58 protein-coding genes (2 of these 58 only partly in view) are annotated in these 55,193 nt (G+C 68.4%); 33 read left to right on the plus strand and 25 right to left on the minus strand.

Annotated features, from left to right (window positions below):
- The 6 genes from OJF58_RS01215 to OJF58_RS01240 form a co-directional block, all read right to left on the minus strand.
- On the minus strand, positions 1–95 hold the 5' portion of the coding sequence (locus tag OJF58_RS01215; RefSeq protein ID WP_300781240.1) for a PAS domain S-box protein. Its footprint begins 4,585 nt before the window's first position; only the first 95 of its 4,680 coding nucleotides appear in the window; its start codon is at positions 93–95; its stop codon lies beyond the left edge, outside the window.
- Positions 96–152: 57 nt separating this feature from the next.
- On the minus strand, positions 153–419 hold the full coding sequence (locus OJF58_RS01220) for a hypothetical protein (protein WP_300781241.1): 267 nt from the start codon (positions 417–419) through the stop codon (positions 153–155).
- On the minus strand, positions 416–619 hold the full coding sequence (locus OJF58_RS01225; RefSeq protein ID WP_300781242.1) for a hypothetical protein: 204 nt from the start codon (positions 617–619) through the stop codon (positions 416–418). Before OJF58_RS01225 ends, OJF58_RS01220 begins: the two co-directional genes overlap by 4 nt.
- An 80-nt stretch (positions 620–699) precedes the next feature.
- Positions 700–1,194, minus strand: coding sequence for a pyridoxamine 5'-phosphate oxidase family protein (locus OJF58_RS01230; protein WP_300781243.1), 495 nt, complete (start codon positions 1,192–1,194; stop codon positions 700–702).
- Positions 1,195–1,298: 104 nt separating this feature from the next.
- The gene (locus tag OJF58_RS01235) at positions 1,299–1,520 is read right to left on the minus strand and encodes a hypothetical protein (RefSeq protein ID WP_300781245.1); all 222 of its coding nucleotides are present in this window, start codon (positions 1,518–1,520) and stop codon (positions 1,299–1,301) included.
- Between the two features lie 164 nt (positions 1,521–1,684).
- Positions 1,685–3,982, minus strand: a complete 2,298-nt coding sequence (locus OJF58_RS01240) for a glycoside hydrolase family 15 protein (RefSeq protein ID WP_300781246.1) — start codon at positions 3,980–3,982, stop codon at positions 1,685–1,687.
- Positions 3,983–4,106: 124 nt separating this feature from the next.
- Here OJF58_RS01240 and OJF58_RS01245 point away from each other — a divergent pair, with 124 nt between their 5' ends.
- The 4 genes from OJF58_RS01245 to OJF58_RS01260 all read left to right on the plus strand — a co-directional run bounded on the left by OJF58_RS01245 (position 4,107) and on the right by OJF58_RS01260 (position 8,874).
- Positions 4,107–5,567 (plus strand): amidohydrolase family protein, encoded by a 1,461-nt coding sequence (locus OJF58_RS01245; protein ID WP_300781247.1) that lies wholly within the window; start codon positions 4,107–4,109, stop codon positions 5,565–5,567.
- A 116-nt stretch (positions 5,568–5,683) separates the two neighbouring features.
- A complete protein-coding gene (locus OJF58_RS01250) occupies positions 5,684–5,857 on the plus strand; it encodes a hypothetical protein (RefSeq protein ID WP_300781249.1) in 174 nt (57 codons plus the stop codon).
- Positions 5,858–6,083: 226 nt separating this feature from the next.
- Positions 6,084–8,315, plus strand: a complete 2,232-nt coding sequence (glgX, locus tag OJF58_RS01255; RefSeq protein ID WP_300781250.1) for a glycogen debranching protein GlgX — start codon at positions 6,084–6,086, stop codon at positions 8,313–8,315.
- 349 nt (positions 8,316–8,664) lie between these two features.
- On the plus strand, positions 8,665–8,874 hold the full coding sequence (locus OJF58_RS01260) for a hypothetical protein (RefSeq protein ID WP_300781251.1): 210 nt from the start codon (positions 8,665–8,667) through the stop codon (positions 8,872–8,874).
- A 55-nt stretch (positions 8,875–8,929) separates the two neighbouring features.
- On the opposite strand, the gene OJF58_RS01265 is transcribed toward OJF58_RS01260, so the two are convergent.
- Positions 8,930–9,895 carry an OmpA family protein gene (locus tag OJF58_RS01265; protein ID WP_300781252.1) on the minus strand — a complete coding sequence of 322 codons (966 nt, stop codon included), beginning with the start codon at positions 9,893–9,895 and terminating at the stop codon, positions 8,930–8,932.
- Between the two features lie 444 nt (positions 9,896–10,339).
- Between OJF58_RS01265 and OJF58_RS01270 the strand changes: the two genes are divergently transcribed.
- From OJF58_RS01270 to OJF58_RS01300, 7 genes are all read left to right on the plus strand, one after another.
- Complete coding sequence (locus tag OJF58_RS01270; RefSeq protein ID WP_300781253.1) at positions 10,340–11,029, plus strand: LuxR C-terminal-related transcriptional regulator; 690 nt, start codon at positions 10,340–10,342, stop codon at positions 11,027–11,029.
- Between the two features lie 48 nt (positions 11,030–11,077).
- On the plus strand, positions 11,078–11,353 hold the full coding sequence (locus OJF58_RS01275; protein WP_300781254.1) for a circadian clock KaiB family protein: 276 nt from the start codon (positions 11,078–11,080) through the stop codon (positions 11,351–11,353).
- Complete coding sequence (gene kaiC / locus OJF58_RS01280) at positions 11,350–12,834, plus strand: circadian clock protein KaiC (protein WP_300781255.1); 1,485 nt, start codon at positions 11,350–11,352, stop codon at positions 12,832–12,834. The genes OJF58_RS01275 and kaiC overlap by 4 nt, the downstream gene beginning before the upstream one ends.
- Positions 12,835–12,836: 2 nt before the next feature.
- A complete protein-coding gene (locus OJF58_RS01285) occupies positions 12,837–14,717 on the plus strand; it encodes a response regulator (RefSeq protein WP_300781256.1) in 1,881 nt (626 codons plus the stop codon).
- 61 nt (positions 14,718–14,778) lie between these two features.
- Positions 14,779–15,012, plus strand: a complete 234-nt coding sequence (locus OJF58_RS01290; RefSeq protein WP_300785130.1) for a zinc-finger domain-containing protein — start codon at positions 14,779–14,781, stop codon at positions 15,010–15,012.
- 147 nt (positions 15,013–15,159) lie between these two features.
- Positions 15,160–15,591 (plus strand): Hsp20/alpha crystallin family protein, encoded by a 432-nt coding sequence (locus OJF58_RS01295; RefSeq protein WP_300781257.1) that lies wholly within the window; start codon positions 15,160–15,162, stop codon positions 15,589–15,591.
- Positions 15,592–15,622: 31 nt separating this feature from the next.
- Entirely contained in the window at positions 15,623–16,018 is a 396-nt protein-coding gene (locus tag OJF58_RS01300) for an Hsp20/alpha crystallin family protein (RefSeq protein WP_300781258.1), read from the plus strand.
- Positions 16,019–16,402: 384 nt separating this feature from the next.
- Here the strand turns inward: OJF58_RS01300 and OJF58_RS01305 are convergent, their stop codons facing one another.
- Together OJF58_RS01305 and OJF58_RS01310 are read right to left on the minus strand one after the other, a co-directional pair.
- Positions 16,403–17,626, minus strand: a complete 1,224-nt coding sequence (locus tag OJF58_RS01305; protein ID WP_300781259.1) for a multidrug effflux MFS transporter — start codon at positions 17,624–17,626, stop codon at positions 16,403–16,405.
- A gap of 43 nt (positions 17,627–17,669) precedes the next feature.
- Positions 17,670–18,275 (minus strand): TetR/AcrR family transcriptional regulator, encoded by a 606-nt coding sequence (locus tag OJF58_RS01310; protein ID WP_300781260.1) that lies wholly within the window; start codon positions 18,273–18,275, stop codon positions 17,670–17,672.
- An 85-nt stretch (positions 18,276–18,360) separates the two neighbouring features.
- On the opposite strand from OJF58_RS01310, the gene OJF58_RS01315 reads away from it, so the two are divergent.
- The 3 genes from OJF58_RS01315 (at position 18,361) to OJF58_RS01325 (ending at position 23,487) form a co-directional block, all read left to right on the plus strand.
- Positions 18,361–19,473, plus strand: a complete 1,113-nt coding sequence (locus tag OJF58_RS01315; RefSeq protein ID WP_300781262.1) for an efflux RND transporter periplasmic adaptor subunit — start codon at positions 18,361–18,363, stop codon at positions 19,471–19,473.
- Positions 19,473–22,613 (plus strand): efflux RND transporter permease subunit, encoded by a 3,141-nt coding sequence (locus OJF58_RS01320; RefSeq protein WP_300781263.1) that lies wholly within the window; start codon positions 19,473–19,475, stop codon positions 22,611–22,613. The genes OJF58_RS01315 and OJF58_RS01320 overlap by 1 nt, the downstream gene beginning before the upstream one ends.
- 247 nt (positions 22,614–22,860) lie before the next feature.
- Positions 22,861–23,487 carry a hypothetical protein gene (locus tag OJF58_RS01325; protein WP_300781264.1) on the plus strand — a complete coding sequence of 209 codons (627 nt, stop codon included), beginning with the start codon at positions 22,861–22,863 and terminating at the stop codon, positions 23,485–23,487.
- A gap of 205 nt (positions 23,488–23,692) precedes the next feature.
- On the opposite strand, the gene OJF58_RS01330 is transcribed toward OJF58_RS01325, so the two are convergent.
- Both OJF58_RS01330 and OJF58_RS01335 read right to left on the minus strand, forming a co-directional pair.
- Positions 23,693–25,228, minus strand: coding sequence for a hypothetical protein (locus OJF58_RS01330; RefSeq protein WP_300781265.1), 1,536 nt, complete (start codon positions 25,226–25,228; stop codon positions 23,693–23,695).
- A 180-nt stretch (positions 25,229–25,408) separates the two neighbouring features.
- Positions 25,409–26,215 (minus strand): universal stress protein, encoded by an 807-nt coding sequence (locus OJF58_RS01335; protein WP_300781266.1) that lies wholly within the window; start codon positions 26,213–26,215, stop codon positions 25,409–25,411.
- Between the two features lie 188 nt (positions 26,216–26,403).
- Between OJF58_RS01335 and OJF58_RS01340 the strand changes: the two genes are divergently transcribed.
- From OJF58_RS01340 to OJF58_RS01350, 3 genes are all read left to right on the plus strand, one after another.
- On the plus strand, positions 26,404–26,571 hold the full coding sequence (locus OJF58_RS01340; RefSeq protein WP_300781268.1) for a Flp family type IVb pilin: 168 nt from the start codon (positions 26,404–26,406) through the stop codon (positions 26,569–26,571).
- A 124-nt stretch (positions 26,572–26,695) separates the two neighbouring features.
- A complete protein-coding gene (locus tag OJF58_RS01345) occupies positions 26,696–26,863 on the plus strand; it encodes a Flp family type IVb pilin (RefSeq protein WP_300781269.1) in 168 nt (55 codons plus the stop codon).
- Positions 26,863–27,003, plus strand: coding sequence for a hypothetical protein (locus tag OJF58_RS01350; RefSeq protein WP_300781270.1), 141 nt, complete (start codon positions 26,863–26,865; stop codon positions 27,001–27,003). The genes OJF58_RS01345 and OJF58_RS01350 overlap by 1 nt, the downstream gene beginning before the upstream one ends.
- A 226-nt stretch (positions 27,004–27,229) precedes the next feature.
- Here OJF58_RS01350 and OJF58_RS01355 read toward each other — a convergent pair whose 3' ends face one another.
- Both OJF58_RS01355 and OJF58_RS01360 read right to left on the minus strand, forming a co-directional pair.
- Positions 27,230–28,183, minus strand: a complete 954-nt coding sequence (locus OJF58_RS01355; RefSeq protein ID WP_300781024.1) for an IS110 family transposase — start codon at positions 28,181–28,183, stop codon at positions 27,230–27,232.
- Between the two features lie 352 nt (positions 28,184–28,535).
- Positions 28,536–29,126, minus strand: coding sequence for a cysteine hydrolase family protein (locus tag OJF58_RS01360; protein ID WP_300781271.1), 591 nt, complete (start codon positions 29,124–29,126; stop codon positions 28,536–28,538).
- A gap of 194 nt (positions 29,127–29,320) precedes the next feature.
- On the opposite strand from OJF58_RS01360, the gene OJF58_RS01365 reads away from it, so the two are divergent.
- The 3 genes from OJF58_RS01365 to OJF58_RS01375 all read left to right on the plus strand — a co-directional run bounded on the left by OJF58_RS01365 (position 29,321) and on the right by OJF58_RS01375 (position 33,555).
- The gene (locus tag OJF58_RS01365) at positions 29,321–30,436 is read left to right on the plus strand and encodes an FAD-dependent oxidoreductase (RefSeq protein WP_300781273.1); all 1,116 of its coding nucleotides are present in this window, start codon (positions 29,321–29,323) and stop codon (positions 30,434–30,436) included.
- Positions 30,437–30,520: 84 nt separating this feature from the next.
- Positions 30,521–32,248 carry an IlvD/Edd family dehydratase gene (locus OJF58_RS01370; RefSeq protein ID WP_300781274.1) on the plus strand — a complete coding sequence of 576 codons (1,728 nt, stop codon included), beginning with the start codon at positions 30,521–30,523 and terminating at the stop codon, positions 32,246–32,248.
- A 308-nt stretch (positions 32,249–32,556) separates the two neighbouring features.
- Complete coding sequence (locus OJF58_RS01375) at positions 32,557–33,555, plus strand: glycosyltransferase family 2 protein (protein WP_300781276.1); 999 nt, start codon at positions 32,557–32,559, stop codon at positions 33,553–33,555.
- Here OJF58_RS01375 and mobB read toward each other — a convergent pair.
- Positions 33,533–34,111: a molybdopterin-guanine dinucleotide biosynthesis protein B gene (gene mobB, locus OJF58_RS01380; RefSeq protein WP_300781277.1), complete on the minus strand. Its 579-nt coding sequence runs from the start codon at positions 34,109–34,111 to the stop codon at positions 33,533–33,535. The two genes, OJF58_RS01375 and mobB, sit on opposite strands and share 23 nt — an antisense overlap.
- Positions 34,112–34,335: 224 nt before the next feature.
- Between mobB and OJF58_RS01385 the strand changes: the two genes are divergently transcribed.
- From OJF58_RS01385 to OJF58_RS01410, 6 genes are all read left to right on the plus strand, one after another.
- A complete protein-coding gene (locus OJF58_RS01385) occupies positions 34,336–34,779 on the plus strand; it encodes a curli assembly protein CsgF (RefSeq protein WP_300781279.1) in 444 nt (147 codons plus the stop codon).
- 130 nt (positions 34,780–34,909) lie between these two features.
- Positions 34,910–36,310 carry a CsgG/HfaB family protein gene (locus OJF58_RS01390; RefSeq protein WP_300781280.1) on the plus strand — a complete coding sequence of 467 codons (1,401 nt, stop codon included), beginning with the start codon at positions 34,910–34,912 and terminating at the stop codon, positions 36,308–36,310.
- Positions 36,311–36,380: 70 nt separating this feature from the next.
- Positions 36,381–37,472: a hypothetical protein gene (locus tag OJF58_RS01395; protein ID WP_300781281.1), complete on the plus strand. Its 1,092-nt coding sequence runs from the start codon at positions 36,381–36,383 to the stop codon at positions 37,470–37,472.
- 63 nt (positions 37,473–37,535) lie between these two features.
- Positions 37,536–37,889, plus strand: a complete 354-nt coding sequence (locus OJF58_RS01400) for a curlin repeat-containing protein (protein ID WP_300781282.1) — start codon at positions 37,536–37,538, stop codon at positions 37,887–37,889.
- Positions 37,886–38,422: a hypothetical protein gene (locus tag OJF58_RS01405; RefSeq protein ID WP_300781283.1), complete on the plus strand. Its 537-nt coding sequence runs from the start codon at positions 37,886–37,888 to the stop codon at positions 38,420–38,422. Before OJF58_RS01400 ends, OJF58_RS01405 begins: the two co-directional genes overlap by 4 nt.
- A gap of 26 nt (positions 38,423–38,448) precedes the next feature.
- Complete coding sequence (locus tag OJF58_RS01410; RefSeq protein ID WP_300781284.1) at positions 38,449–38,916, plus strand: hypothetical protein; 468 nt, start codon at positions 38,449–38,451, stop codon at positions 38,914–38,916.
- 140 nt (positions 38,917–39,056) lie between these two features.
- On the opposite strand, the gene OJF58_RS01415 is transcribed toward OJF58_RS01410, so the two are convergent.
- The 8 genes from OJF58_RS01415 to OJF58_RS01450 form a co-directional block, all read right to left on the minus strand.
- Entirely contained in the window at positions 39,057–39,311 is a 255-nt protein-coding gene (locus tag OJF58_RS01415; RefSeq protein ID WP_300781285.1) for a helix-turn-helix transcriptional regulator, read from the minus strand.
- Positions 39,312–39,340: 29 nt separating this feature from the next.
- The gene (locus tag OJF58_RS01420) at positions 39,341–39,538 is read right to left on the minus strand and encodes a type II toxin-antitoxin system RelE/ParE family toxin (protein WP_300781286.1); all 198 of its coding nucleotides are present in this window, start codon (positions 39,536–39,538) and stop codon (positions 39,341–39,343) included.
- 179 nt (positions 39,539–39,717) lie between these two features.
- Positions 39,718–40,530 carry a formate dehydrogenase accessory sulfurtransferase FdhD gene (gene fdhD / locus OJF58_RS01425; protein WP_300781288.1) on the minus strand — a complete coding sequence of 271 codons (813 nt, stop codon included), beginning with the start codon at positions 40,528–40,530 and terminating at the stop codon, positions 39,718–39,720.
- 6 nt (positions 40,531–40,536) lie between these two features.
- Entirely contained in the window at positions 40,537–41,007 is a 471-nt protein-coding gene (locus OJF58_RS01430; protein ID WP_300781289.1) for a DUF992 domain-containing protein, read from the minus strand.
- 106 nt (positions 41,008–41,113) lie between these two features.
- Positions 41,114–41,503, minus strand: coding sequence for a hypothetical protein (locus OJF58_RS01435; RefSeq protein ID WP_300781290.1), 390 nt, complete (start codon positions 41,501–41,503; stop codon positions 41,114–41,116).
- Between the two features lie 394 nt (positions 41,504–41,897).
- Positions 41,898–43,232 carry an extracellular solute-binding protein gene (locus OJF58_RS01440; RefSeq protein WP_300781291.1) on the minus strand — a complete coding sequence of 445 codons (1,335 nt, stop codon included), beginning with the start codon at positions 43,230–43,232 and terminating at the stop codon, positions 41,898–41,900.
- 117 nt (positions 43,233–43,349) lie between these two features.
- A complete protein-coding gene (locus tag OJF58_RS01445) occupies positions 43,350–43,979 on the minus strand; it encodes a MarC family protein (RefSeq protein ID WP_300781292.1) in 630 nt (209 codons plus the stop codon).
- A gap of 50 nt (positions 43,980–44,029) precedes the next feature.
- Complete coding sequence (locus OJF58_RS01450; protein ID WP_300781294.1) at positions 44,030–44,182, minus strand: hypothetical protein; 153 nt, start codon at positions 44,180–44,182, stop codon at positions 44,030–44,032.
- 305 nt (positions 44,183–44,487) lie between these two features.
- Between OJF58_RS01450 and OJF58_RS01455 the strand changes: the two genes are divergently transcribed.
- Entirely contained in the window at positions 44,488–45,837 is a 1,350-nt protein-coding gene (locus tag OJF58_RS01455) for an NAD(P)/FAD-dependent oxidoreductase (protein WP_300781295.1), read from the plus strand.
- A gap of 70 nt (positions 45,838–45,907) precedes the next feature.
- Here OJF58_RS01455 and OJF58_RS01460 read toward each other — a convergent pair whose 3' ends face one another.
- Positions 45,908–46,093, minus strand: coding sequence for a hypothetical protein (locus tag OJF58_RS01460; RefSeq protein ID WP_300781296.1), 186 nt, complete (start codon positions 46,091–46,093; stop codon positions 45,908–45,910).
- Positions 46,094–46,325: 232 nt separating this feature from the next.
- Here OJF58_RS01460 and OJF58_RS01465 point away from each other — a divergent pair, with 232 nt between their 5' ends.
- From OJF58_RS01465 to OJF58_RS01475, 3 genes are all read left to right on the plus strand, one after another.
- Positions 46,326–46,916 (plus strand): hypothetical protein, encoded by a 591-nt coding sequence (locus OJF58_RS01465; RefSeq protein ID WP_300781297.1) that lies wholly within the window; start codon positions 46,326–46,328, stop codon positions 46,914–46,916.
- Positions 46,917–47,093: 177 nt separating this feature from the next.
- Positions 47,094–48,551, plus strand: a complete 1,458-nt coding sequence (locus OJF58_RS01470; protein WP_300781298.1) for an amidase — start codon at positions 47,094–47,096, stop codon at positions 48,549–48,551.
- Between the two features lie 13 nt (positions 48,552–48,564).
- Positions 48,565–49,080, plus strand: a complete 516-nt coding sequence (locus tag OJF58_RS01475) for an adenine phosphoribosyltransferase (RefSeq protein ID WP_300781299.1) — start codon at positions 48,565–48,567, stop codon at positions 49,078–49,080.
- Between the two features lie 93 nt (positions 49,081–49,173).
- On the opposite strand, the gene OJF58_RS01480 is transcribed toward OJF58_RS01475, so the two are convergent.
- Entirely contained in the window at positions 49,174–49,773 is a 600-nt protein-coding gene (locus OJF58_RS01480; protein WP_300781300.1) for a hypothetical protein, read from the minus strand.
- Positions 49,774–50,062: 289 nt separating this feature from the next.
- Here OJF58_RS01480 and OJF58_RS01485 point away from each other — a divergent pair, with 289 nt between their 5' ends.
- Together OJF58_RS01485 and OJF58_RS01490 are read left to right on the plus strand one after the other, a co-directional pair.
- Positions 50,063–51,151 (plus strand): M14 family metallopeptidase, encoded by a 1,089-nt coding sequence (locus tag OJF58_RS01485; protein WP_300781302.1) that lies wholly within the window; start codon positions 50,063–50,065, stop codon positions 51,149–51,151.
- A gap of 39 nt (positions 51,152–51,190) precedes the next feature.
- A complete protein-coding gene (locus OJF58_RS01490; protein ID WP_300781304.1) occupies positions 51,191–53,005 on the plus strand; it encodes a cyclic nucleotide-binding and patatin-like phospholipase domain-containing protein in 1,815 nt (604 codons plus the stop codon).
- A 303-nt stretch (positions 53,006–53,308) separates the two neighbouring features.
- Here OJF58_RS01490 and OJF58_RS01495 read toward each other — a convergent pair whose 3' ends face one another.
- The gene (locus tag OJF58_RS01495) at positions 53,309–54,613 is read right to left on the minus strand and encodes an extracellular solute-binding protein (protein ID WP_300781306.1); all 1,305 of its coding nucleotides are present in this window, start codon (positions 54,611–54,613) and stop codon (positions 53,309–53,311) included.
- A 289-nt stretch (positions 54,614–54,902) separates the two neighbouring features.
- On the opposite strand from OJF58_RS01495, the gene OJF58_RS01500 reads away from it, so the two are divergent.
- On the plus strand, positions 54,903–55,193 hold the 5' portion of the coding sequence (locus OJF58_RS01500; RefSeq protein WP_300781307.1) for an SDR family oxidoreductase. The gene runs 489 nt beyond the window's last position; 291 of the gene's 780 nt are visible here — the first part of the coding sequence; its start codon is at positions 54,903–54,905; the stop codon falls past the right edge of the window.

Genomic DNA, 55,193 nt, shown 5'->3' on the forward strand with positions numbered 1-55,193 from the left:
GGCCCGATCGGCGTCCTCGACCAGTCCTTGGCCCGGATCAGCGCCCCCATCTCGCCGCCGCCGGCCAGGAAATCGGTCTCCGGCCCGATGTCCATGCTTCTCCCGTCTCCTCGCCCAACTGCGGTCAACGCCCGCCACCCGCCGAGGTTGCCTTACTCCGGCGCCGTGTCCTCGCGCGCCAGCGCCGCGTCGATGGCGTCGAGGCCGGCCTTGGTGATCGCGACGGTGAGCGGCGGATGGCCCGCCACCTTGAGCCAGCCCGCGCGCTCGGCGAGCGCGATCGCCTGGCCGAGCCGGAGCTGGTCGATGCGCAGGCGCAGGGTATCGAGCCCGATCCAGTGGGGCGGCCTGCGCTCGCCGGTCGCCTGGCGCACGGCGCGCAGCACCCGCATCACCAGCGGCGGCGGGCTCGCACTCATTCCCGTGCGGCGATCGCGGCGTAGCCCTCGTAGCGGCGCAGCGCCGCCTCGATCAACAGACGCGCGGCCTGCGATCGCGACACCGCCGACCGCTTCGCCCACGCATCGAGCGCCTCGAGCGTGGCCGGCGGCAGGTCGACGGCGAGGCCGCCGTCGCACGACGACAAGCGCGGACCCTCCCTGCCTTCTTCTTCTTTCATATTTGCCTCCGCTCGCACGATTGAGGCGGAGAGCCGCAAAGGACGCAAGCGGAATCGTTACGCAAACAGCCAAAGATCCCTCAGGCGGCCAGGCGCCAGCGGCCGCCGGCTTCGCGTTCGAGGATCGTCGTCGCGAGGCCGAACGGCTCGGGCGTGACGCCGCGGATCCACAGCGACATGCGCTCGACCGCGATCTCGACGAAGACGGCGGCGGCGCGGTCCTCCGCCGTAGGGAAGTAGGCGTCGTAGCCGGGCTGCCAGCGCCGCCGCACCTCGGCTGCCTCCGCGCGCAGCACCGCGCGGCCGGCGAGCGTCAGATAGGCCTCGGCCGGATCGTCCTGGAACACCAGGGTCACGCGCCCGTCGCGCCCGAGCGCGGCCGCCTTGCGCGAGCGCCCGTCGGTGACGAAGCGCAGCGTCCAGTCGTCCTCGCCCGGGTCGTGCAGCAGCCGCCCCATCGGCCGCGCCTCGGCCCCGCCCGCCTCGCGCGCCGTCACCAGCCAGCAATAGCGCACGCTCCTCACCGCCCTCGCCGCGCCGGCCAGCAGGCGCGCCACGTCGCTGTCGTCGCTCATCGCATCCTCCGTTGTGACCATATGGTCTAGACTATATAGTCTACAACGAAGTCGCATGAGCGCAACTGGAGTTGCGCGCTCCCATGAGCTCGGAGGAGCGCGCCTCATCGCCATCCGGACTGGTTGTTCACCATCCACCGCAGGAGCAGGAGGAACGCGATCCCGCCGAGCAGGATCCAGTGCCACCAGAAATAGAGCACCAGCGCCGCACCGCCGACCATCACGATCAAGCCGATGAGGGACAGCACGATCGGGATGGAGTCGAGCTTGGACACGTCGACGTCGGTGTCGTCCGGCTTCCGATCATGATTGAAGTCGTTGGACATCGCCGCGCCAGCATACGCCGGCAGCGGCCGCCGCCTGCGATTTTCCCTGTATCGATTGTTGCCGAGCGAAGAGACTGAAGGTGCGCGCTCCGAAAGATCCCTCGCTGCGCTCGGGATGACACACAAACCGGTGTCATCCCGCGGCGAAGCCGAGGGATCTTTCGTCAGCCCAGCGCCACCTTCTGGTCGCGGCCTTCCCAGCGGCCGTCGGCGGAGAGGTAGAGGGTGAAGTCGAGCGAGCGGTGGCCGGCGAGGTCGGCGGCCGCCAGGCGGACGCCGTGGCGGCCGAAGGGCAGCGGCGTCGAGGGGCGGTCGGTCGTGCCCTGCCAGCCGTCGAAGCCGAAATGGAGCACGAACGGCCGGGCGAGGTCGATCACCACCGCGCGGCCGGCCGGCAGCGCCTCGAACGGCGTGTCGAGCCGCCAGTGCCAGGCCTTCGCGCGCCCGCCGGTTCTCGCGAGATGATCCTCGACGCTCGCCAGCAGCTCGAGCGGCCGCTTCTTCTCGCGCGCGATCAGGAGCTTCAGGAACTCGGCATGCGCCCACACCAGCGGCATGGCGCTGCCCGAGGGCTTGCCGGGCTCGAGCATGCGCGAGGGGATCGCGGGCGCGTCCCACACCTGCTCGGGGATCAGCCCGGCCGGTCCCGTCATGCGCGCCATGGTCTCGAGCCAGGGCAGCGGATCGCGCCCGGCCGCCAGCTCGAAGTGGCCGCGCTCGCCCGCCAGCAGCGGCCAGGCGCGGCCGATGCCGCTGCCGTCGAACGGGCTGCCGTCCTCCTTCTCACCGTAGCCGTCGCCGTTGTAGCGGCGATAGGCGACGCCGTTCGGCGTCTCCACACGCAGCAGCGCCTCGGCGACCTTGAGCGAATCGAGGATGCGCGGGTCGTTCGCCTTGCGCAGGCCGAGCCGCACGAGATAGAGGAACTCCATGCCGACCAGCGCCGCCGCCTCGACCCATTCGCCGTTGCGGTTCTTGACGTTGACGCGCCCGCGCAGGCCGCCGTCGAGCGCCGCCGGCCCCAGCCGCACATAGTAGCCGCGCACGCCGTGCGGAGCCGCCAGCGGCCCGCCCTCGACATAGGTCCAGTCCTCGATGCGCTCGTTCCAGCAGTCGGCGAGCGAGAGCACGTAGTCGCGCTCCTCGTCCTCCAGGAACTCCGCCGCCGCGATCAGCGCCACGATCTCGATGCCGATGGTGAACGGGCTGATGCCGGCATTCTCCTCCCAGCGGTCCTGTGCGCTCACCGGCCCATGATTGGCGAGATAGCCGGCCGCGCGCCGCACCATCGCCTCGACGCCGCTCACGCCGGCCAGCGATCCCTGCTCGGCGAGCTTGGCCGCGAGCACGATCGGGAAGCCGACCTCGTCGAGCTGGATGCCCTCCCAGAAGGGACGGCCGTCGGGAAAGGTGTTCTGGCTCCAGTGCCCGTCGTCGTGCTGGGTGGCGATCAGGTAGCAGAGCATCCACACCGCGTCCTCGATCTCGCCCACGCCGATCAGCGCCAGCCCCGCCTCGACGCAGTCGCGCGCCCAGACAAGGTGATAGCCGCCGGAGCTGTCGCTCGCATTGCCCCACGGCACGCTGAGGCTGGCCACGATCGAGCCGGGGAAGCTGCGATCCTCGTGCACCTTCAGCACGACGGCGGAGACGTAGGCCTCGCGCTCGACCGGGAGCGAGCCGCCCGGGATCACCAGCTTCCTGCCCCATTCCTCCCAGTCGTGGATGAAGCGCTCGCGCATCGTGTCGTAGCCTTCGGCGATCGCCGAGCGTGCCAGCGTGCGCGCGCCCTCGATGTGCTCGGAGAAGCCGAGGGCGAGAACGCCCTCCTGCGACGCGAGCTCGCCCATCAGCGCCACGTTGCCGTCGAGCGCCTCGGTCCAGCTCCAGCTCATGCCGCCGTTGCGGTCGAAGTCCTGCCAGCCGTCGGACACGCCAACATAGCCCGCGCTGGTGCGCGAAAAGCCCGAGTCGCTCGCGAGGCAGAGTGCGTTGTCGTCCTTCCACGCCGCCAGGTCGCGGCCGGCGCGCGCATTGTTGCCGAGGCCGCTGTTGCCGAGATGCGGCGACAGGAGCGCGTACAGCCTCGCCCCCTCGCCCTCGAGCCGCCACGAGATCAGCAGCGCGTCGCGCAGCGGAGCCGGCAGCAGCTCGATCTCCAGCCTATAGCCCGGGCCCTCGTGCACGACCCGCGGCAGCGGCACGTAGGGCTTGGGCACCGAGACGGTGTAGCGGGCGACGCGCTTGACCTCCGACCAGCCGTCGGGCGTCGCGACGATGAAGCCGAGGTCGCGGATCTGCGGCGTGCCGGTGGCGGGCCAGTAGACCTCGTTCACGATGCCGAAGCCGGTCGTCACCCAGATCCGGCTCTGGGCCAGCGCCGTCGTCACCAGATCCTTCGCGCTCGACGTCCAGGTCGGCGGGATGCCGGGCTTGCCCGGCGCAAGGTTCGTACTCCCCATCCGCAGAGCGTGCCGCTTCGCCGCCGCGACGGCAACCGCCCTCGGCCGCCTCTCTCCCCCTCGGAAACGGCGCCGCCCGTCGCTATGCTCGCGATGAACACGAATGGCCTCGGGGGAGACGCCCATGCTGCAATGTTCCTCGACGCGCGCGCCCGGGCGGCATCCGGCCGGCTGCCTGTGCCAGAGCCCCGGCTTCGCGCGGCTGAACGCCCGTCTCGAGGCCAAGTTCTCGCGTCGCGCCTTCGTCGCCGGAGCGGCCGCCACCGCGATGTCGGCGTTCGGGCCAAGGCCGGCATCGGCGCGCATCCCCAAGGCGCCCGGCTCGGCGATCGCCTTCACCAACGTCCGGGTGTTCGACGGCAAGTCGGAGGCGCTGCGGGCCGGCCTGCGGGTCGTCGTCGAGGGGCAGAAGATCAAGGCGGTCGAGGCGGCCGGACAGCCGCTCGCGGCCGGAGTGCGGACGATCGACTGCGGCGGCCGCGTGCTGATGCCGGGCCTCATCGACGCGCACTGGCACGCCATGATGGCGGCGATCCCGCTCACCACCCTCATGGTGGCCGACGTGGGCTACATCAACCTTCTGGCCGCCAACGAGGCGGAGCGGACGCTGATGCGCGGCTTCACCAGCGTGCGCGACATGGCCGGGCCCAGCTTCAGCCTCAAACGCGCGATCGACACCGGGCTGGTGTCCGGTCCGCGCATCTGGCCGTCGGGTGCCATGATCTCGCAGACCGGCGGGCACGGCGACTTCCGCTTTCCCTACGAGGTGCCGGCCGCGCCGAACGCCCCGCTGAGCCGCGGCGATGCGATCGGCGGCGGTGCGATCGCCGACGGCGTCGACCGCGTGCTGCAGAAGGCCCGCGAGCAACTGATGCAGGGGGCGAGCCAGCTCAAGCTGGCGGCGGGTGGCGGGGTGTCCTCCTACTACGACCCGATCGACGTCGCGCAATACACCGAGCCGGAGTTCCGCGCCGCCGTGGACGCCGCCGAGAACTGGGGCACCTACGTCGCGGTGCATGCCTACACGCCGCGCGCCATCCAGACGGCGATCCGGGGCGGCGTCAAATGCATCGAGCACGGGCAGCTCATGGACGAGACGACCGCGAGGATGATCGCCGACGAGGGCCTGTGGCTCAGCACCCAGCCGTTCCTCGACAACGAGTATGCCAATCCGAAAAGCTCGCCCGAATCGCGGGCCAAGCAGCTCGAGGTTTTCGCGGGAACGGACAGGGCCTACGGCTTCGCCAGGAAGTACGGGATCAGGACGGCATGGGGCACCGACATCCTGTTCGAGCGCGAGGCGACGGCCAAGCAGGGCGCCATTCTCGCGACCATGACGCGCTGGTACAGGCCGGCCGAGATATTGAAGATGGCGACCGGCACCAACGCCGAGCTTCTCGCCCTGGCGGGACCGCGCAATCCCTATCCGGGCAAGATCGGCGTCGTGGAGGAAGGCGCCTGGGCCGACCTTCTCGTGATCGACGGCGATCCGCTGGCGGATATCAGGCTGATCGCCGACCCCGACAAGAACCTCAAGCTCGTCATGAAGGACGGCCGGATCTTCAAGGACACGTTGACGGCCTGAGCCGGCGCGACGAGCATCACCGCTTGTTCCGGCAAGGCAATTTCAAGGCAGCCGGAACGACGATGCCCGCCCCGCGTTCACCTCGCCACCCGCGCAATCGCGCGAAGGAGACCGGGATGAAAGAGCTCATACTGGCTGTCGCGTTCTGCGTTCTGATCGGCGGCTGTGCCTACCGCCACGAGACGGTGGTCGAAAGACCCGCGCCGGCGCTGCAGCCGACCTCCGTGGTCGTGACCGATCCGCCGCCGCCACCGCCGCCGACCACCGTCTACGTGCCCGCACGCTACTGACGGGCGCGTCGCCGCGCGCGCAGCCCTGGCGATCGAGGATGAACCGCGTGCGGCAAAAGGGGTGTCATCCCGAGCGTAGCGAGGGATCTTTCGCAGCGTCGACCAAGGATCCCTCGCTACGCTCGGGATGACACAGAATGTGTCGCGCTCTCCGAGCGCACGGCGGCCGGTCGGAGCTATAGTCGGGGTGGCGCGTTGTCTCACCACTTGCCGGCACTGAGGTATCTTGTCCAACCCATCAGGCTATCGGTCCCGCCTTTCGGAAGGCCTGCCCTATCCCCTCGGCGCGACATGGGACGGGCTCGGCGTCAACTTCGCGCTGTTCTCCGCCAACGCCACCAGGGTCGAGCTCTGCCTGTTCGACCGTACCGGCCGGCACGAGACCGAGCGTATCGCGCTGCCCGAATACACCGACGAGGTCTGGCACGGCTACCTGCCCGACGCGCGGCCGGGCACGCGCTACGGCTACCGCGTGCACGGTCCCTACGACCCGGCCGCCGGCCATCGCTTCAATCCCAACAAGCTGCTGCTCGATCCCTACGCGCGGCAGATCGTCGGCCACCTCGAATGGAACCCGGCCCTGTTCGGCTACCAGATGGAGACCGGCGACGATCTCACCTTCGACGAGCGCGACAGCGCGCCCTACACCTACCGCAGTTGCGTGATCGACTCGGCCTTCACCTGGGGACGCGCGCGCCAGCCGCGCACGGCGTGGGAGAACACCGTCATCTACGAGGCGCATGTGCGCGGCTTCACCAAGCGGCATCCCGCCATCCTGCCCGAGCTGCGCGGCACCTACGCCGGTCTCGCCACGCCCGAGATCACCCGCTACCTCGCCTCGCTCGGCATCACCGCGGTGGAGCTGCTGCCGATCCATACCTTCGTCGACGACAGCCACCTGCTCGACAAGGGGCTGAAGAACTACTGGGGCTACAACACCATCGCCTTCTTCGCGCCGGCGCGCCGCTATGCCGCCAATCCCGATTTCGCCTTCGCCGAGGTCAAGGAGATGGTGGCGCACCTGCACGAGGCCGGCCTCGAGCTGATCCTCGACGTCGTCTACAACCACACCGCGGAGGGCAACCAGCTCGGGCCGACGCTCGCCTTCAGGGGCATCGACAACGCCTCCTACTATCGCCTCGCGCCCGAGCCGCGCTACTACATCAACGACACCGGCACCGGCAACACGGTGAACCTCAGCAACTCGCGCGTGCTGCAGATGGTGATGGACAGCCTGCGCTACTGGGCGGGCGACATGCGGGTCGACGGCTTCCGCTTCGATCTCGCCACGATCCTGGGGCGCGAGCCGCACGGCTTCGAGGAGGCGGGACGCTTCCTCGACGCCTGCCGGCAGGATCCGGCGCTGGCCGAGGTCAAGCTGATCGCCGAGCCGTGGGATCTCGGTCCGGGCGGCTACCAGGTCGGCCACTTCTCGCCCGGCTGGGCGGAGTGGAACGACGCCTTTCGCGACACCGTGCGGGCCTACTGGCGCGGCGACGACGGCATGCTGCCCAGGCTCTCCGCGCGCCTGTCGGGCTCGGCCGACCTGTTCGCCCGGCGCGGACGCAAGCCGTGGGCCTCGATCAACTTCGTGACGGCGCACGACGGCTTCACGCTCGCCGACCTCGTCTCCTACAACGAGAGGCACAACGAGGCCAATGCCGAGGACAACGGCGACGGCCATGCGCACAACCTGTCGTGCAACCACGGCGCCGAGGGCCCGACCGACGATGCCGCGATCGTCGCCACGCGCCTGCGCCAGATGCGCAACATGCTGGCGACGCTGATCCTCTCGCGCGGCACGCCGATGCTGCTGGGCGGCGACGAGTTCGGGCGCAGCCAGCAGGGCAACAACAACGCCTACTGCCAGGACAACGAGATCTCCTGGGTCGACTGGGAGGGCATCGGCGCGGACGGCCGGGCGCAGGCCGAGTTCGTGCGCAAGCTGGTGATGATCCGCCGGGCGCTGCCGATGCTCAGGCGCGGCCGCTTCCTGACCGGGGCCTACGACGAGGAGCTGGGCGTGAAGGACGTCGCCTGGCTGACGCCCGCCGGCCGCGAGATGACGCCGCACGACTGGGACAACCCGCACGGCCGCTGCCTCGGCGTGCTGCTCGACGGCCGCGCCCAGGAGACCGGCATCCGCCGCATCGGGTCGGACTCGACGTTGCTGATCCTGGTCAACGCCCACACCGACGTGGTGCCGTTCAAGCTGCCGCGCGCGGTCGGCGGCAGCCGCTGGATCCGCCTGATCGACACGGACGAGCCGCAGGCGCACGAGCTGACGGGATCGCGGTTCGGCCATCCCTATCCGGTGCCGGCGCGCGCGCTGGTGCTGTTCGTGCTCCAGCCGACGCGCACGTCCGAGCGGGCGACCGCCGCCGAGCGCTCCTTCCAGCGCGTCGTCCAGGCGGTCGAGGACTCGTCGCTGCGATCCGTGCGCTTCGCCTTCGATTGAGACGCGGACCGCGGGCTTCCAGCCTGCTCATGGTGTGCCGCAAGAAAGAGAAGAGCGCCACAGGAGTTCGTCACCGACCAAGGGCAGACCCTCGGGAACGAAACTGCGCTGCCTGCCGCAAAATGGGTGTCATCCCGAGCGGAGCGAGGGATCCTTGATCGGCGCCGCGAAAGATCCCTCGCCATGCTCGGGATGACACGACACTGGTTGGGCGCCCGATCGTGCTTCCTGTCGGTGGCGCGCTCCCCTGGAGGCGTAGGCGGGAAGTACCAGCGGCTGGTAGATAACGACCTGTTCACAAGGGCGCCGCGGCGTGGCTACTGTGGGCGGGCACGGATGCGGCCTGGCGATGTTCACCCTCAGCTTCTACGACCTGCAGAATCGTCGCGATCTCACCCGGACGTTCGACCGTCGTTCGGAAGCCCTGTCGTTCGCCGACGACCTCAAGCACAGGAAATGCCTCGTTCTCACCTTGCGGTTTCCCGACGGCTCGACCGTGGGCTCCACCGAGATCGCGGCGATGATCCGCGAGATGGCCCGGCACAAGCGACAGGCATGAACGAAAAAGGCGGCCGATCGGGCCGCCTTCCTCGTCTTCGGTCCGTGCGCGCCGGCTACTGGATCACGATCTCCACGCGCCGGTTCTGCGGCTCGCGCACGCCGTCGCCGGTCGGCACCAGCGGCTGGGTCTCGCCCTTGCCGATCACCGAGATCGCCGTCGCCGGCACGCCGTCACGCACCAGGGCATCCTTGACCGCGTTCGCGCGACGCAGCGACAGCGCCATGTTGTAGCTCGCCGGTCCGGACGTGTCGGTGTGGCCGGTGGCGGTGATGCGGGCGCTGCCCTTGGTCTTGTAGGCGTCGGCCGCCTGCTGGATCGTGCCCAGGGCCTGCTGCGACAGGTTCGAGCGGTCCCAGTCGAAGAACACCATGAAGGATGGCGCGCTGGGCGCGGCCGGCGGCGGCGGTGGCGGCGCCACGGCCGCAGGCTGGCCGAACTTGTAGCTGACGCCCAGCATGACGGCGATGTTGTTGTTCTCGTAGAAGCCCGGATTGGTCGTGCCGTAGTAGCGGCCCTCGAGATCGACGCGGATGTTCTGGGTCGCGTTCCAGCCCAGGCCGATCATGCCCTGGTAGGCGAACTGCGTGCTGCAGAGCGAGCAGCCGTTGATGGCGTTGTCGGCGAAGGCGACGCCGAGGCCGGCGCCGATATAGGGCGTCACCACCGCGCCCGGAAAGAAATCGTAGAGCGCATTGGCCATCACGCTGACCTGCTCGATGCGGCCGGCGCTGTTGCTGAAGATGTTGCCGAAGTTCGCCGTGCCGCGCCCGTTGTTCGAGCGGTACATGCCTTCCAGCTCGAGCCTGGGGCCGACGAAGTCGTAGCCGACCTTGCCGCCGACCGCGTAGCCCAGATCCATGTTGTAGTTGCTGCTGTTCAGCAGCCAGTTGAGACCGCCTTCCGCGCCGATATAGAAGCCCGGGAAGGATTGCCCTGGCGTGAACCAGTCGGATTGTGCATTGGCTGCCGCCATCGGCAGAGCGACGAGGGCCGCTGCGCCCAGCAGTGTGTTCTTCATGTGAGGCTGTCCTTCCAGGCGAAGTTGCAGAAACGAAGTCAAGTCGGCTGTCAGAACAGCCTCTCGCCCCGTTTATTTTTCGCGATCATACAGCCGTCGCCGCGAGGATCACCGAGCGATGCGCGCCGTCATGTCGATTTGCGGCGAGTGTGCCGGGTGGGCAACAGGCGGGAACTACCAACCGACTGGTAGATTGCGACCAGCCGACAATGAAGCGCCGCACAGGACTCGTGTCATTCCGAGCGCAGCGAGGAATCTTTTGCAGCGCCGATCAAGGATCTCTCGCGTCGCTCGGGATGACACGACATGGCCTGCCGTGTCGGCCTCATGGCGGAATCAGGGCGGACATGGGGCGGAAATACCAATGACTGGTAGAAAGCAACCAGTGCCCGAGGCCGGCGTTGACGAGACGGAGAACGACACGAACCCGGACCGAGGAGAGCAATGGATCACGTCATCGACGAGGGCGTGCGCGAGCGCGGGCGGCTGGAGGCGATCGCCAGGGCACTGGGCGACGGCGTCGTCCTGGTCGACCGGAGCGGCGAGATCCTGTGGATCGACCGCGCGACGCGCCGGCGCATCGATGGCGAGCTCGGCAAGCTCGACCTGCCGCTGCCGCGTCCCGCCGGGCGCGCGATCGACTGCTTCGCCGCGCCGGTCGATCTCACCGTCAATGGCGAGCGGCTGAGCCTCTGCGTGCTGCAGGAGGCCGACGCGCGCGCGGACAGCGGACAGGATCTGCTCGCGGCGCTGGAGACCATCATGGCCGACAGCGCCTCGTGGCTGACGCGCACCGTGCTCGACAAGCTCAAGGCCATCGGCCGGCCGGTCGAGTCGAACGGGCCGGCGCGCGGGCGCGATCTCGACCTCCTGAGCGATCGCGAGCGCGAGGTGCTGGGCCTGATCTGCGAGGGCAAGAGCGGCACCGCGATCGGCGACATCCTCGGCCTCTCCGAGAACACCGTGCGCAACCACATCGCCTCGCTCTACCGCAAGATCGGCGTCAACCGCCGCTCGGGCGCGATCATCTGGGCGCGCGAGCGCGGCATCACCGGCCGCGACTCGATCGCGATCGGCCGCGCCGGCCGCAACCGCGAGCGCGCGCGGCAGGCGCAGCGGCTACTAGGCGACTAGTCCTTTTCTCTCTCTTGCCGCGAACCGGCATCGGCGGTTCGATGGGCAATGCTCCGCCTCTACATCGCCGGCAATTCCGCCAGCTCGCGACGGGCCGAGCAGAACCTTGCCCTGCTGCGACGACACATGAAGCCCGGCGAGTGGAAGATCGAGGTCATCGACGTGCTGCTGCGGCCCGATCTGGCCGAGAAGGCGGGCATCCTCGCCACCCCCACCCTGTCCTGCGATCTGTCGTCCCGGCCGCGCCGCGTCGTCGGCGATCTCGGCGACACCCGGCGGGTGCTGGAATTCCTTGGCATCGAACCCGGCGGTGACGGCGCATGAACTCGATCGACATCGACACACCCGAGGTCCTCGAACGGGTGCAGACCGGCGTGAAGGCGTTCGACGACCTCGTGATGGGCGGCCTGCCGCGCGCCCGCACCACCATCGTCGGCGGCACGCCGGGCAGCGGCAAGACCGTGTTCGCCACGCAGTTCCTCGCCCACGGCATCACCATGTACGGCGAGAGCGGCGTGCTCGTGACCTTCGAGGAGCCGCCGCGCGACATCGAGGCCAACATGCGCGGCTTCGGCTGGGACCTCGCGCGCTGGCGCCGCGAGGGCCGGCTCGCCTTCGTCGATGCCAGCCCGCCGACCGACGAGGAGATGGTGATCGGCGACTTCGATCTCGGCGGCCTGCTGTCGCGCATCCTGCATTCGGTCAAGGCCGTCAACGCCCGCCGCGTCGTGCTCGACTCGCTCACCCAGCTTTTCGACCATTTCATCGGCGACCCCAGGATCATGCGGCGCGAGCTGTTCCATATCAGCAACGCCCTGAAGCAGGCCGGCCTCACCGTGCTGATGACGGCCGAGCGCAACAGCGAGTACGGCGAGATCACGCGCCACCGGCTCGAGGAGTTCGTGGCCGACAACGTGGTGATCCTGCGCAACGTGCTGCACCGCGAGAAGCGCCGGCGCACCATCGAGGTGCTGAAGATGCGCGGCAGCCATCACGCCGAGGGCGAGGCGCCGTTCACCCTGCTCGCCAACCAGGGCGTGGTCGCCGTCCCCCTCTCCTCGCTCCGGCTCGAGCAGCAGTCGAGCATGGTGCGGGTGACGAGCGGCAACCGCGCGATCGACGAGATGTGCGGCGGCGGCTTCTTCCGCGACAGCGTCACCCTGGTGAGCGGCGCCACCGGCACCGGCAAGACGCTGCTCGTCACCAACTTCCTGGCGGGCGGGGTCGCGGCCGGCGAGAAGGCGATCCTGTTCGGCTACGAGGAGAGCCGCGGCCAGCTCTTCCGCAACGCCAGCGGCTGGGGCGTCGACTTCGCGCGCATGGAGGAGGAAGGCCGGCTGCGCGTGATCTGCCTCTATCCCGAGGCGCAGGGCCTGCCCGACCATCTGCTCACCATCCAGGCGCTGGTCGACGAATTCCAGCCCAACCGCATCGCCGTCGACAGCCTCTCCGCGCTCGAGCGCATCGCGTCCGACACCGGCTTCCGCGAGTTCCTGATCAGCCTCACCTCCTTCATCAAGAAGCGCGAGATCGCCGGCCTCTGCACCGCCACCAGCAAGTCGCTGGTGGGCGGCCAGAGCGCCAGCGAGCAGCACATCTCCACCCTCACCGACTCGATCGTCCTGCTGCGCTACATCCAGGAGCAGGACACCATGCATCGCGGCCTGATGGTGCTGAAGATGCGCGGCAGCGAGCACGCCAAGGAAATCCGCCGCTTCACCATCGACGGCGCCGGCATGCATCTCGGCGCGCCGTTCCGCGAGGCGCCGGACGTGTTCGCGGGCGGCGGCGACTACGCGCGATGAGGATGTCCGGCGGCAGCCTCGACCAGACCGAGCTGCGCTTCCTCGTCGAGAAGAACGCAGACGGCATCATCGTCGTCGACGGCGACGGCGTCGTCCTGTTCGCCAACCCGGCCGCCGAGGAGATCTTCGGCCGGCCGCCGGCCGTGCTGATCGGGGCGCCGATCGGCATTCCCGTCGCCGCGGGCGAGACGACGGAGATCGCGGTCCATCGGCCCGACGGCCGGCTGGTCGAGGCCGAGATCCGCGTCGTCGACACGGTCTGGAACCAGCAGCCGGCGCGGCTCGCGACCCTGCGCGACGTCTCCGCCCGCAAGGCGATGGAGGAGCGGCTGCGCCACACCGCCAAGATGGAGGCGGTCGGCCGGCTGACGGCCGGCATCGCGCACGACTTCAACAACCTGCTGACGGTGGTGCTGGGCAACCTCGACAGCGCGCGCCGCCAGCTCGCCTCGACCGAGGCGACGCTGGCGCAGGCGCTCGAGAACGCCACGCGCGGCGCCGAGCGCGCCGCCGGCCTCACCAGCCGCCTGCTGGCCTTCGCCCGCCGCCAGCCGCTCGAGCCGCGATCGGTCGACGTCAATGCGCTGGTCGAGGGCATGTCCGATCTCCTGCGCCGCTCGCTTGGCGAGGAGATCCGCGTGGTCACCGCGCTTGCGCCCGAGCCCTGGACGGTCGACGTCGATCCGACCGAGCTCGAGGCGGCGATCCTGAACCTCGCCGTCAATGCGCGCGACGCCATGCCGAAGGGCGGCGAGCTTCGGATCGTGACCGCCAATGTCGGGCCCTTCGACGAGGCGCGGGCGGCCGAGCTCGACCTCGCGCCCGGCGCCTATGTCGCCATCATGGTCGAGGATTCGGGCACGGGCATGGAGGGGCACGTCCTGAAGCAGGCGCTCGAGCCCTTCTTCACCACCAAGGGCGGACGCGGCACCGGCCTCGGCTTGAGCCAGGTCTACGGCTTCGCCACGCAAAGCGGCGGCACGGTCGCCCTGCAGAGCGCGCCGGGACGCGGCACGGCGGTCCGCATCTATCTGCCGAAGGCCGAGGCGATGACGGCGCCGGAACGCGAGCGCGAGGCCGTGCGGTCGATGCCGTCGCCGATCCGACCGGTCGCCGAGCCGCACGCCGGATCGGGCGAGACGATCCTGGTGGTCGAGGACGACGAGGATGTCCGGCGCTATGCCGTCGGCGCGCTGAGCGGCCTGGGCTACCGCGTGCTGGAAGCCGGCGACGGCCTCGAGGCGCTCGGCCTGATCGAGCGCGAGCCCGCCCTGCGCCTGCTGCTGACCGACCTCGGCCTGCCGGGCGGGCTCGACGGCCGGGCACTGGGCGAGCGCGCACGCCACGGCCATCCCGGCCTCGCGGTGCTGATCATGACCGCCTACGCCGCGACCTCGCTGATCCATGACGGCCGGCTCGATCCCGGCATCGACCTGCTGGCCAAGCCGTTCACGCGCGAGGCGCTGGCGCAGCGCGTCCGCGCGCTGCTCGACCGGGAAGCGACGCCGGTCGAACGGCGCGTCCTGCTGGTCGAGGACGAGGTGCTGGTCCGGCTCTACGCCGCCGACGCGCTGGGCGCGCTCGGCTGCACCGTCGAGCAGGCGGCGAGCTTCAAGGAGGCGCGCGCCACGCTCGAGCGCCTCGGCCCGTCGCTGGCCGCCGCCGTGATCGATCTCGGCCTGCCCGACCGGCCGGGCGACGCCCTGGTGACGGAGATCCGCGCCCTTCTGCCGTCGCTGCCGATCCTGCTCGCGACCGGCTATGCCGACGCCGCCGTGCGCGCCCGCCTGCCGGCCGACCCGCTGCTGCGCATCGTCGGCAAGCCCTTCCAGCCCCACGACCTGCGATCCGCCTTCGAGGCCCTGGGCCTGCGCCTCGGCTGACTTGCCGGAGCCTCCCGAAGCGGCTTGCGTCCGCGACGCCCGGGCCTATCTGCTGGTCGCGATGTCGAGCGGACGGCCGAAGTTCAGGAACGACCGCGGCGTACCCGAGATCCGCATCGGGACGCGCGAGTTCGAGTGCATCGGCGTGTCGCCGCCGCTCGATCATCCGCACATCTACATCGACATGGGCGCGGCCGACGCGATCCGCTGTCCCTACTGCGCCACGCACTTCCGCTTCGATCCGCGCCTGTCCCCGGCTGCCGCCGATCCGCCTGACTGCGCCTTCGAGGATTGAACGGGACCGCCCCGCCGGAAATTGCGCGCGGCCCTCTTGACGGTCCGGTGCGCCAACCTACATCGCCGCCATCTTCGGCCGGCCGGGCAATGCGCTCGAGCACCGCGACCGCAGCCTCGTCGCCGGCCCCTAAAGCAGGAGGCAGACGTGGCATTCTTCTTCGATCTCAGCGATCCATTCGAGACGCTGCTCGGTTTCCAGCAGGCCCTCGACCAGTTGCGCGCCAGCGCATGGCTCGATTCCGGGTTGAGCGGCCAGGGCTCCTTCCCGCCGCTGAACGTCTTCCGCAAGGACCAGGACATCGTGGTCATCGCGGAGGTGCCGGGCGTGAGGAAGAGCGACCTGCAGCTGGAGATCAAGGGCAACGCCATTCGCATCGCCGGCACGAAGCAGGCCGGCCCCGAGGAGAAAGCGAGCGTGCACCGGCGCGAACGCCGCAGCGGCCGCTTCGACCGCACGATCACTTTGCCGATCGAGATCGACGCCGATGCCGTCAAGGCCGAATGCCGCGACGGCATCCTCGCCCTGTTCCTGCCGCGCGCCGAGCACGACAAGCCGCGCGCGATCACGATCAACTGACCCGATGCAGCCGAAGCGAAAGGAGGCGACCATGGCTGACCAGGCGCTGCAGGTGCAGGAGAAGAAGGAGCTGGTGCCCAAGGGCGAGAAGACCGTCCCCGCCCGCTACTACGTGCCGACCACCGACATCTACGAGACCGACGACGCGCTGACCGTGGTGATGGAGGTGCCCGGCGTCGACCGCAAGGATGTCGAGGTGCGGATCGAGAACGACGAGCTGCATGTCGAGGCGCGGATCGAGTTCTCGAAGTACGAGGGCATGGAGCCGCTCTACACCGAGTACAATGTCGGCCATTTCACGCGCACCTTCATGCTCTCGCAGGCCGTCGACCAGCAGCAGATCAGCGCCGCGATGGCGGACGGCGTGCTGACGCTGACGCTGAAGAAGGTGCAGCAGGCACAGCCGCGGCGCATCGCGATCACCTAGGCTGGTCGGAAAGCCGATGGCAAAGCCCTGTCCGGAGAGACTCAATCCGGCGCACGACGCCGCCGTGCGCCGGATGCTGGAACCGCCACCCGCGCCGAAGAAGCCGGCGAGGAGGGGCAAGCCGGCGAGCAGGGAATCGGGACGGCCGAAGACCAAGCCCGTTGCGGCGGCCCGGCGGTCGCGGCGGCGGCGCTGATCGCCGCCTATGTCGTGGTAGCGGCTTCCAGGATCGTCCTGGCGACGACGTTGGAAGCATCGCCTGTTGCCATCGCTTTGCGCAGGATAACGTCATGCCGGCGCGCGCGGAATCATAGATATCGAGCAACTGATCCGGCTTGGCGGGTTCTCTTCAAATGACCTACGGGTATGGGCGGAGCTCAACTTTCATGCTTGGACCTCCGCCTCCGGCTGGCGCATTGCGACCGGGACAAAAACCAGAAGGGCAAGTGCCGAGCCCGCCGTCAGGATGACCGCAAGGGACGCAGACGGCTGGAGAGGCAAGACGCTTGCGAACGACGCGCCGATGGCTGCGCAACCCATCTGCAGAAAGCCCAGCAGTGCGGAGGCCAGGCCGGCCTGCCGCCCGAAAGGATGGAGCGCGATCGCCGTGCCGAGCGGATTGATCAGTCCCATGCCGAGCAGATAGAGCGCGATGGCGATGGTGAATGCCATGAAGGTCGGTGCCGCGGCGAACGCGAACATGAACAGGCTGCCAGCGAGGGCGATGAAGAGGCCGATCATGCCGACGGTGCGCTGTCCCCAGCGATCAGCCAGGCGTGGCGCGAGAAACCCGGCCGCGAACACGATCAGAACCGTCGTCGCGAAAGACAATCCGAGTTCAAAGGCGGTAAGGCCAAGCCCGCTCATCAGGACCGCAGGCGCCGCCGCGAAGAAGGTGTAGAGGCCGCCGATGACGAGGCTCACTGAAAGGGCGGGAAGGAGAAAGCGCGGATCGACGGCCAAGCGGCCGTAGGCGGAGGCCACGGCCGAAGCCGCCAGGGACGTCCTGCGGCCCGTCGGATGCGTTTCGCCGATGCGCCTCGCGTAATGCAGCGCGAGCACCGCGCCAAATGCCGCGACGACGACGAAGGTAATCCGCCAGCCGAACAGGGCGTCAAGCGCGGTTCCGAGTAGAGGCGAAAAGCCCGGTGCAGCCGCCGCGGCAATCATGGTCAGCGCCAGAGCCCGCGCCAGAGCGTCGCCGTCGAACAGGTCGCGTGCGATGGCGCGCGACAGGACCGAGGCTGCGCAAGCCCCGAGCGCCTGGATGACACGGCCTACGATCAGGAAGGACAAGGTGTCGGCGAAGGCGCAAAGGACACTGCCCGCGGCGAAGACCGCGAGGCCCCCCAGAACCAGCCATTTGCGGCCGAAGCCGTCGGAGAGCGTTCCGGCCAGAAGTTGTCCGAACGCGAAGGCAACGAAGAAGCTGCTCAACGACAGGCCGAGTTCCTGGGAAGAAACGCCGAGGCTGGCGCCAATCCGTGGAAAGGCGGGAAGGATGATGTTGGTGGCAAGCGCGCCCAGCGCGGCCAGACCGGCGAGCAGGAACAGGATTCCCCCGCTCAGCCGGCGCTCGGAAGCTGCGGGTTTCGAAAGTGCGGACATCACGGCTTCCTGCCCGCGACCACCTCAGTCGGAGAATCCATTCTCATTGGCGCCGTCCTTGCTGAGCATCACCCGCAGCCGCCTGTGCCAGCACGCTCCCGGCAGCCGCTTGCAGGAACCGCTTCGCCAGCCGCTCGTCGTTGACCGCCCGCGAGAGGAGGACCGCGCCGACCATCGTCGAGAGAATAGCCATGGCCTTGCCGCTGGGATCCTCACCCTCAGCCTCGCCAAGCAAACGGCCGAACATCTCGAGGTATCCCTTGATGCCGGCTTCGAATGACGCCTTCACCTTCGGGCCCTGCCGAGCAGCATCCGCGCCGAGCGCAACGATCGGACAGCCGTCCATCCGTTCTGCGCGATGCTCCATGCTGAGAAAGAGCGCGATCACCGCAGCGAGCGGGTCCTGCGGATTTGCGGCGGCTGCGGCTGACCGCCGGCCGGAGGCGCTCTCGAAGGCCCGTCTGGAGGCCTGCGCCGCCAGGTCGTCCTTGGACGCGAATTGCTTGTAAAAAGCGCCGTGGGTCAGCCCGGCAGCCTTCATCAGGTCCTTAAGGCCAATGCCGTCAAAGCCGTGTTCCCGGAAAAGCCGGCTCGCCACGTCGATCACCTTTTTCCGGTTTTCTTCAGCCTGAACCCGACTCACGCGCATCGTGATGCTCCATTTTTAGCTTGCGTTCGTAATCTATATAGCTCATATAGAGGTCGAGCGCAATCTAATTCGAGAGGCGATGGTCATGAAAAAGCGACCCGCTGTTGTGCTGGGCGGTCTCCTGATTGGGGCGTCGGGCGCGGCCGCTTTAGTCGCGCTTTCCCTTCGCACGCCGGAAGCCTCCGCCGTGAGGGATCCGAGGCAGGAACCTCCGATCGTGAGATTGGTGACGGCCGCGGGGGTGACCGGGTCCGAACGCGCGTTCACGGGAACCGTTGGGGCGAGAGTCCAAAGCAATCTCGGTTTTCGCGTCACCGGTAAGATTGTGGAACGCCTTGTGAGTGCTGGTCAGCGGGTCAAAGCCGATCAACCTCTGATGCGCATCGACGACACCGACTTGCGTCTCGCCTTGACGGCAAAACGCAACACGGTTCTGGCCGCGCGCGCAGTTCTGGTTCAGGCGAGCGCGGACGAGAAGCGCTATGCCGCTCTGGTCAAGAACGGAGTGGCGGCTAGCCCCCAGCGTTACGAGCAGGCCAAGGCCGCGCTGGACACGGCCGAGGCGCAACTCACTGCCGCCGACGCCGAAGCACGGGTCGCCGAAAACGAGGCGACCTATTCCGTCCTGGTGGCGGACGCGGATGGAACGGTGGTGGAAACCCTTGGCGAACCGGGTCAGGTCGCCGCCGCCGGCCAGACCGTTGTTCGGCTTGCCCAGGCCGGCCCCCGCGAAGCAGTGATCGCGCTTCCCGAAACGATCCGACCGGCGATTGGCTCGGTGGCCGAGGCCAGTCTGTATGGAAGCAACGGACGTCGCTATACCGCGCATCTCCGGCAGTTGTCGGATTCCGCCGATGCACAGACCCGTACCTACGAGGCCCGTTATGTGCTCGATGGCGAGGCCGCGGCGGCACCACTTGGCGCGACGGTAACCATTCGGCTTGCGAGCCACACGAGTCAGCAGGAAGTCCAGGTGCCCCTGGGAGCCGTGCTCGATGACGGCCAGAAGACCGGCGTTTGGATCCTGGACAGCGCCACCTCGAGTGTTCGCTTTCGGCCCGTCAAACTTGTCCGAGTGAGCGGGGAAACCGCCGTGATCTCCGGACTGAGCCCTGGCGATCCGATTGTTTCGCTCGGCGCTCATCTTCTGCATGAGGGCACCCGCGTCAGGACTGCCTCCGAAAGCAGGGGCAACTGATGAGCAGCCTCAATCTTTCCGCGATCGCCGTTCGCGAACGGGCCGTCACCCTGTTCGCCATTCTCCTGCTGGCGGCCGCCGGCGCCTACGCCTTCTTCATGCTCGGACGGGCGGAGGATCCCGCCTTCACCATCAAGACCCTGACGGTCACGACGGTATGGCCGGGTGCGACGGCGCGCGAGATGCAGGACCTCGTCGCCGAACCATTGGAGAAGCGGCTTCAGGAACTGGCCTGGTATGACCGGACCGAGACGACCACGCGGCCGGGCTATGCCTTCATGACGGTCACGCTGAAGGACAGCACGCCGCCATCTCTCGTGCAGGAGGAGTTCTACCAGGCCCGCAAGAAGCTCGGGGATGAAGCGCGCAACCTGCCATCCGGCGTGCTCGGCCCGTTCGTCAACGACGAATATTCGGACGTGAGCTTCGCCCTTTATGCGTTCAAGGCCAGGGGCATGCCGATGCGTGAGCTGGCGAGGCAGGCCGAGGTGATCCGCCAGGACCTCCTGCACGTGCCCGGCGTGAAGAAGATCAACATCCTCGGTGAACGTCCCGAGCAGATATTCGTCGAGTTTTCTTATCCCAAGCTGGCAACGCTCGGCGTGTCGACGCGAGACATTGTTGCCGCGTTGCAGCGGCAGAACACCGTGACACCGGCAGGCTCGATCGACACCCAGGGGCCGCGGGTCTTCATTCGGGTCGACGGCGCTTATGACAGCGTTCAGGCGATCGCCGACACGCCGATCGTCGCTGCCGGGCGGACGCTGAAGCTCGCCGACATCGCCGAGGTCCGCCGCGGCTACGAGGATCCTCCGACCTTCTTGATCCGGAGCCAGTGTGAACCGGCACTGATGCTCGCGGTGGTCATGCAGGAGGGATGGAACGGTCTCGCGCTCGGCAAGGCGCTGGAGGAGAAGTCTGCCGCGATCGCCCGGACACTGCCGCTCGGGATGACGCTCGACAAGGTGACCGATCAGGCCGTCAACATCACCTCGGCGGTCGACGAGTTCATGGTGAAGTTCGCGATGGCGCTGGGCGTGGTGCTGCTGGTGAGTCTCCTCAGTCTCGGATGGCGTGTCGGCATCGTCGTGGCGGCCGCCGTCCCCCTGACGCTTGCCGTCGTGTTCCTCATCATGCTGGAGACCGGCCGGTTCTTCGACCGCATCACGCTCGGCGCCCTGATCCTGGCGCTCGGACTTCTCGTGGACGACGCCATCATCGCCATCGAGGCAATGTTGGTGAAGATGGAAGAGGGCATGGACCGCATCAAGGCGGCAGCCCACGCGTGGAGCCATACTGCGGCGCCCATGCTGTCGGGGACAGTCGTGACGATCGCCGGCTTCCTGCCGGTCGGCTTCGCGCCCTCGACGGCCGGCGAGTATGCCGGCAACATCTTCTGGATCGTGGGATTCGCCCTCATCGTCTCCTGGATCGTCGCGGTGATCTTCACACCCTATCTTGGCGTCAAGATGCTGCCTGCGATCAAACCGATTGAAGGCGGTCACCACGCGATTTATGACACACCGAACTATCGGCGTCTGCGACGGCTCATCGCCTTCGCCGTGCGTCACAAGCTTGCAACCTGCGGCATCGTTGCCATCGCCTTCGCGTTTTCTGGCCTCGGCATGGGCGCCGTCAAGCAGCAGTTCTTCCCGACGTCGGACCGCCCCGAAGTGCTGGTGGAGGTTCGCCTGCCGGAAGGTACCAGCATCGAAACGACGACTGCCGCCGTCGAGAAGCTCGAGCACTGGCTCGACAAGCAGCCCGAGGCCAGAATCGTCACGAGCTATGTCGGCCAGGGCGCGCCGAGGTTCTTCCTGGCGCTGTCGCCGGAACTGCCTGATCCGGCCTTCGCCAAGATCGTCGTGCTGACGCCGGATGCGGAGGCGCGCGAGGCCTTGAAGCAGCGCCTCCGGGAGGCGGTGGCCCAGGGGCTCGCGCCCGAGGCTTATGTGCGCGTCACACAGTTCGTGTTCGGTCCGCCTTCTCCCTTCCCGGTCGAGTTCCGCATCATGGGACCCGATCCCGCGCAACTCTACAGCATTTCCGAAAAGGCGCTCGACATCATGCGGGGAGTCCCGGACGTGCGGGAGGCCAACCGCGACTGGGGCAATCGCACGCCGGTAGTCCGTTTCATCCCGGATCAGGATCGACTGAACCTTATCGGCCTCTCGCCAGCGGAGGTCGGCCAGCAGCTTCAGTTTCTCCTCACCGGCGTCGCCGTCACGCAGGTCCGCGAGGACATTCGCAATGTCCCCATCGTGGCGCGCAGCGCCGGCGGCGAGCGGCTGGATCCGACGCGGCTGGCGGATTTCTCACTGATGAGCCGGGACGGCCGCCAGATCCCGCTCGACCAGATCGGTCATTCGGAAGTCCGTCTGGAAGAGCCGATTCTCAAGCGCCGCGATCGCATCCCCGTCATCACGATCCGCTCGGATATCAATGAGGCGACCCAGCCACCGGAGGTTTCCAAACAGGTCATGAAGGCTCTTCAGCCACTGATCGCATCCCTTCCGGCCGGCTATCGCATCGAAATGGGTGGATCGATCGAGGAGGCTGAAAAGGCCAACGCCGCGTTGGGCAAGATCTTCCCGGCCATGATCGCCGCCACGTTGATCGTCATCATGCTGCAGGTGCGCTCCTTCTCGACGATGACCATGGTCTTGCTGACGGCGCCGCTTGGCCTTGTCGGTGTCGTACCCGCGCTGCTCATCTTCAACCAGCCCTTCGGATTCAATGCCATTCTGGGCCTGATCGGATTGGCCGGCATCCTGATGCGCAATACGCTGATCCTCACCGAACAGATCAAGGACAACCGTGCGGCTGGCCTCGACGACTATCACGCCGTCATCGAGGCCACAGTGCAACGCACGAGGCCGGTGATCCTGACGGCACTTGCCGCCGTGCTGGCCTTCATCCCGCTCACGCACTCAGTCTTCTGGGGGTCCATGGCCTATACGCTGATCGGCGGCACGGCAGCGGGCACGGTGCTGATCCTGCTGTTCCTTCCGGCGCTCTATGCCGCGTGGTTCCGGATCAAATCGCCGACTGGACATGTCCGCGAACCCAAGGTGGCATCGTTCGGCATCAATTTCCGTTTCGCGCGGAGCTACGCACGACATTCGCGCGTCAAGCTATGAGCCCTCTACGGAGGCAGGCATGAGCGCCGCAGCCAGGTTGCGGATGAGCGCCACTGGAGTTACGCCTGCCCTGAGCGAAGCCGAAGGGCGCTCCCATGAGCGCGCTCGAGGGCGCGCGCCACTAACGCAACCAGCCCGATCATTCACTTCGTCAGGCGCTTCTCGTGGATCGCTGAGATGGACTTGCCGCGCAGTCGGAGCGATGGTGCAGGCCCCTCTCTCGAATTCGAACAGGATCCAGGCAAAAATGGGCTACTGGCGGCAGGTTCATCGGCGCGCGTTGGCGAGGACGGCGAAGGGCGTCGGCGCGACGCCGCTGCGCTTCCTCGCCTTCTTCGCCGCGCAGGCCGCGGGCGCCGCCGCCGTGTGGCTGATCCTGGGCCGCCTCGGCATGCCGGCGACGGAACCGCGGCTCGTCGCCTCGGCCGTCCCCTTCCTCGCGCTGCCGTTCCTCTATCTCTGGCGGCTCGTGGGCGCGCCGGCGGCGCTGCACCGGTCCCTGCACGAGGAGATGAAAGCGCAGCAGGCGCGGGACGCCGCACGGATCGCGGCGCTCGAGGCGGAGGTGGCGCGGCTCGAGGCCGAGCCGCTGCCGCCCTCGCGCGATCCCGACGCGATCTTCCAGCAGGGCGTGCAGGTCGGCCGCGTCGTGCTGGCGCTCGCCGATCCGGCGACCGGCTCGGCGAGCTTCCAGCAGATCGTCGAGGCCGCCGACTTCGACGCCTCGGCCGAGTTCGACTACCGCGACTGGGTGCTGAGGCTCGAGGGCGTGGGCGGCGACGCGCGCTCGCAGATCGGCGGCACGCGCCAGCGCACGCTGAGCCGCGTCGTCTGCCGCATCGAGCGCCGCCGCGCGTGGCGTCAATCGACATGATATCGGTCGGTGCTCGGATGGGTGTCATCCCGAGCGCAGCGAGGGATCTTTCGCACCGCCGGCAATGGATCCCTCGCTGCGCTCGGGATGACACGACACCGGTTGAGCGCCTGCTCCAGCTTCTTGTTGGTGGCGCGCTGATCGGAGCGCCCTTCGCTCAGGGCAGGCGCAACTGCAGTTGCGCTCATGAGCGTGCGGACCGCGGCTATGGCGCGGCCGTGGGGTCGGCGCGCAGGATCAGGGTCTTGCCGGCGGCGTCGCGCTCGAGGCGCAGGAAGGGCAGGCCCGAAGGCAGCGGCGCGTCGCCGGAAAGCGGCGTGTCGAACTCGCGGCTGATCTCGCCCAGCAGCTTGAGATAGAGCCGCCACTCGACCGTGTTGGGATCGAGCGGCACGCGCACCGCCTCGTTCCAGTCGAGCGCGCGCACGCCGGTCTTGACGGCGTTGTCCTCGGCGCGGTCCTGCACCAGCGTCGCCTCGAACCGGCCGATGGTCGCGGTGCGCGCCTGGGCGTCGGCCGGCGCCGCGGTCACGACCAGGCAGATCTCGCCCGGCTTCTCGTCCTTGGCGAAGTCGACCGTGCCCTCGTTCAGCGTCGGGTCGCCGAGGTCGCCGTGCCAGCCCAGCCGCTGGATCTCGACGATTCGCCGCTGCGACTTGTCGAAGCGCGTGCCGGCCGGCGGATCGAAGCAGTGGCGCACGGTCGCCGTCTTGCCCGCGTCGGCGCGCGCCAGGATCTCGGGCGAGACCAGCGTCTTGGACTCGGGCACCAGGGTGCGCACCTTCTGGTCGAGCGCGAACTGGCCCGGCCGGTCGGGCAGCACGACGAACAGGAGCTGATAGCTTGCCGGCCGCGCGCCCCGGCGGAAGGCGAGCGTGCCAACGGCGAAGGTCGAGCGCACCGGGTCGGTCGCGAAGGCCGCGCGCGGCACCGAGAAATGGAGCCTGAGCGGCGTCACGCGCGCCGCCTCCTGCCACGCGCCGACCGTCAGCACCGGCGGGCTGCTCTCGTCGAAGCCCACCGCCGCGACCTCGATCTCGACCGGCGGATCCTCGCCGGGCGCGGCGAAGGCCGGCACATAGCGCGGCATCACCGGCGACGGCAGCCGGTCTGCCGCGCGGCCTTCCGCGCCCTGGACCGCGGCGGGTGGCGCGTCCGCTTCGCTCGACGGTGCCTGCCCCGAGCCGGTCGAAGGACCGGGCGCGAGCGCCAGCTCGGCCCCGGCGCGGCGCGGCGGCACGAAGCGCGGGCTGAACTGCAGCACCAACGGCCTGCCGTCGCCGGCCATCCTGTCGAGCGCCGTCTGGGCGCGCTTCTGCGGCTCGTCGACCGCGTGCCGCGCGCCCTCGCCCGGCCGCGCCAGCGCATCGCCCAGCGCCGCGTCGAGCGCGTCGAGCGCGGCGAAGGCCTCGCGCGACAGCGCCGGCAGGCTGGCGACGGCGCGCTCGCGCTCGCCGTTGGTGCGCACGGCCAATGCATCGGTCAGCAGGCTCGCGGTCCGGAAGGCGCCGACGAGACCGATCCGGCTCTCGCCGTCGGCCCTCGCCTGCAACGCCGCGCGCGCGGCCTGCAGGTCGGCCACCCGCTCGCCGGCCGTGACGCCCTGCGGCGGCGCGTCGTGCCCGACCAGCAGCCAGGCCGCCACCACGATCAGGAGCGCCAGCATCGCCGCGACGGTCGCGCGCCACGGCCGCCGGCGCCGCTTGGCGACGACCACGGGCAGGTTCCGGCCGTTCGTCATGCGCGGCGTTCTAGCATGGCGGTCAAGCCCGCAGCCGCGCCTCTGCGTCGCCCCCTCACCTGTGCGTCGCCCCCGTCACCTGGCCTCTCTCCCAAGGGGAGAGGAACATGAAGACCTTGCTCGCATCTCTTTCTCCTCTCCCCCGCGAGGGGGAGAGGACGGGTGAGGGGCCGACTCAACTCAATAGGAGAACAGCACCGGCAGCGGCGAGTGCAGGATGAGATGGCGCGTCATGCCGCCGAAGATCATCTGGCGCAGGCGGCTCTGGGTATAGGCGCCCTTCACGATCATGTCGCAGCCGCCCGTCACCGCCGTATCGACGATGGTCTGGCCGGCCGAACGCGTGCCGGGCTTCACGTTCTGGCTCGTGACCTTGAGCCCGTGCGCCGCCATCGACTGCGCGATCTCCGCCGCGGTCGGTCCCGGCACGCCCGCGCCCTCGACGCTCATCACGTCGATCGACTCGGCGCCGGCCAGCATCGGCATGGCGAGCGAGATCGCGCGCGCGCTTTCGGTCGAGCCGTTCCAGGCGAACAGGATGCGCTTGCCCACCGTGCCCTGGAAGCCCTGCGGCACCACCAGCACTGGCCGGCCCGAATCGAACAGCGCGGTCTCGAACACGCTCTCCGGCATCTTGGGCAGAGGCCCGGGCTGCGGCATCACGATCAGGTCGAAGGCGCGGCCGATCAGGCCGATCGCCGTCGGCCCGCTGTCGTCGGCAGCGCGCCATTCGGAGACGAGGCCGGCGGCGCTCTGCTCGAAGGTCTGCCGCACCGCCGCCACGCGCTGGCGCTCCTCGGCATCCTCGGCGAGACCGCCGCCGATCGGCGCGCCCATGCCGGCATCGGCCCACGCCATGCTCATCACGCCGTAGGACGGCGGCTCGAGCCCCACCAGCTTCGCGTCGAAGGCGCGCGCCAGCTTCGCCGCGAGGATGAAGGCCGCCGGATCTTCGGCCGCCCAGGCCATTGTCAGGATCGATTTCATGACCGCTCTCCCTGTTTGCTTCAAGATAGCACGGCCCAGCGATGCGTTTGATACAATACGTTCATTGAGTCCGTCAGTAGTTTCAATATCTTATCTTCAATACCTCGACTCATTTAGAGGTGTGGGACTGTTCCGCCCGCTGCGGGCAGCCGTACTCGGCCAGGCAATTAATAGATTTGGAGATACTTATGCTGTCGATTTTCCGTAACCTGATGAAGAAGACGGATGGCGCCACCGCCATCGAGTACACGCTCATCGCCGCCCTGATCGCGGTCGCCGCCATCACGGCCATGACCACTGTCGGCACCACCGTCAAGAACGTGCTGAGCAACGTCGCCGTCAACATGGGCGGCTGATTGCGCCGCTCGACGACGCCAAGGAAGCAAGGGCGGGGCCGCGAGGCTCCGCCCTTTCTCTTCGGCGACAAACCATACCAACGTTACCTTGGTTGCGGCCGGCCGAAGCCGTACTCTGCATCCGATGCTACCGATCCTCCATCGCCTCCTGTCGGACGAACGTGCCGCAACCGCGATCGAATACAGCCTGATCGCGCTGCTGATCTCGGTCGCGGGCATCGTCAGCATGACCAGCGTGGGCCAGAAGGTCGTCAACCTCCTCGATCAGGTCATCGCCGGATTCCCCCCCTGATGCCGACCGCCTTCCTCGTGCGGCTGCGCCGCCTGCTGGCTGACACGCGCGACCGCTCGCTGGTGCACTACAGTTCGCTCGGGCTGCTCGTCACGATCGCCGCCCTCGCCGTCTGCGCGCATCTTCCGCTCCAGCCGTGAAGCACGCCGAGAAGCGTGCCGCCAACAACAAACAAGTCATGTGACCCAGCCACTTCCGTGTCATCCCGAGCGCAGCGAGCAACTGTGATGTTGAGGTAGCCCGGTGATCGTTCGGGCTCAAGGCAGGCGCTATGCGCCTCCGCCTTCGGCGGCTGCGGCCTTGACCCCGCCCGCTCACCGGGCTGATCGGCTTTCAGGCCGTCGGCGCGGAGCGCCGACGGCGGGCTCAGGCGATGGCGTGTTTGACTGGGTCCCATGTCTGGGAGCGCTGCAGCATGGTGTTGAGGATGCCGATCAGCTTGCGCATGCAGGCGATCAAGGCGACCTTGGGCTTCTTGCCCCTGGCGCGCAGCCGCTGGTAGTGGGCCTTGAGCACCGGATTGTGCTGGATGGCGCTGAGGATCGGCATGTACAGCAGCGTGCGCAGCTTGCGACGCCCGCCCTGAATATGGCGTTGGCCGCGCCGCTCACCGCTGTCGTCGGCGAAGGGCGCCACCCCGAGCAAGGCGGCCGCGGCCTGGCGGTCGACGCGGCCGAGCTCGGGCAGCAAGGCGATCAGGCCGGCAACCGCCGCGTCGCCCAGCCCCGGCACGCTGTGGAGGATCTCGGCCTGCCGCGCGAAGCGCTCGACCGTGGCGATCCTGGCGGCGATGACGGCCTCGAGCTTGGCCAGCTGAGCGCCCACCGCCTCGAGCAGCGCCTGATGGATCTTGCGCACCGCCTTGGGCTGCTCGTGCTCATTCCAGCTCTCGATCTGCCCCTTCAGCCGCACCATGCCGAGACGGGCCGTGACCAGCTGGTCGAGTTCCTGGCGCTCCTCGTCCCGGGCCTGGCCGGTAAGATCCTCGAATACCTCGCCGAACCAGGCGATCATGCGGGCGTCGATGGCATCGGTCTTGGCCCGCTGTCCGGCCGACCGGGCGAAGTGGCGCACCCGCTGGGGGTCGACGATCACCACTGCCAGCCCAGCCTCGCGCAACAGGCCGGCCCAGCTCCTCTCGTAGCCGCCGCTGGCCTCCATCACCGCCGTGGCGACGCCATGTTCGGCCAGCCACTCCAGCAGCCGCCGACGCCCCGCGGCGTCATGGGCGAACGACGCTTCCGCGCCCGCCGACCGGATCGCCGCATCGATCTTTCCCTTGGCAATGTCGAGGCCGACAAGCGTCCGCTTCTGTGTCATCCTCCGTCTCCCTTCCTTGCTCGTCCGGGCTTCGCGCCCAGGCAACTGTTCGGGTTTAAGGAAGACACCGGCCCTGGCCCTCGCTCGCTGGCAGGCTCTTGCCTTAGGGATCTCCGGGCTCAGGGCCGGCGACGGGCGGCTGCTCAAACGGCCGCCCGTTCGCTTATTCTCGCAAATCACAAAGACACAAGGGATCTTTGGCTGGCGCCGATCAAGGATCCCTCGCTCGCTTCGCTCGGGATGACACCCATTTTGCAGCAGGTAGCGCAGTTCCAATCCCGTGAACGGCTACGCCTGTGACGAACTCCAGTGATGGCCTCTTTCGCTTGAAGCGAAAATCAACGGCATGAGTTCACCCGATGCCGCTGGCCTGGGGCACGATCCAAGCGAAGCGGTCGGAGAGCGCGGCCAGCGTGATCTTGTTGATCGCCTCGGCGCTGATGGTGGCGCCGTTGGTCGCGTCGGGCAGGTCGCGGGTGGCGACGGTGTCGGCCGCGACGGTGCACATATAGCCGTGGTCGGTGGCCGAGCGCACGGTGGCCGAGACGCACATATGGGTCATGAAGCCGCCCACGATCAGGTTCTTGCGGCCGATCCCGGTCAGGTGCCTGGCGAGCTCGGTGCCGGCGAAGGCGTTGGGCAGGCCCTTGTCGACCACCGTCTCGCCGTCGCGCGGCGTGAGCTGCTTCACGATCTCGTAGCCGGTCGAGGAAGGATTGAACGCCTTGCCCGGCCCCTTGTGGCGGATATGGATCACCGGGGCGTTGGCGCGGCGCGCCTTGTCGAGCAGCACGGCCAGTGCGTCGACCGCGGCCTGCACGCCGGCCAGCGGCAGCAGCCCGTCGGTATATTCGCGCTGCGCATCGACGATCACGAGCACCCCATCCGCCATCGTCGCCGGCGTCGGGGCCAGACCCGACATCTGCAGCATCGTCATCGCCATTGCTTTCACCCTTCCCACGCTGAGCGGTTGTGTAAACGTGTTCGATATCAACGCCGAACACAACCGCTTTTGCAAGTCCCGCGAACGCACATGAGAAACCTTACGCTTGCACCTGAACCGGCTGCATTTTCCGTCGGCGCGACGCTTGACCCCGACGGCGGCGTCGCCGACTGTGCGGCGCCATGAGCGCGCCCGTGAAAGCGATCGTCGTCGGCGGCGGCGTCATGGGGCTCGCCACCGCCTGGGCCCTCGCCCGCGAAGGTTGCGATGTCGAGCTGTTCGAGCAGGGCGATCTGCCCAATGCCACCGGCTCTTCCTTCGACGAGCACCGGCTGATCCGCCATCCCTACGGCGAGCACGCGGGCTATGCCCGAATGGTCGACGACGCCTACGCCGCTTGGGATCTGCTGTGGACCGAGCTCGGGCAGCGGCTCTATGCGCCCACCGGCACGCTGGCGCTGAGCGGCAACGGCGCGCTCTGGGCCGAGCGATCGGCGGCGGCCCTTGCGGCGATCGGCCGCCCCATGACCGAGATCCCGGTCGCCGAGCTGCCGCGCCGCTTCCCGCTGCTCAGGACCGGCGGCGTCGAGCGCGCTTTCTGGATCGAGTCGGGCGGCGTGCTGTTCGCCCAGGATATCGTCGCCGCGCTGGCGCGGCGGCTCGCGGGCAGGCGCGGCGTTGCCCTGCATCCGCGAACACAAGTGCGTGAAGTCGATCTCGACCGCGCACGTATCGGCACAGGGGCGGGCGCGACGCACGGCGCCGACGTCGTGGTCGTGGCGGCCGGCGCCTGGGTCGGCCGGCTCCTGCCGTCGCTGGCCCGCCGCCTCGTGCCCTCGCGCCAGGTCGTGGCCTACTTCGACCTGCCGGCCGAGCAGCAGGCCGCCTGGACCAGGGGGCCAATGATCATCGAGCAGACGGGCGATGTCGGCCTCTATCTCGTGCCGCCGCGGCAGGGGCGTGGGCTGAAGGTCGGCGACCATGCCTTCAGCCGCACCGGCGATCCCGACGCCGGGCGCACGGCGAGCGCCGCCGAGATCGAGCCGCTGCTCGCGCGCTGCCGCAGCCTGCTCGAGGGCTTCGGGGAGTGGCGGATCGAGCGGTTGAAGGCCTGCTTCTACACCGTCACCGAGGACGAGCGCTTCGTCGTCGAGAAGCCGGGCGCGGCCGGCTGGGTGATGTCGCCCTGCTCGGGCCACGGCTTCAAGTTCGGCGCCCTGATGGGGCTGGAGCTCGCCCGCACCATCGTCTCCGGGCGCGACCCCGCCCTGCACGCCCGCTGGGCGGCGGGGCGCGAAGGGGATACATAGAGTCAAGGGAGCGCGTCCCACAGAAGCAGTGTCATCCCGAGCTGCGCTCGGGATGACACCGTCCTTGAGGAGAAAGAATCGAACATGGCTTCGCCCAAGAAGAACGGCAACGCCACCGGCCTGCGGCAGGGCCTCGCCACCTACGGCGATGCCGGCTTCTCGCTGTTCCTGCGCAAGGCCTTCATCAAGGCGGGCGGCTATTCCGACGACGCGCTCGACCGGCCGATCGTGGGCATCACCAACACCGCGAGCGACTACAACCCCTGCCACGGCAACGTGCCCGACCTCGTCGAGGCGGTGAAGCGCGGCGTGATGCTGGCCGGCGCCCTGCCGATGGTGTTCCCCACCGTGTCGATCCACGAGAGCTTCTCCCATCCCACCAGCATGTTCCTGCGCAACCTGATGGCGATGGACACCGAGGAGATGATCCGCGCCCAGCCGATGGACTCGGTGGTGCTGATCGGCGGCTGCGACAAGACCATCCCGGCCCAGCTCATGGCCGCCGCGAGCGTCGACCGCCCGGCCGTCGTGCTGCCGGTCGGGCCGATGCTGGTCGGCCATTTCAAGGGCGAGGTGCTGGGCGCCTGCACCGACTGCCGCCGCCTGTGGGGCCAGTACCGCGCCGGCACCTTCTCCGAAGGCGACATCGAGCGCGTGAGCGAGCGGCTCGCGCCGACCAAGGGTACCTGCATGGTGATGGGCACCGCCAGCACCATGGGCTGCATGGTCGAGACCTTGGGCATGGGCCTGCCCGGCAGCGGCTCTACCCCCGCCACGCACTCCGACCGCCTGCGGCTTGCCGAGCAGAGCGGCAGGCTTGCCGCCGGGATGGCGAAGCAACAGGGTCCGCGGCCGAGCGAGATCATGACAGAGGCCGCCTTCCGCAACGCCCTCACCGTGCTGCAGGCGATCGGCGGCTCGACCAATGCGCTGGTCCATCTCACCGCCGTCGCGCGCCGGCTCGGCGTCACGATCGAGCTCGAGCAGTTCGACGCGATCGGCCGCAAGGTGCCGGTGCTGGTCGATCTCAAGCCCTCGGGCGACCACTACATGGAGCACTTCCACTGGGCCGGCGGCAATGCGCGGCTGATGCGCGAGATCCGCGGCCATCTCGACGAGAGCTGCCGCACCGTCACGGGCAGGACCTTGAAGGAAGTGATCGACGCGGCCGAGATCGTGCCCGGCCAGACCGTGATCCGCACGCCGGAGGAGCCCATCAAGCCGACCGGCGGCATGGCGGTGCTGCGCGGCAACCTCGCGCCGCGCGGCGCCGTCATCAAGCATGCCGCGGCGACGCCGTCGCTGCTCACCCATACCGGCCGCGCCGTGGTGTTCGACTCGCTCGAGGATCTCGCCGCGCGCGGCGACGATCCCGCGCTCGACGTGAAGGCGGACGACATCCTCGTGCTGCGCAACGCCGGCCCTAAGGGCGCGCCCGGCATGCCGGAGGCCGGCTCCTTCCCCATCCCGATGAAGCTCGCGCGCTCGGGCGTGAAGGACATGATCCGAATCTCCGACGCGCGCATGAGCGGGACCGCCTTCGGCACCATCGTCCTGCACGTGGCGCCCGAGTCGGCGGTCGGCGGCCCGCTGGCGCTGGTCAGGACAGGCGACCGCATCACGCTCGACGTGCCCAACCGCAAGCTCGAATTGCTTGTGCCGGCCGACGAGCTCGACAAGCGCCTCAAGGCGTGGAAAGCGCCGACGCCGCATCCCGGCAGCGACCGCGGCTACAGCGGCCTCTTCCACCGCACCGTCCTGCAGGCCGATGAAGGCGTCGACTTCGACTTTCTGGGTCCGGCGAAGACGTGACAAACGAGGTGTCATCCAAAAACATGGTGTCATCCCTCGCTGCGCTCGGGATGACACGACCGGGCTCGGCGGACCGCGCCACTCCGGTTGCGCATCTTCCCCTGGACCGCGGGCTTCCAGCCCGCTCATGGAGCGCGCAGGATGCGCGCGGTCCGCACGAGCATGAGCGCCACTGGAGTGGCGCGCTCCGATGAGGCGACAGTCTGTGTCATCCCGAGCGCAGCGAGGGATCTATGATTCCGGCGTGGCCGAAAGATCCCTCGCTGCGCTCGGGATGACAAGGTCCGTGTAATACGCTCCCGAAGAAGATGACCGACACGACCCTGCCCAAGATCTCCGTCGTCGTGACGTGCTTCAACTGCGCCGACTATATCGGCGCGGCGGTGCGGTCGGTGGCGCGGCAGACGTGGCGCGATTTCGAGTGCGTGATCGTGGACGACGCATCGACCGACACGTCGGTGAAAGCGATCGAGGCGGTGCTCGGCGAGCTCGGGGATCCGCGCTTCTCGCTGGTGCGCCTCGAGAAGAACGTCGGCCAGACCGGGGCCACGCGCGCCGGCCTCGAGCACACCGGCGCGCCGTTCGTCTGCTTCCTCGATTCGGACGATCTCTGGAACGAGGATTTCCTCGAGCGCCATCTCGCCGCGCATCTCAACGAGAGCTACGCCGTGGGCTTCACCGCCTGCAACGCGCGGCTGATCGACGGCAAGAGCCAGGTGATCGCGGGCGCGGTCTACTGGTTCGGCCGCGACCGCGCCGTCGCCGACCGCGGCCGCGCCTTCGCGCCGATCGATCCCGCGCGCGTGCCGAAGCTCGATCCCGAAACGCGCACGGCGCACTGGCAGAAGCAGACGCCCTACCGCCTCTACACCAAGCGGCTGGTGCACTGGGTCTGGGTCTCGACCTCGTCGATGATGTTCCGCCGCTCGCTGATCGACCTCGTCTTCCCCGACGACGACGAGACCTTCCGCCTGCACATGGACTACTACATCGTCGTCATGGCGCAGATGGTGGCGGGCTCGCTTCTGATCGACGAGCCGCTCTATTCGTACCGCCTGCACGGCCGAAACTTCGCCGCCAACAACCCGATCCTGGGCGGCCGGCTCCACCTCTCGGCGCGCAACTGGGGCGACACCCACCACCGCATGCTCGACCGCATGCTCGACGCCATGATCGGGGGCCGCGAGAAGTTCGTCACCGCGCTCGGCGACAAGCAGTACGCCCGCATGCTGCTCAGGATGCGCGCCGCCCGTGCGAGTCCGCCGCGCTCGTGGCTCTACGTCCTCAGGAGCTGGCTGATCTCGTAGGGGCGTCACGCCCGACATGCCCGGCGATGAAGTCGGCGATGGCTGCGATGTCGTCGCGGCGGAACCAGGGGAGATGCCGCTCGGCCGGCGCGGTGTCGGCGGCGATGGCGACGATCGACGGATCGCCGGCGGCGAGCGAAGGACGATCGGCGGCGTCGGCGCCGCGCACCTCGATCTTGGGATGCGGCTCGCGCTTGAAGCCCTCGATCAGCACCAGGTCGGCGGGCGCGAGGCGGCCCAGCACCTCGGCCAGCGTCGGCTCCTCCTGCTCGCGCATGATGGCGTAGCGCTGGCCGGTCACCAGCGCGACCTCGGTCGCGCCCGCCGCGCGGTGGCGGTAGGAATCGGTGCCCGGCCGATCGATGTCCGCCGCGTGATGGGCATGCTTGATCGTGGCGACCCGCCAGCCGCGCCGCGCGAGCTCGGCCACCAGCCGCTCCGTGAGCGTCGTCTTGCCGGCATTCTTCCAGCCGGTGACACCGAACACGCGTTGCCGCGAAGTCGCGCCGTCGACCGGCTGGACAGGACGAAGGTCGCGAACCTGGTCGTGAGACACGTCGGACAAGCTCCTGCAGAGGGATCGCCAGTGTAGATCACCTTGGGGGTGTCGATCAGTCGTCCCGCCGCTGCCGCGTCACAATAATTCCATGCTGGTATTTCGCGTGATGCGGGTATATATTTCTATCGTACTGCGATATCACATGTGGGGTGATAGCCAGTGGGACTGGCCGAAAGCCAGCCGGGATTGTGGGGAGTTGTCCAAGACTTGGGGAAGCTGAAATGAGCAGAGTCATTTTGCCCGCCGCCATGCTGCTGGGATTGGCGGCGTCGGCGCAGGCCGGCGAGTTGCATTACACGCCTGTCAACCCGACCTTCGGCGGCAGCCCGTTCAACGGAGCGTTTCTTCTCGGGACCGCCAACGCCAACAACTTCGATCATCTGGTGAATCCGGCGACCCAGAATCTGTTCAACCAGCAGCAGACGCAGCAGTCCACTTCCGACCTCCTGCGGCAAGCCCTGGTCAACGCGCTGATCTCGCAGGCAACGACGGTGGCCATCGACAGCATCCTGGGTACCAACGGTGCCCAAGCCAAGGACAGCGGAACTTTCTCCGTCGCCGGGGAAACGATCTCGTTCAACCGCGCCGGCGGCCAGATCAACATCACGCTGTCGGATCCCAACGGCAGCCAGACTCAAATCTCCGTACCTGTCCCGCAGTACTGATCGATCGCGGCAGCGTCCGGTCGTGTGGATCGCTGTCGTGAACGGGTTGATCTGTCGCTGGAGAGTGCGGTTGTAATAGTTTGGTTTGGTACACTTTTTCGTAGTTGTGGCCGATTGTATGGGGGCGGCTGTGAGTTCATGGAGAGCGCTGATCTGGATCGCGCTTCTTGCCGTCGGGGGATGTTCCCAGGCGTTCTCCGAGCGGCCGACGCTGGCCGAGCGGACGCAGTCGCTGGACGACCTGCTGAAATTGCCGCCGCCGCGCGCACGGCTGGACACGGCGGTGTTCCGCTTCCTCGACCAGACCGGGCAGCACAAGCCCAACGACACCTTCGCCGAGTACAGCTTCGCCGTCACGCAGGGCGGCACGAACCTGTTGATCAAGGCGCTGCATGACGCGGGGTCCGGGTCCTGGTTCCGGGTCGTGGAGCGCTCCAATATCGGCGATCTGCTGCAGGAGCGGCAGATCGTCCGGGCGAACCGGATCCAGTACGCAGGGCCCAAAGGGGCCGTCAGGCCGCTGGGACCGCTTCTCAACGCCGGCACCATCTTCGAGGGCGGGATCGTCGGCTACGATTCCAATATCGTCACCGGCGGCGCCGGCGCCAACTATCTCGGCATCGGCGCGAGCGTTCAGTACCGCAAGGACACCGTCACCGTGGCGCTCCGCACGGTGAGCACGCTGACCGGCGAGGTGCTGACTGCCGTCGAAGTCAGCAAGACGATCTTCTCGACGCTGCTGGACGCCTCGATCTTCAAGTTCGTCGACTTCAACAAGCTGTTGCAGGCCGAAGTCGGGTTCTCGACCAACGAGCCGGTGACGATCTGCGTGACGCAGGCGATCGAGCTCGCTGTGTACGCCACCATCATGGAGGGCACGCTCAAGGGCTATTGGGGTTTCGCCGACCAGGCAACCCAAGCCAGGCTGACCGAGGACTATCTCAAGACGCGCGGCGGCGTGCTGCCCTACATGCCAAGGACGACCGCGCCGGCGCCGATCTCGACCGTGCGCGCGACGCCCCCGACCGTGCCGGCTCCGGCGACGCCGTCGAGACACCAGGCGACGACCTCGAACGTGCCGATGCCGGCGGCGACCTCGAAGCCAGCGACGACCCCGAAACCGCCAGTGCCGACCCCCAACGCGCCGGCGACGACCTCGAAGCCGCCAGCGCCGGCCGCGAACGTGCCGGCGACAACCGCGAAGCCGCCGGCGCCGGTCTTGAAACCACCAGCGACGCCTTCGAGTGCGCCGGCGACGACCTCGAAGCCGCCGCCGATCACTTCGAGTGTGCCGGCGACGATCGCGGAAGTGCCGGTGGCAACCTCGAAGCTGGTCGCGACCAACGCGGAGGTGCCGGCGACGCCCCCGAGACCGGTGGCGACAACCTCGGACGCGCCGGCGACGCCCTCGAGACTGTCAGCGACGGCCTCCAACGCCCCCGTGACGAGCCTGAAGCTGCCGACGGCGCCACCCTCGAGCGGCCCGGTGAGGAGCCTGAAGCTGCCGCCGATGCCCTCGAAATCCGACTGACATACCGGGTGTTCGACCCCCTGCACGAACACCGGGGCATGATCGCAGGGATAACGAAGGGAGTAACAACATGACGAAGTACCTGCTTACGACGAGTGTGGCGGCGTTGGCCTTGGGTATGGCCTCCCCGAGTTTCGCGCAAAAGGCCGGCGGCGGCGGTGGCGACGACAGCGCCACCATCACGCAGATCGGCGGCTCGGGTAACCTGGCGCAGCAGCACCAGCCGGGCGATGGATATGGCAACATTGCCTACATCAAACAGGATTCCGACACGCAAAGCAGCGCGACGCAGGAGCAGTGGCGCAATCTGAACAGCGTCGATTTCGCCATCGGCGGCAAGCAGACGATCAACCAGACCGGCAACTACAGGTCGACCGCCAGCCAGCAGGACAACGGCAACGGCGGCGACGTCCAGACGGCGACGCAGACCGGCAATTCGGTGTACGGGGCGACCGCCACCTCGGTCACCCAGACGATCAACTCGCCGCTCGGGACCAACAACACGCAGAACAGCACGCAGACCGGCAACGCAGGGTCGAGCGTCAATCAGACGATCGGCTCGGCGACTCCGGGATCGGATACCCTGTACAAGAATTCGCAAACGGCCAACCAGTCCGGCCAGACGCTCTCGACCATCAACCAGACCATCGACGGGGCGTCGCACGACAATACCCAGAAGGCGACGGAGTCCGGCGCCGGCACGGGCAACTCCATCAGCCAGACCATCCTGGCCAGCGTCGGCGACGCGCAGACCGCGAACATCACCGGGACGAGCAATTACAACACGGTCACGCAACTGCAGCAGACCGGCACGCTCAGCAATACGCAGACGGCCTCGATCAACAATGGCAGCTACAACCTGGTCGACCAGCTCCAGGCCGCCGGCTCCTACAGCAACACCCAGCACGTCACGGTCGATGCGTCGTCGTACGGGCGCGCCCTCCAGTTCCAGGGCGCCGGCGTGACGGGCAATTCGGAGACCATCAGCCAGACCGGCGGCGGGTCGGGCAACCAGGCCGGCCAGGCCCAGGGCAACAACGGCAACGTCGCCAGCATCAGCCAGGTCGGCGGGGTCGGCAACATGGCCGTCCAGAACCAGGGGATCCTCGTCGGGGCTCCGGGCTCCATGTATGTCTCCGGCGGCCTGGTCTACCGGCACTAATCGACAACACCGGGAAGAGAGGGGCGCGATGCCCCTCTCCACCCTTCTTCGGAGGAAGCGACGATGCGTGCCACACGAGCCGGTCTGATCGCCGCCGGGCTGATCGCGGGTTGTCTCCTCGCGACCATGCCGTCGGCTTTCGCCGACGACCCGGTGACCATCAACCAGGTCGTCGCCAGCGGCGCCAACACATCGACAATCAATCAGGTCGGGAGCAACAATAGCGCCGAGACCAGCCAGCTCGGCGGGCAGAACTATGTCGGCATCGGCCAGTTCGGCAACAACAATGCGTCGGCGGTCACCCAGACCGGCATCGGCGGCCTCGTCATCCACAACCAGTACGGCAACGGCAACCAGTTGACGATCATGCAGACCGGCCCGCATCCCCAACCCGTCATGATCAACCAGCGCCGATGAAATCTCCCGGCCTGCTCCTGCTGACCATGGCCCTGGTTGCCGCGACGGCCGCGGCGGCCCAGGATCGCAGGCTGCCGCGGCAGGCAGAGCAGGAGTCGCCGCCGACGCCGACGCAGCAGCGGGCGGCAACGGGCGACGTCGCCGGCGGGAAGGTCATTCCCAAATCCATTCTCGAGATCCTGGCCGATCCGCACATCGACCCGAACGTCGCCTACATACTGTGGCAGACCTCGCGCAAGCCGATGGAGGACTGGACGATGAAGCAGCTCGCCTTCGTCACCCAGGCGGCGCCGACGCTGGTCGAGGCCGGAGTCCCGGTCGAGAAGGTACAGTTGCTCTATGCCTTCTGGGGGCTCGATCCGAACGACGTGTTCAATCCGCGGCTCGGCCCGCAATGGCAGGCGCAATCGACGGCGTACAATCCCCGCAGCGCCAACAACGTGGGCGCGATCTCGTCGGCCGATTGCCAGGTCGATGTCAGCCTGATGACGGTCGCCACCTATCGCGCCTGCGCGGCCGGATACGGACAATGAGAGACGATGCAAAGGGAGGAGCGCAAATGCACAAGTTCCTGCTGGCAGCCAATGCGGCCCTGTTTGCATTGGGAGCGGTTGCGGTTGCGCCTGCGCTTGCCCAGAACGCGAAGGCCGGCGGCAACGGCGTCAAGGAGGATCTGGGCGTGAACAATCGGCAGATCGTCGACAAGCCCGCGGGCGACCGGTCGGTCGTCCGGCAGCATGCGGGTCCGGGCAGCCACGACAACGTCCAGAGCGTGACGACGTCGTCGCCGGGCGCCGCGCCCAATACCGTGGTCCAGTCGACCGCCGGCGGCGGCAACGTGCAGACTGCGGTCCAGAACGGCGGCAGCGGCAACGTGGTGGTCCAGACGCAGCAGGGATCCGGCAACCGGCAGACGGTGATCCAGACCGGCGATGGCAACCGCGCGGTCCAATCGCAGACCGGGGACAATCATTCAGGGGCGCTCGATCAGCACGGCGGAGAAACGAACATCCAGATTCAGAAATAGGCCGCGCAGTTCCGCAAATTACGCTCGACCGTGGCGACACGAAAGCTGCGGCCCACGAACACGGCCACCAACCGTTCGATCAGCGTCGATCTTGCCGGCATTCTTCCAGCCAGCGATGCTGAATACACCTTTCCCGCAAGTCACGCGGCTTCCAGCTCGACATGCACACGACGGCCAAGCGCCGTAGCGATATTCACCAGAGCATCGAGCGAGAAGCGCGAAATGCGGCCACGCAACAGGTCGTTGATGCGCGGTTGAGTGACGCCGCAATGCGCGGCAGCCTCGGCCTGCTTCCAACCCTTCGCCTCGATGACCTCGGCGATCTGCATCATCAACTCCGCCCGCATGCGTAGATTGGCCGCTTCCTCGGCCGTATCGGCGACGGCATCCCACACGCTATCGAAGGACTTGGATTTGGACCTGGTCATCGGGCACCTCGTACAAGATCGGCGAAGCGGGACCGGGCAAGCTCGATGTCGCGCTTGCTGGTCGCCTGCGCCTTCTTCTGGAAGCAGTGCAGCACGTAGACGGCGTTGATCAGCCTTGCGGTATAGATCACTCGATAGGTTCCCGAGTCGTCCCATACCCTGATTTTCTCCACGCCTTTGCCGATGGAAGGCATTGGTTTGAAGTCATCGGCTGTTGTCCACGTTGCACCTTATCCAGTTGATAGCCCGCGTCCTGACGGGCGGCCGCTGGGAACTCGCGTAAACATCCGAGCGAGTCATCCAGAAATCGAAGGGCCCCCATTATATCCAATCGGATATAAAAGCCAACTCGCTCTGTTGCCCTGACCCATTGTCACGCCGCGATCCGCTCCGGGTGGGTGTAGACGGTGAGGCGGCCGTCGCGGACGAAGGCGACCAGGGCAAGGCCCGCCTCGTCGGCGGTCTCGATGGCGAGCGAGGTGGGGGCCGAGACGGCGGCGATCGCCGCGGCGCCGAGGACGGCCGCCTTCTGCACCATCTCGTAGGAGCAGCGGCTGGTGACGACGACGAAGCCGCCTGCCGCCGGCGCTTCGCCCGATTTCGCCAGCGCGCCCGCGAGCTTGTCGAGCGCATTGTGCCGGCCGACATCCTCGCGCACCGCCACCAGCGTGCCGTCGGGCGCCGCCCAGCCGGCAGCATGGGTGGCGCCGTTCTCGCGGTTCAGCCGCTGGGCAGCCGGCAGCGCCGCCATCGCCCGGGCGATCGCCGCGCGCGACACCGGCGCGCGGGCGGCGACCGGCGGAACCGTGCGCAGGGCGGCCTCCAAGCTCTCGACGCCGCACAGGCCGCAGCCGGTGCGGCCGGCCAAATTGCGCCGGCGTTCGCGCAGCACGGCGAGCCGGCTGGCCGCGATCTCCAGCCGCACCTCGATGCCGCGGCCGGCCGGCTCGACCTCGATGTCGTAGATCTCGGATGGCTTGTCGACGATGCCCTCGGTGAGCGAGAAGCCGCGCGCCAGGTCCTCGAGGTCGCGGGGCGTCGCCATCATCACGGCATGGCCGAGCCCATTGTAGACCAGCGCGACCGCGACCTCCTCGGCCACGACCTCGTCCGACGCCTCGTCGCCCGCGGCGGTGAGGCGATGGGCGGAGCGATGGATCGAGCCGCGATCCTCGATGCCCTGCACCGCGGATCAGGAACCGGCCTGCAGGGCCACTTCCGCGACGCCCTCGGCCAGATTGAGGCCGGCTCGCCCGGGGACCTGCACCGGCGCCAGCGCGATCATCTTGTTGGCATGATCGACCAGCATCGCGCGCTCGGGCGGGCGGCCCTCCACCAGGGGCGGCGTGCCGCGGCCGAACTCGCCCGCGAGTCCGCCTGCCTCGAGCGGCTCCGGCGCATAGACCAGCCACACGATATGGTGTGCCTGGTCGGCCAGGATGGCCTTGGCGCCGAAACGCTTGATCGCCGCGCGATAGGCCTCGGCCTTGCCGTCGCTGCGAGCGAACAGGCACTCGAGTTCGCGCGGCGCGCTACCGGCCAAGGTGCAGGTGAGCGAGCCCACATTGACGCTCGACTCGCTCTCGGCATGAGTCTGGGCATAGAAGGCGGCGCCGCCTACCAGCGCCGCCGCGCCCAGCATCGCGAAGACCGTTCGCCGCATTGCTTCCTCCGCCTTCCGACGAGGCTCCCACACGGCCAAACTACGCCCTCGCGACGATTTGTCCAAGGGCCTGAGGCCATGGCCTCCCCCTGGCGTCGGTGGAAGATCAGGCCGTGGGCCGCAGCGAAACGGCGGCAGGCGCGCGGGCGGGACGGGCCGCCGGCGTCCAGGTGAGCAGCCGCCGCAGCAGCCAGATCGCCAGCCGCCGCACCGGACCCGGCGGCGCGAAGTGCGAGGCGAACTCGCGGTTGATCTCGAACGGCCGCCAGTAGGTCGCCTGCCACTCGCAATAGGCGGTGTGGAAGGCCCGGCTCTGCTCCGGCGAGGCGCGCAGCAGCGAGCAGTCGCAGGCCGCCTCGATGCGCACGTCGTCGTCGGCAAGGAAGCGGAATCTGTGCCGGCTGCTCAGGTGGTGCAGCGTGTTGTCGGAGAACTCGAACTCCTCGGGACGCGAACGCAGGGCGGTGATTGCCGGAGCAAGTTCCAGGTAGGTCATCGAAGCACTCCTGTCGTTACCGGCTGATCAACGCCGAACGGCCGCCTTTGGTTACGGCGGTCCGCCTTCTCCTTCGTGTTGGAAGTGGTGTCATCCGACGTACAGCCGTGTCATTCCGAGCGAAGGCAGGACTCCTCGGTCGGCATCGGCCAAGGATCCCTCGCTCCGCTCGGGATGACACCGTCTTCTGCAATCCAGGCCCTGACTGTTCCGGGCCGGGTCGCCTCGCGGCCATGCCGCGCTGGCGGCCATCCGTCGTGTGGTTGCGAACGCACGTCGTGTCATTCCGAGCGAAGCGAGGAATCCTCGGTGGTCGTCATCGGCCAAGGATCCTTCGCGATGCTCGGGATGACACCGTCGTCCACGAGCCATGCCCTACCTCTTCCGGGTAGGATCAGGTCCGCTTCAGGCCCTCGAGCTCGCTCGCCGCCCAGGCCAGGGTCTTCTCCATCGGCTCGCCCTTGAGCTGGCGGACGATCATCTGGCTCTGAAAAGCCTGCGCCCACATCTGCGCGGCGATCAGCGGCGGGGCCGGCGAGCAGACCACGCCCGCCTTCTGGTCGCCGCCCTTGATCGGGTAGTGGTAGAGCGTGCCTTTGGGCGGCCCCTCCTCCTCCCAGGTCTTGAAGTCGTTGAACTTCGGGTAGGGCGGGATGTCGTAGCCCTGGCTCGCCGCCACCTGCTTCTCGGCCACCGGGCGCATCGCGAGGTACTCCAGCAGGCTCTTGGCCGCCGGCTTGTTCTTGGAGAAGCTCCACAGCCCGTAGAAGCGCGGCAGGACCGGGTTGAAGCGGCCCTTCGGCCCCTTGGGGAAGCCGATCGTCCAGCACTTCTCGGCGACCTGCGGCGCGTCGCGCTTGCTCACCGCCCAGGCGCTGGGCGGATTGAAGATCAGCGCCCCCTTGCCGGACAGCAGCCACTTGTTGTTCGAGGCGTCGTCCCAGGCCGGCGCGTCGGCCGGACAGAAGGCGGCGAGCTTCTTGCCGTACTCGAGCACCTGGCGCACCGCGTCCGACTGCACCGTGATGTTGCCCTTGGCGTCCATCAGCTCGGCGCCGTAGGCCAGGAACAGGGCCCCGACCCACTGGTTGGTGTCGGTGGTGTTGCCGAGCGGCAGGCCGAAGCCGAAGCCCGCCTTCTGGCACTTCTCGGCCGCGACCAGGAAGCTGTCCCAGGTCCAGCTCGCGTCGTTGGGCGGCTTGCCGGCGGGGTAGAGCGCCTGCACGTCGACCCCGGCGTGCTCCTTCATCAGGTCGAAGCGCGTGCAGCAGCCCAGCAGCAGCGTGCCGCGCGTCATCGGCACGCCCGCCCAGCGGCCCTCGAACTTGCCGAGATACTCGACCGCGGGATCGATCGGGCCGTTCTTGGCCACGATGTTCTTCACCACGTCGTCGACCGGCTCCAGCCCGGCGCTGTACTGGGCCGCTTCCCAGTTGGTGAACTCCATGATGTCGTGGCCCGACTTGGCCTGCGATTCCGCCGCCAGCGTGATCAGGAGCTTGTTGCCCTGGCTGGTGATGTAGTCGACCTTGACCTCGACCTTCTCGCGATCGGCCCATTCCTTGATGATCGCCGACTGCACATCGTTGGCGCCGGGGACCCAGTGGTCCCAAAGCCCGATGCTCAGGCTACCGGCGGCATTCGCCCGGCGCACGAACGGCGCGCCGACCATCCCCGCGACCGCCGTCGCGGCCATCAGCCGCCGGCGCGACAACTTCCCGACCCGCATGACATCGCCTCCCCGGAAGGAACGCTGGTGCACGCAAAGCTACGAAGACTGACCAATTGTGACGCTGAGGGCGCGGAGCTTAGCCTCTTTGCCGCCGGCGCGCCACCGCTCCCGGACTCACTTCAACAACCCTTCGGTGACGCCGTCGAACACGAACTGCATCGCCATGGCGGCGAGCAGCAGGCCGGAGATGCGGCCGACCACGTCGGTGCCGGTGACGCCCAGCAGGCGGGTGAGCCGCTCGACCATCGCGTAGGCCGCGAGCGTGATCGCGAGGCAGAGGGCCAGTACCAGCAGGATGCCGATCTGGAGGGCGAGACTGCTGCGGGCATTGCTCATCAGCAGGATCACCGCCATCAGCGAGCCGGGGCCCGCGATCAGCGGAAAGGCGAGCGGAAAGACGGTGATGTCGCGCGGCGGGCGCGCCTCGGCGCGCTCCTCGGGATTGAGCGCCGAGGTGCCGGGACTCGCCGTCATGAGATTGACCGCCTCGAGGAAGAGCAGCACGCCGCCCGCCGTGCGCAGCGCCGGCAGCGAGACATGCAGCACCGCCAGCAGCCGCTCGCCGCCGAGCGCGAACACGAGGAGGACGCTGCCCGCGATCGCCACCGCGCGGCGCGCCGTGCGCCGGCGGTCGGCCGGCGTCATGCCGCCGGTCAGCGTGCCGAACACTGGCGCCGTCTCGAACGGCCCGATCGTGACCAGCAGCGTCACGAAAGCGGAGAGGAGCGTCGCGGGATCGGGCATCGGTCGCGATGCTAACGCCCCGCCCGGCAGCGACGTTTCCCCCCCCCTTGCTATCGCCGCGCGGCAAGGATCAGGTAGACGATGGCGAGCGCGATCACGGCCACGATCAGGGCGAGCCAGAAGCTGCCGCGCGGGCGGTCGGGTGCGGCGTCGCGGGCGGCATTGTCGGCCGGCCGGTCGGGTTTCCTGCGCGGGTCGGTCATGTCCTTTCAACTCGGCAGACGAGCCGCACGTTGCCCATCGGCGCGCCATCGCGCTCGACGGCGAAAAATGTCGTTACGCGATGCAATGCGTCCGGTTCCCTGCCGCCGACAAAAATATCTCTGTGGAAATTCGGCGTGCCGCGGTGGCGGCGCGGCCGGTCCTTGGCCCAGCATCGACCCTTCCGCGAAACTCCCCTTGCTTTCGCGGGCAGGGCGCCAGCGCGGGCGAAGACCTCGGGTGTGTGGGAACGCGCTGGCGCCTCACCTACGGTCCGCGCCTCGTCCAGGCCCGGTCGGGAGCGAAGATGCCCAGACAGTGCGATCTCGCGATCATCGGGACCGGCACGGCGGCCTCGGTCGCCGCCTATCGCTGCCGTGACGCCGGATGGCGGGTCGTCGTCGTGGACCATCTGCCCTTCGGCGGAACCTGCGCACTGCGCGGCTGCGATCCCAAGAAGGTGTTGGTGGGCATCGCCGAGACGCTCGACCTCGACCGTCGAATGCGCGGCAAGGGCATCGCGGCGGGGGTACCCGCGATCGACTGGCCGGCGATGATCGCGTTCAAGCGCAGCTTCACGGACCACGTGCCGCACGACCGGGCCGAGGACTTCGCGAAGAACGGCATCGACGCGCTCCATGGCCGCGCCCGCTTCACTGGTCCGCGCACCATCGAGATCGACGGCGAGTCGATCGAGGCGCGATTCGTGCTGATCGCGGCGGGCGCGGTCCCCATGCGGCTCGGGATCCCGGGCGAGGAGCACCTCGCCACCAGCACGGACTTCCTCGAGCTCGCGGCGCTGCCGCGCCGGATCGTCTTCGTCGGCGGCGGCTATATCGCCGCCGAGTTCTCCCACATCGCCGTCCGGGCCGGCGCCGAGGTGACCGTCCTGGAGCAGGCCGACGACATCCTTCCGCAATTCGATCCGGACCTGGTCGGTCTCCTCAAGAGGAAATCCGCGAGCCTGGGCGTCGATCTCCGGCTCGGCACCAAGGTCGAAGCCATCGAGAAGACCGGCGGCACCTGTCGCGTGCACCTCCGCTCGGGCGGCGCGCAGTCGTCGATCGACGCCGATCTCGTGGTGCATGCCGGCGGACGGGTGCCGGATCTCGGCGCGCTGAATCTGGCGGCGGGGCAGGTCGAGCAGGAGAAGAGCCGGCTGAAGCTGAACGAATTCCTGCAAAGCACGTCCAATCCGGCCGTCTATGCGGCGGGCGACGCCGCGTCGCGCGGCCCTCCGCTGACGCCGGTGGCGAGCCACGACGCCCGGGTGGCAGCCGCGAACATGTTGGAAGGCAACCGCGAGAGGCCGAACTATCTCGGCGTGCCGAGCGTGGTGTTCACGATCCCGCCGCTGGCGCGGGTCGGCCTCCTCGAGGCGGAGGCGCGGCGGCAGAACCGCCGGTTCCGCGTGCAGCACGAGGACACCTCGTCCTGGTACACGGCGCGGCGCGTCGCGGAGGACTGCGCCGGCTTCAAGGTGCTGGTCGAGGAAGGAAGCGATCTCGTTCTCGGGGCCCACCTCATCGGCCCGCACGCCGAGGAGGTGATCAACCTCTTCGCGCTGGCGATCCGGACGGGGCTCACCGCCACCCGGATCGGAGCGACCATCTTTGGCTATCCGACGTCGGCGTCCGACGTCGCCTACATGCTGTGAGCCCGCGCGGGCAATGGACCGTGGGCGTGTGGGAAGGCGCCGGCGCTTCACCCACGGCCCCGCGCCAGCGTCAGGCCAGGAACGCCATTGCGATCGCGAGCAGGATCGCCACGCCGGAAACGAGACGGCGCGCCGCCGGCGATCTCAGCGCCGCGCCGAGCGCGCGCGCCCGTGCCTGGCGGGCTGCCGCCATCGCCGATCCGACGGCGTCGTTCGACGAAGCGCCGACGAGCGGCGCGAAGAGCCATGTCCGCATCCTTGCTGCCTGCTGCCTGTTGCACCAAGAGTAACGCCACGGCCCCGCTTCCCCGGGGAGGTTGGCGGCGCGCAGGCTGCCGCGCGAGCCGCCGGTCGTCACGCCGGCAATGCTCGGCCCCCGGCTGCGGATTTGCCGGTTGCGGCCCCGCGCATCCTCCTCACGCAATCGTAAACGACCGTGAGGTGCCTCGGCTGGCACACTCCCGGCCCGTCACCCCGGGAGGACATCCATGAACATCGCTCGCCTCGCTCTCGCGGCCGCACTCGGCGCGTTGCTCTTCGCCTCGACCGCCTCGGCGCAGACGCGTGTGCTGATCCGCGGCACGATCAGCAAGATCGACGGCAGGACCGCGACCATCGCCACGCGCGAGGGCACACAGGCCGAGGTCAGGCTCGCCGACAAGTGGACGGTGGCGCTGGTCGAGCCGATCGCCATGACGGCGATCAAGCCCGGCGCGTTCGTCGGCATCGCCTCGCTCGGCAACGAGGCGCTCGAGGTGCTGGTCTTCCCCGAGGCGATGCGCGGCGCGGGCGAAGGGCATTATCCCTGGGACCTCAAGCCCGCCAGCATGATGACCAACGCCACGGTGGCGACGGTGGCGCAGGCGAGCGACGGCCAGACGCTGAAGCTCGACTACAAGGGCGGCACGCAGACGATCCACGTCAAGCCCGGCACGCCGGTCGTCACCTTCGCGCCCGGCCAGCAGTCCGACGCCAGGCCCGGCGCCAAGGTCTTCGTCGGCGCCATGAAGGCCGCCGATGGCACGCTCACCGCCTCCCGCCTCAATGTCGGCAAGGACGGCATGACGCCGCCGATGTGACAAGGATCCCTCGCCGTCGGCTCGGGATGACACTTCCTTTTCCATCGAGAAGGCTGTGTCATCCCCAGCGCAGCGAGGATCTTTCGCTCTGCTTGGCGATTGCGACGGTCTTGCTCCTCGCACGGGATCAAATGTGCTACGGCAATTGTCTCCTCCATTGCCGTACGGATCCCGACCATGCCTCTCGACCTGCCGTTCCAGTCCGCCAAGCAGCTCGCCGCCGCCGTGCGCAAGAAGAAGATCGGCTGCCTCGAGCTGCTCGATCTCTATCTGAAGCGGGTCGAGACGCACAATCCGAAGCTGAACGCGGTGATCGCCACCGACATCGAGGGCGCGCGCGAGCGCGCGAAGATGGCCGACGCCGCCGTGGCGGCGGGCGGCAAGCTCGGGCCGCTGCACGGCGTGCCGATGACGATCAAGGAATCGTTCGACGTCGCGGGCCTGCCCACCACCTGGGGCGATCCGGCCTTCAGGAACAGCCTCGCCGAGCGCAACGCGCTGCTCGCCCAGCGCATGGTCGATGCCGGCGTGACGCTGTTCGGCAAGACCAACGTGCCGCTGAACCTCGCCGACTGGCAGAGCTACAACGAGGTCTACGGCAGCACCAACAATCCGTGGGATCTTTCCCGCACCCCCGGCGGCTCGTCGGGCGGCTCGGGCGCGGCGCTGGCGGCCGGCCTGACCGGCATCGAGGCGGGCAGCGACATCGGCGCCTCGATCCGCAATCCCGCGCATTATTGCGGCGTGTGGGGCCACAAGCCGACCTGGAACGTGGTCTGCCCGCAGGGCCATACGCTGGGCGGCAACGTCGCCTACGGCGATATCGGCGTGGTCGGGCCGCTGGCGAGGAGCGCCGCCGACCTCGAGATCGCGATGGACGTCGTGGCCGGCCCCGACGCGATCGACGCGCGTGGCTGGAAGCTCGGCCTGCCGCGCTCGAAGAAGAAGAAGCTGGCCGACTTCAAGGTCGCGGTCCTGCTCTCCGATCCCAACGCCGAGGTCGACCACACCGTGCAGGCGGAGATCCAGAAGCTCGCCGACTTCCTCGGCACGAAGGGCGCCACCGTGAGCGACGCCGCGCGACCGGCCATCGACACGGCCGAGCTGAACGATGTCTATATCCGCCTGCTGCGCGCTGCCACCTCGGCCCGCCTGTCCGACGAGGCGTACCGGCAGGCGGTGGCCGACGCCGCGTCGCTCGCGCCCGACGACATGAGCTACTTCGCCCAGATGCAGCGCGGCAACTCGCTGTCGCACCGCACCTGGCTGCAGCTCAACGAGAAGCGCCACCGCATGCGGCTCGCCTGGGACGCCTTCTTCCGCGACTGGGACCTGATGCTTTGCCCGGTCGCAGTGACCGCGGCCTTCCCGCACGACCAGCAGGGCCTGCGCCACAAGCGCACCATCGTGGTGAACAACAAGCACCTGCCGGTCGTCGACCAGATCTTCTGGGCGGGCTATTCGTGCGTCACCTGGCTGCCGGCCACCGCGGCGCCGATCGGGCAGAGCCCCGAGGGCCTGCCGATCGGCGTGCAGATCGTCGGGCCGCAGTACGGCGACTATTCCACCATCGCCTTCGCCAAGCTGCTGGAGAAGGACTATCGCGGCTTCGTCCCGCCGCCGGGCTACAATTGATGGATCTCGAGTAATGGATCTCAGGGACCACATCCGCTCGATCCCGGATTTCCCCAAGCCCGGAATCCTGTTCTACGACATCTCGACCCTGCTGGCGCACGCCGGCGCCTGGCACGAGACGATCGAGCGGATGGCCGCCGCCGTGCGGCCGCACCGGCCCGAGCTGCTGGCCGGCATCGAATCGCGCGGCTTCCTGCTGGCCGCGCCGCTCGCACTGGCGCTCGGCACCGGCTTCGTGATGCTGCGCAAGCAGGGCAAGCTGCCCGGCATCACGGTGCGCCACACCTACGCGCTGGAATACGGCACCGACACGATCGAGATCCAGGGCGACGCGATCACGAGGGGCCAGCGCGTCGTGCTGGTCGACGACCTGCTGGCGACCGGGGGCACCATGGCCGCCGCGGTGACCCTGCTCGAACAGGTGGGCGCCGTCGTGCCGGCGGCCGCCTGCATCATCGAGCTCACCTTCCTCAACGGCCGCAAGCGCCTCCCCGTCCCCGTCGAGGCCTTGCTGCAGTACGAGAGCTGAAGGAAGGATCCCTCGCTCACGCTCGGGATGACACTGTCTTTTGGAGCAAAAGAAGCCGTGTCATCCCGAGCGTGAGCGAGGGATCTTTTGGAGTTACGGCGAATCGACGTGGCAGTGCACGGAGTCGACGAAGGTCTGGGCCGGCGGGCCCCAGATCACGAAGCCGACGCGCTCGCCGCCGGCGGTCGGCGGCAGCAGGCCGCGGGTGCGCTCGACCGCGCGGCCGCCGTTGTTGAACTCGCAGCCGATGATCGGCGAGAAGGTGCTCTTCGAGTTGTTGTCGAGGTAGAGCGTGGCGCGCCAGTAGCTGCCGGGCGTCTCGCGCAGCGACAGGTTGTCGATCTTCACCAGCGGCACCGTCGGACCGGCGTTCATGGGCACCGTGCCGACATGCCGAGTCGGCACCGACTGGTCGATCGTGCCCTGCGGGGAGACGACCTGCTTGCTGGGATCGAAGGCGGCCGAGTTGGGCCCGAGCGGCTTGCCGTCCTCGCCGACATTGGCCGGCGTCCAGACCTGGCCGGTCTTGGGATCGCGGAAGGCCGGCTCGTTGGGCATCGGCATGCTCTTCATCGCATCGAGCTGCGGCCGCGGCGCCTGCGCCAGCGCCGCCTGGCCCGCGCCGAACAGGGCGAACGCGGTCACGCCCGCGAGCGCCGTTGACGTGACGGGATGTCGGGAAATGCAGTTCATGTGTCCCCTTCCGGATCCCGGCAATTTACGTCCTCTTCCTCTCCGCCGGTAGGGTAGGGCTATCGCATATGGCGAAAAAGGCCGGTTGCAAGAAGCGGTGTCATCCTGAGCGAAGCGAAGGATCTTTTGCGATACCGATCAAAGATCCCTCGCTGCGCTCGGGATGACACGACCGGATGGTCAGGATGATCGGGATTTATTGTCGTATGCGATAGCCCTAGCCGGTAGGGGGAGAGGCCGAGTGAGGGGGCGATGCCGCCGCCATGCTACACTGCCCGCAGGAGGCGTCATGGTTTCGATTCCCGAGTGTTTTTCTGAAAGCTACGCCGAGGCGCGGGCGAAGTTCTGCGCCGCCGCGGCGGCGGCGGGCGGCGCCATCCGGTCGTGGCTCAATCCCCATGCGCGCGGCCCCGCGGGCGAGAAGCTCCATCTCGACACCGCCCGCTTCGGCCCGGCCGACGCCGGGCGCATGCTGGTGATGATCTCGAGCACGCACGGCGTCGAAGGCCACTGCGGCTCGGGAGCGCAGGTCGCCTGGCTGTGCACCGGCGGGCCGGCGGCGCTGCCGGACGACACGGGCGCGCTGCTGGTGCATGCCATCAACCCCTACGGCTTCGCCTGGACCCGCCGCGTCAACGAGGACAATGTCGACCTCAACCGCAACTTCGTCGACCACGACAAGGCCTATCCGGCGAACGAGGGCTATCGCGCCCTCGCCGACGCGATCCTGCCGCGCGACTGGAGCCCCGACTGCCTGGCCGAAAGCCAGCGCGTGCTCGAGGCCTACGCCCAGAAGCACGGCGCCTTCGCGCTGCAGGGCGCGATCTCGGGCGGCCAGCACAGCCATCCGGACGGCATCTTCTTCGGCGGGCTGAAACCCACCTGGAGCAACCGCACGATCCGCGCCATCGCGCGCGAGGAGCTGGGCCGCGCCCGTCGCGTCGGCGTGATCGACTATCACACCGGCCTCGGCCCGTTCGGCCATGGCGAACTGATCTGCACCGTGCCGCCCACCGCGAAGTCCTACGCCCGCGCCCGCGCCTGGTACGGCGAGGAGCTGACCTCGCCCGAGGACGGCACCTCGAGCTCGGCCGTCGTCACCGGCATCATGACCGACGCCTTCCCGCAGGAGCTGCCGGACGCCGAGGTGACCTCGGTAGCCATCGAGTACGGCACCTATGCCGTGCCCGACGTGCTGAACGCGGTGCGCGCCGACAACTGGCTGCACCAGCGCGGCGACCTCGCCTCGCCGGTCGGCAAGGAGATCAAGGCCGACATGAAGGAGCGCTTCTTCCCGGCCGGCGCCAAGTGGCGCGAGATGGTGTGGACGCGCGCCGACCAGACGATCGGCTGGGCCCTCAGGGGCCTCGCCGCCTGACAGCGCGGGGACGCCTGGTGAACCGGTGGTGAGGGCGTGGTGAGCGACATCGCCGACCGCGAGGATGCCGCGCGGCTGCGCCTGCGCCAGGCGCTGCACCGCGCGCCGCTGTTCGCCGACCTCGACACCAACGCCATCATCGCCGTCGAGCGCGAGCTCTCGCCGCTCGTGCTGCCGGGTGGCGCGCCGCTCTTCCACCAGGGCGATCCGGCCGATGCGATCTACGTCGTGGCGAGCGGCTGCCTCGGCGTGTTCCGGCACGACGATCGGGCGAGCCCCGAAGGACCGGCGCTGATCGCCGAGATCACGCCCGGCAACATCGTGGGCGAGATGTCGCTCCTGTCGCAGAGCAAGCGCACGCGCGACGTGGCCGCGCTGCGCGACAGCGAGGTGTGGCGGCTCGGCCGCGAGAGCTTCGATGCCCTCACCCGGCACCATCCCGAAGTGCTGCCGGCGCTGATGCGCAACGTCGCCATACGCAGCGAGCTGGGCAGCGGCAAGCGGCGGCGCCAGCCGCGCACCTTCGCCCTCCTGCCGGCAGGGCCCGATGTCTCGGCGGCGCGGTTCGCCGTGATGCTGGCGGCGGCGCTCGGCCGGATCGGCGACCAGGTGCAGATGCTGGGATCGGACTCGCTGCACGAGGAGCCGGAGTGGTTCGCCCATTGCGAGACGGTCAACACCTTCGTGCTCTATCGCGCCGATCCGACGCTGACACCGTGGACCCAGCTCTGCCTGCGCCAGGCCGACTGCCTCGTGGTGGTGCGCAGCGCCGACAACGATCTGCCGACCCGGCTGCCGTTCGAGATCGAGGCGGCGCAGCCCGGCGCCGTCTTCCATCGCCGCCGCGAGCTCGTGCTGCTGCACGAGGGCCGCGACCCGGCCCCCGGCTCGACCGCGCCGCTGCTGGCGGGCGGGCTCTACGGCCAGCATCACCACGTGCGGCTCGACCTGCAGTCCGATTTCGACCGCCTGGCCCGGCTCATCACCGGCCATGCGGTGGGCGTGGTGCTGGCCGGCGGCGGCGCGCGCGCCTTCACCCATGTCGGCGCGATCAGGGCGCTGCGCGAGAGCGGCGTGCCGATCGACCAGGCGGCCGGCACCAGCATGGGCGCCATCGTCGCCGCCGGCGTCGCCGCGCGCTGGTCGGACGAGGAGCTCGCCGAGCGCTTCCATCGCGCCTTCGTGCAGACCAACCCGCTGCGCGACTACACCTTCCCCTTCGTCTCGCTGTTCCGCGGCCGCCAGGTCACGCGGCTGTTGCGCACCGCCTTCGAGGAGAAGGACATCGAGGATCTCGTCATGCCGTTCTTCTGCGTGACGGCGAACCTCACCACCTCGACCGCCGACGTGCACCAGACCGGCCGGCTGTGGCGCTGGCTGCGCGCCTCGGTCGCGATCCCGGGCGTGCTGCCGCCCTTCAACGAGGCGGGCGAGGTGCATGTCGACGGCGGCGTGATCGACAACTTCCCGGTGCGCACCATGCGCCGGCTGGGCCGCGGCGCCACGGTCGGCGTCGACATCGACACCGGCGGCGCGCTGTCGGCGGGCGAGAACGTGCAGGACACCTTCTCGTCCTGGCAGTTCGTCCGCCGCCTCGTCTGGCGGCGGCGCGAGACGCTGCCGATTCCCTCGATCGTGCGCATCCTGCTGCGCTCGGCGCTGATCTCCAGCACCGCGCGCACCCAGCGCGACCGCGCCGCCTGCGACCTCCTGATCGTGCCGCCGGTCGAGCGCTTCGATCTGCTCGACTGGACGAGCTTCCACGCCGCCGTCGAGATCGGCTATCGCTCGACCATGGAAGCCCTCGACAACGCCCGCACCCTCCCCGTCGGCGCGCGCCTGTTCATCGCATGAGGAGAAGGATCCCTCGGCTGCGCCTCGGGATGACACGATTCCTTCGATCCAAAGGATGTGTCATCCCGAACGAAGTGAGGGATCTTTCCCGATCATGCATACATCGCGTGAGGAGAAGGATCCCTCGGCTACGCCTCGGGATGACACGATTCCTTCGATCCAAAGGATGTGTCATCCCGAACGAAGTGAGGGATCTTTCCCGATCATGCATACATCGCGTGAGGAGGAAGGATCCCTCGGCTACGCCTCGGGACGACACAAAGGCCGTGTCATCCCGGGCGTCAGCGAGGGATCTTTCTCACATCACGCATACACCCGCGCGACCTCGCCGTGCGCCCACTTGGCGGCGTCCTCGGCCGGCATGCCCTGGATCGCCTTGGCGTACATGTCGACGATGACGTACTTGCTCACCACCTCGGCGGCGCGCCGGTTGGGCGGCCCGGCATAGCCTGCCAGCCGGCCCTGCCGCGGCAGGTCGTGGAACGGCGCCAGCACCGGATCGGCCTGCCACACCTTGTGCTTCTCCCAGTCCAGCGTCGCGCCGCAGGTATAGCCCTGCTGCGAGGTGAACCATTCGTCGAACACCGACTTGGAATGGATCCAGCGCAGGAAGTCCTTGGATGCGGCCTGGTTCTTCGAGTAGCCCATCAGCATGTCGGTGAACGGGCCCGGCAGGTTGTACTGGCCGCCGACGCCCTTGGGGATGCCCGCGTGCTGGATGTCCTGCCACATCGGCCCGCCCTTCTCGGTCCGGTAGGTGTCGGGCTTGCGCTTGGCCTCGATGTAGATCGAGGCGCCGTTGTTGGTCGCGCTGACGGTGCCCGACAGGAAGGCGCGGTTGTTGTTGGTGTCGTCCCAGGCCAGCCCGCCCTCGTCGAATGCCTCCTTCCAGAGCGCGACGGCGAACTTGATCGACTCGACGGTCTCCTTGCTGTTCAGCACCACCGTCTTGCCGTCGGCCTCGACCTCCTTGCCGCCCCACGACCACAGGAAGGGATACCACCAGCCCGGCGCGTCGCCGAACGTGTGGCCGGCGGTCTGGCCGATCGGCCGTCCCTTGGCCTTGAGCTTCCGGCCGGCGCCGCGGAAGGCGTCCCAGGTCGCGGGGAAGCTCGCGTGCCCGACCTCCGCGAACCACGACTTGCGATAGGCCATCAGCCCGCCGCCCACCGCCCATGGCACGCCGATCCACTTGCCGCCGGCCGTCGCGACCTGCTTGCAGATGTCGTAGTAGCCGCCCTGCGCCTTGCCGATCTCCTCGACCACGTCGCCCGAGTCGGCCAGGCTGTCGGCGTAGAGCTGCGGCCAGTTGCCGATGGCCATCACGATGTCGGCGCCGGTGCCGGACTGGATCGCCGAGGTGATGCGCGATTGCAGGTCGTTGGCGTTGACCGTCTCGAGCCTGAGCGTGATGCCGGTCGCCTTCTTGCAATCCTGCGTGATCTTGCCCTTGAGCAGCGCGTCGGAGGCCGGCACGAAATCGGCCCACCGCAGCCAGTGGACGCTCCTTTCCTGCGCCAGCGCCGGCCCCTGGCGGGTGGCCAGGATGGCGGCGAGGCCGCCCGAACCGGACAGTTTCAGGAGCCTGCGACGCGCAATGCGAGCCATGATTTCCTCCCGTCGATTGTCGTGTGCTGGAAGTACGCGATTGTCGTGTGCTGGAACCACGCGGCCTCGGCCGCGCACCGCGCGGGCCGGGATGTCGCTTACCGACCGTGCGTAATCGAACTGCACTGAAGCCGCAGGCGCTTCGCTGCCCGGGCACAAACGCTGCGCGAGCATACGCCCGTTCCGTCCGAACCGCAGCCCCTGACTCCGTCCGGTGTCAGCGTAGCGAGGGATGACACGGCATTTGGCGCAGCTACGATCACGGCACGGTCAAAGAGGAGAAAGCACCATGCGCCTGAAGGACAAGATCGGGATCGTGACGGCGGCGGGCTCGGGCATGGGACGCGCGGGCGCGATCCGCTTCGCGCGCGAGGGTGCGCGCGTCGCCGTGGTCGATCTCGATGCCGCGAGCGTCGACGCGGTCGTGCAGGCGATCGCGGCGGAAGGCGGCAAGGCGATCGGCATCGCGGCCGACCTGCGCGAGGACGCGAACGCGAGGCGCATCGTGCGCGAGACGGCCAATGCCTTCGGCGGCCTCGACTTCGTGTGGAACCATCTCGGCCATCCGGGGCCCGCGTCG

The organism is Enhydrobacter sp. (genome assembly GCF_030246845.1).
Lineage (GTDB): Bacteria > Pseudomonadota > Alphaproteobacteria > Reyranellales > Reyranellaceae > Reyranella.

Coding starts and splice junctions, on each gene's coding strand:
- OJF58_RS01220 (WP_300781241.1), bottom strand. CDS start 419: ATGAGTGCGAGCCCGCCGCCGCTGGTGATGCGGGTGCTGCGCGCCGTG.
- OJF58_RS01225 (WP_300781242.1), bottom strand. CDS start 619: ATGAAAGAAGAAGAAGGCAGGGAGGGTCCGCGCTTGTCGTCGTGCGAC.
- OJF58_RS01230 (WP_300781243.1), bottom strand. CDS start 1,194: ATGAGCGACGACAGCGACGTGGCGCGCCTGCTGGCCGGCGCGGCGAGG.
- OJF58_RS01235 (WP_300781245.1), bottom strand. CDS start 1,520: ATGTCCAACGACTTCAATCATGATCGGAAGCCGGACGACACCGACGTC.
- OJF58_RS01240 (WP_300781246.1), bottom strand. CDS start 3,982: ATGGGGAGTACGAACCTTGCGCCGGGCAAGCCCGGCATCCCGCCGACC.
- OJF58_RS01245 (WP_300781247.1), top strand. CDS start 4,107: ATGCTGCAATGTTCCTCGACGCGCGCGCCCGGGCGGCATCCGGCCGGC.
- OJF58_RS01250 (WP_300781249.1), top strand. CDS start 5,684: ATGAAAGAGCTCATACTGGCTGTCGCGTTCTGCGTTCTGATCGGCGGC.
- OJF58_RS01260 (WP_300781251.1), top strand. CDS start 8,665: ATGTTCACCCTCAGCTTCTACGACCTGCAGAATCGTCGCGATCTCACC.
- OJF58_RS01265 (WP_300781252.1), bottom strand. CDS start 9,895: ATGAAGAACACACTGCTGGGCGCAGCGGCCCTCGTCGCTCTGCCGATG.
- OJF58_RS01270 (WP_300781253.1), top strand. CDS start 10,340: ATGGATCACGTCATCGACGAGGGCGTGCGCGAGCGCGGGCGGCTGGAG.
- OJF58_RS01275 (WP_300781254.1), top strand. CDS start 11,078: ATGCTCCGCCTCTACATCGCCGGCAATTCCGCCAGCTCGCGACGGGCC.
- kaiC (WP_300781255.1), top strand. CDS start 11,350: ATGAACTCGATCGACATCGACACACCCGAGGTCCTCGAACGGGTGCAG.
- OJF58_RS01285 (WP_300781256.1), top strand. CDS start 12,837: ATGTCCGGCGGCAGCCTCGACCAGACCGAGCTGCGCTTCCTCGTCGAG.
- OJF58_RS01290 (WP_300785130.1), top strand. CDS start 14,779: ATGTCGAGCGGACGGCCGAAGTTCAGGAACGACCGCGGCGTACCCGAG.
- OJF58_RS01300 (WP_300781258.1), top strand. CDS start 15,623: ATGGCTGACCAGGCGCTGCAGGTGCAGGAGAAGAAGGAGCTGGTGCCC.
- OJF58_RS01305 (WP_300781259.1), bottom strand. CDS start 17,626: ATGTCCGCACTTTCGAAACCCGCAGCTTCCGAGCGCCGGCTGAGCGGG.
- OJF58_RS01310 (WP_300781260.1), bottom strand. CDS start 18,275: ATGCGCGTGAGTCGGGTTCAGGCTGAAGAAAACCGGAAAAAGGTGATC.
- OJF58_RS01315 (WP_300781262.1), top strand. CDS start 18,361: ATGAAAAAGCGACCCGCTGTTGTGCTGGGCGGTCTCCTGATTGGGGCG.
- OJF58_RS01320 (WP_300781263.1), top strand. CDS start 19,473: ATGAGCAGCCTCAATCTTTCCGCGATCGCCGTTCGCGAACGGGCCGTC.
- OJF58_RS01325 (WP_300781264.1), top strand. CDS start 22,861: ATGGGCTACTGGCGGCAGGTTCATCGGCGCGCGTTGGCGAGGACGGCG.
- OJF58_RS01330 (WP_300781265.1), bottom strand. CDS start 25,228: ATGACGAACGGCCGGAACCTGCCCGTGGTCGTCGCCAAGCGGCGCCGG.
- OJF58_RS01335 (WP_300781266.1), bottom strand. CDS start 26,215: ATGAAATCGATCCTGACAATGGCCTGGGCGGCCGAAGATCCGGCGGCC.
- OJF58_RS01340 (WP_300781268.1), top strand. CDS start 26,404: ATGCTGTCGATTTTCCGTAACCTGATGAAGAAGACGGATGGCGCCACC.
- OJF58_RS01345 (WP_300781269.1), top strand. CDS start 26,696: ATGCTACCGATCCTCCATCGCCTCCTGTCGGACGAACGTGCCGCAACC.
- OJF58_RS01350 (WP_300781270.1), top strand. CDS start 26,863: ATGCCGACCGCCTTCCTCGTGCGGCTGCGCCGCCTGCTGGCTGACACG.
- OJF58_RS01355 (WP_300781024.1), bottom strand. CDS start 28,183: ATGACACAGAAGCGGACGCTTGTCGGCCTCGACATTGCCAAGGGAAAG.
- OJF58_RS01360 (WP_300781271.1), bottom strand. CDS start 29,126: ATGGCGATGACGATGCTGCAGATGTCGGGTCTGGCCCCGACGCCGGCG.
- OJF58_RS01370 (WP_300781274.1), top strand. CDS start 30,521: ATGGCTTCGCCCAAGAAGAACGGCAACGCCACCGGCCTGCGGCAGGGC.
- OJF58_RS01375 (WP_300781276.1), top strand. CDS start 32,557: ATGACCGACACGACCCTGCCCAAGATCTCCGTCGTCGTGACGTGCTTC.
- OJF58_RS01385 (WP_300781279.1), top strand. CDS start 34,336: ATGAGCAGAGTCATTTTGCCCGCCGCCATGCTGCTGGGATTGGCGGCG.
- OJF58_RS01395 (WP_300781281.1), top strand. CDS start 36,381: ATGACGAAGTACCTGCTTACGACGAGTGTGGCGGCGTTGGCCTTGGGT.
- OJF58_RS01400 (WP_300781282.1), top strand. CDS start 37,536: ATGCGTGCCACACGAGCCGGTCTGATCGCCGCCGGGCTGATCGCGGGT.
- OJF58_RS01405 (WP_300781283.1), top strand. CDS start 37,886: ATGAAATCTCCCGGCCTGCTCCTGCTGACCATGGCCCTGGTTGCCGCG.
- OJF58_RS01410 (WP_300781284.1), top strand. CDS start 38,449: ATGCACAAGTTCCTGCTGGCAGCCAATGCGGCCCTGTTTGCATTGGGA.
- OJF58_RS01420 (WP_300781286.1), bottom strand. CDS start 39,538: ATGCCTTCCATCGGCAAAGGCGTGGAGAAAATCAGGGTATGGGACGAC.
- OJF58_RS01430 (WP_300781289.1), bottom strand. CDS start 41,007: ATGCGGCGAACGGTCTTCGCGATGCTGGGCGCGGCGGCGCTGGTAGGC.
- OJF58_RS01435 (WP_300781290.1), bottom strand. CDS start 41,503: ATGACCTACCTGGAACTTGCTCCGGCAATCACCGCCCTGCGTTCGCGT.
- OJF58_RS01440 (WP_300781291.1), bottom strand. CDS start 43,232: ATGCGGGTCGGGAAGTTGTCGCGCCGGCGGCTGATGGCCGCGACGGCG.
- OJF58_RS01445 (WP_300781292.1), bottom strand. CDS start 43,979: ATGCCCGATCCCGCGACGCTCCTCTCCGCTTTCGTGACGCTGCTGGTC.
- OJF58_RS01450 (WP_300781294.1), bottom strand. CDS start 44,182: ATGACCGACCCGCGCAGGAAACCCGACCGGCCGGCCGACAATGCCGCC.
- OJF58_RS01455 (WP_300781295.1), top strand. CDS start 44,488: ATGCCCAGACAGTGCGATCTCGCGATCATCGGGACCGGCACGGCGGCC.
- OJF58_RS01460 (WP_300781296.1), bottom strand. CDS start 46,093: ATGCGGACATGGCTCTTCGCGCCGCTCGTCGGCGCTTCGTCGAACGAC.
- OJF58_RS01465 (WP_300781297.1), top strand. CDS start 46,326: ATGAACATCGCTCGCCTCGCTCTCGCGGCCGCACTCGGCGCGTTGCTC.
- OJF58_RS01470 (WP_300781298.1), top strand. CDS start 47,094: ATGCCTCTCGACCTGCCGTTCCAGTCCGCCAAGCAGCTCGCCGCCGCC.
- OJF58_RS01475 (WP_300781299.1), top strand. CDS start 48,565: ATGGATCTCAGGGACCACATCCGCTCGATCCCGGATTTCCCCAAGCCC.
- OJF58_RS01480 (WP_300781300.1), bottom strand. CDS start 49,773: ATGAACTGCATTTCCCGACATCCCGTCACGTCAACGGCGCTCGCGGGC.
- OJF58_RS01485 (WP_300781302.1), top strand. CDS start 50,063: ATGGTTTCGATTCCCGAGTGTTTTTCTGAAAGCTACGCCGAGGCGCGG.
- OJF58_RS01495 (WP_300781306.1), bottom strand. CDS start 54,613: ATGGCTCGCATTGCGCGTCGCAGGCTCCTGAAACTGTCCGGTTCGGGC.